This window comes from Thermaerobacter litoralis (genome assembly GCF_054654595.1).
In genome coordinates, this window is record NZ_BAAIES010000005.1 from 1 (window position 1) to 57,671 (window position 57,671).

The 57,671-nt window shown below is 75.2% G+C and carries 56 protein-coding genes and 1 pseudogene (1 of these 57 running past the window's edge); 1 reads left to right on the forward strand and 56 read right to left on the reverse strand.

All coding sequences use genetic code 11. The annotated features are described in order from the left end of the window. The 40 genes and pseudogenes from ACYQ02_RS03430 to ACYQ02_RS03625 all read right to left on the reverse strand — a co-directional run. A partial coding sequence (locus tag ACYQ02_RS03430; protein ID WP_460039041.1) for a S4 domain-containing protein occupies window positions 1-227 on the reverse strand: 227 nt, incomplete at its 3' end. Window positions 228-230: 3 nt separating this feature from the next. Beyond that, window positions 231-692 (reverse strand): RidA family protein, encoded by a 462-nt coding sequence (locus ACYQ02_RS03435; RefSeq protein WP_460039042.1) that lies wholly within the window; start codon window positions 690-692, stop codon window positions 231-233. Window positions 693-790: 98 nt separating this feature from the next. Continuing rightward, entirely contained in the window at window positions 791-1,327 is a 537-nt protein-coding gene (locus ACYQ02_RS03440) for a spore maturation protein (RefSeq protein WP_460039043.1), read from the reverse strand. A 6-nt stretch (window positions 1,328-1,333) separates the two neighbouring features. Beyond that, window positions 1,334-2,383, reverse strand: a complete 1,050-nt coding sequence (locus tag ACYQ02_RS03445; RefSeq protein WP_460039044.1) for a nucleoside recognition domain-containing protein — start codon at window positions 2,381-2,383, stop codon at window positions 1,334-1,336. 244 nt (window positions 2,384-2,627) lie between these two features. Beyond that, window positions 2,628-4,202 carry a DEAD/DEAH box helicase gene (locus ACYQ02_RS03450; protein WP_460039045.1) on the reverse strand — a complete coding sequence of 525 codons (1,575 nt, stop codon included), beginning with the start codon at window positions 4,200-4,202 and terminating at the stop codon, window positions 2,628-2,630. A gap of 87 nt (window positions 4,203-4,289) precedes the next feature. Continuing rightward, window positions 4,290-5,234: a non-homologous end-joining DNA ligase gene (gene ligD, locus ACYQ02_RS03455; RefSeq protein ID WP_460039046.1), complete on the reverse strand. Its 945-nt coding sequence runs from the start codon at window positions 5,232-5,234 to the stop codon at window positions 4,290-4,292. Window positions 5,235-5,341: 107 nt separating this feature from the next. After that, window positions 5,342-6,364: a non-homologous end-joining DNA ligase gene (gene ligD / locus ACYQ02_RS03460; RefSeq protein WP_460039047.1), complete on the reverse strand. Its 1,023-nt coding sequence runs from the start codon at window positions 6,362-6,364 to the stop codon at window positions 5,342-5,344. Beyond that, window positions 6,361-7,572, reverse strand: a complete 1,212-nt coding sequence (gene ku, locus ACYQ02_RS03465) for a non-homologous end joining protein Ku (protein WP_460039048.1) — start codon at window positions 7,570-7,572, stop codon at window positions 6,361-6,363. The genes ligD (ACYQ02_RS03460) and ku overlap by 4 nt, the downstream gene beginning before the upstream one ends. A gap of 45 nt (window positions 7,573-7,617) precedes the next feature. Continuing rightward, entirely contained in the window at window positions 7,618-8,229 is a 612-nt protein-coding gene (gene ytfJ / locus ACYQ02_RS03470) for a GerW family sporulation protein (protein ID WP_460039049.1), read from the reverse strand. 143 nt (window positions 8,230-8,372) lie between these two features. Continuing rightward, entirely contained in the window at window positions 8,373-9,104 is a 732-nt protein-coding gene (locus tag ACYQ02_RS03475) for a DUF2953 domain-containing protein (RefSeq protein ID WP_460039050.1), read from the reverse strand. 275 nt (window positions 9,105-9,379) lie between these two features. Beyond that, complete coding sequence (gene scpB, locus ACYQ02_RS03480; RefSeq protein WP_460039051.1) at window positions 9,380-10,366, reverse strand: SMC-Scp complex subunit ScpB; 987 nt, start codon at window positions 10,364-10,366, stop codon at window positions 9,380-9,382. After that, entirely contained in the window at window positions 10,363-11,190 is an 828-nt protein-coding gene (locus ACYQ02_RS03485; RefSeq protein ID WP_460039052.1) for a segregation and condensation protein A, read from the reverse strand. The genes scpB and ACYQ02_RS03485 overlap by 4 nt, the downstream gene beginning before the upstream one ends. Before the next feature lie 84 nt (window positions 11,191-11,274). Next, the gene (locus ACYQ02_RS03490) at window positions 11,275-11,895 is read right to left on the reverse strand and encodes a site-2 protease family protein (protein ID WP_460039053.1); all 621 of its coding nucleotides are present in this window, start codon (window positions 11,893-11,895) and stop codon (window positions 11,275-11,277) included. Window positions 11,896-12,139: 244 nt separating this feature from the next. Then, window positions 12,140-13,729: a spore germination protein gene (locus ACYQ02_RS03495; protein WP_460039054.1), complete on the reverse strand. Its 1,590-nt coding sequence runs from the start codon at window positions 13,727-13,729 to the stop codon at window positions 12,140-12,142. A gap of 186 nt (window positions 13,730-13,915) precedes the next feature. Continuing rightward, window positions 13,916-14,269, reverse strand: a complete 354-nt coding sequence (locus ACYQ02_RS03500; RefSeq protein WP_460039055.1) for a SpoVA/SpoVAEb family sporulation membrane protein — start codon at window positions 14,267-14,269, stop codon at window positions 13,916-13,918. Then, window positions 14,266-15,648, reverse strand: a complete 1,383-nt coding sequence (locus tag ACYQ02_RS03505) for a stage V sporulation protein AD (RefSeq protein WP_460039056.1) — start codon at window positions 15,646-15,648, stop codon at window positions 14,266-14,268. Before ACYQ02_RS03505 ends, ACYQ02_RS03500 begins: the two co-directional genes overlap by 4 nt. 138 nt (window positions 15,649-15,786) lie before the next feature. After that, on the reverse strand, window positions 15,787-16,263 hold the full coding sequence (locus tag ACYQ02_RS03510; protein WP_460039057.1) for a SpoVA/SpoVAEb family sporulation membrane protein: 477 nt from the start codon (window positions 16,261-16,263) through the stop codon (window positions 15,787-15,789). 30 nt (window positions 16,264-16,293) lie between these two features. Then, entirely contained in the window at window positions 16,294-16,515 is a 222-nt protein-coding gene (locus ACYQ02_RS03515) for a dodecin family protein (protein WP_460039058.1), read from the reverse strand. 246 nt (window positions 16,516-16,761) lie between these two features. Then, window positions 16,762-17,511, reverse strand: coding sequence for a sigma-70 family RNA polymerase sigma factor (locus tag ACYQ02_RS03520; RefSeq protein ID WP_460039059.1), 750 nt, complete (start codon window positions 17,509-17,511; stop codon window positions 16,762-16,764). A gap of 186 nt (window positions 17,512-17,697) precedes the next feature. Next, a pseudogene (gene spoIIAB, locus ACYQ02_RS03525) lies at window positions 17,698-18,111 on the reverse strand (anti-sigma F factor); the annotation flags it as partial. A 74-nt stretch (window positions 18,112-18,185) separates the two neighbouring features. Continuing rightward, the gene (locus ACYQ02_RS03530) at window positions 18,186-18,539 is read right to left on the reverse strand and encodes an STAS domain-containing protein (protein ID WP_460039060.1); all 354 of its coding nucleotides are present in this window, start codon (window positions 18,537-18,539) and stop codon (window positions 18,186-18,188) included. A 130-nt stretch (window positions 18,540-18,669) separates the two neighbouring features. Beyond that, window positions 18,670-19,959: a D-alanyl-D-alanine carboxypeptidase family protein gene (locus ACYQ02_RS03535; RefSeq protein WP_460039061.1), complete on the reverse strand. Its 1,290-nt coding sequence runs from the start codon at window positions 19,957-19,959 to the stop codon at window positions 18,670-18,672. 180 nt (window positions 19,960-20,139) lie between these two features. Next, entirely contained in the window at window positions 20,140-21,681 is a 1,542-nt protein-coding gene (gene selA / locus ACYQ02_RS03540) for an L-seryl-tRNA(Sec) selenium transferase (RefSeq protein ID WP_460039062.1), read from the reverse strand. Further along, entirely contained in the window at window positions 21,678-22,670 is a 993-nt protein-coding gene (gene xerD / locus ACYQ02_RS03545; protein WP_460039063.1) for a site-specific tyrosine recombinase XerD, read from the reverse strand. Before xerD ends, selA begins: the two co-directional genes overlap by 4 nt. 114 nt (window positions 22,671-22,784) lie before the next feature. Beyond that, the gene (gene ald, locus ACYQ02_RS03550; RefSeq protein WP_460039206.1) at window positions 22,785-23,924 is read right to left on the reverse strand and encodes an alanine dehydrogenase; all 1,140 of its coding nucleotides are present in this window, start codon (window positions 23,922-23,924) and stop codon (window positions 22,785-22,787) included. A 268-nt stretch (window positions 23,925-24,192) separates the two neighbouring features. After that, window positions 24,193-24,912 (reverse strand): stage II sporulation protein M, encoded by a 720-nt coding sequence (locus ACYQ02_RS03555; protein WP_460039064.1) that lies wholly within the window; start codon window positions 24,910-24,912, stop codon window positions 24,193-24,195. A 213-nt stretch (window positions 24,913-25,125) separates the two neighbouring features. Then, window positions 25,126-25,710 (reverse strand): NUDIX hydrolase, encoded by a 585-nt coding sequence (locus ACYQ02_RS03560; protein WP_460039065.1) that lies wholly within the window; start codon window positions 25,708-25,710, stop codon window positions 25,126-25,128. Beyond that, window positions 25,694-26,848: a DUF3866 family protein gene (locus tag ACYQ02_RS03565; RefSeq protein ID WP_460039066.1), complete on the reverse strand. Its 1,155-nt coding sequence runs from the start codon at window positions 26,846-26,848 to the stop codon at window positions 25,694-25,696. Before ACYQ02_RS03565 ends, ACYQ02_RS03560 begins: the two co-directional genes overlap by 17 nt. Before the next feature lie 342 nt (window positions 26,849-27,190). Then, window positions 27,191-28,237: a hypothetical protein gene (locus ACYQ02_RS03570; protein WP_460039067.1), complete on the reverse strand. Its 1,047-nt coding sequence runs from the start codon at window positions 28,235-28,237 to the stop codon at window positions 27,191-27,193. A gap of 205 nt (window positions 28,238-28,442) precedes the next feature. Beyond that, window positions 28,443-29,519, reverse strand: a complete 1,077-nt coding sequence (locus ACYQ02_RS03575; RefSeq protein ID WP_460039068.1) for a Glu/Leu/Phe/Val dehydrogenase dimerization domain-containing protein — start codon at window positions 29,517-29,519, stop codon at window positions 28,443-28,445. 25 nt (window positions 29,520-29,544) lie between these two features. Continuing rightward, window positions 29,545-30,666: a Leu/Phe/Val dehydrogenase gene (locus ACYQ02_RS03580; RefSeq protein WP_460039069.1), complete on the reverse strand. Its 1,122-nt coding sequence runs from the start codon at window positions 30,664-30,666 to the stop codon at window positions 29,545-29,547. Between the two features lie 294 nt (window positions 30,667-30,960). Beyond that, the gene (locus ACYQ02_RS03585) at window positions 30,961-31,992 is read right to left on the reverse strand and encodes a hypothetical protein (RefSeq protein ID WP_460039070.1); all 1,032 of its coding nucleotides are present in this window, start codon (window positions 31,990-31,992) and stop codon (window positions 30,961-30,963) included. Then, window positions 31,989-32,729, reverse strand: coding sequence for a glycosyltransferase family 2 protein (locus ACYQ02_RS03590; protein ID WP_460039071.1), 741 nt, complete (start codon window positions 32,727-32,729; stop codon window positions 31,989-31,991). The genes ACYQ02_RS03585 and ACYQ02_RS03590 overlap by 4 nt, the downstream gene beginning before the upstream one ends. Beyond that, window positions 32,726-33,595 carry a copper transporter gene (locus tag ACYQ02_RS03595; protein ID WP_460039072.1) on the reverse strand — a complete coding sequence of 290 codons (870 nt, stop codon included), beginning with the start codon at window positions 33,593-33,595 and terminating at the stop codon, window positions 32,726-32,728. The genes ACYQ02_RS03590 and ACYQ02_RS03595 overlap by 4 nt, the downstream gene beginning before the upstream one ends. A 30-nt stretch (window positions 33,596-33,625) precedes the next feature. Next, window positions 33,626-34,747, reverse strand: a complete 1,122-nt coding sequence (gene steA / locus ACYQ02_RS03600) for a putative cytokinetic ring protein SteA (protein ID WP_460039073.1) — start codon at window positions 34,745-34,747, stop codon at window positions 33,626-33,628. Window positions 34,748-34,959: 212 nt separating this feature from the next. Further along, window positions 34,960-35,772 (reverse strand): sporulation transcription factor Spo0A, encoded by an 813-nt coding sequence (gene spo0A, locus ACYQ02_RS03605; protein WP_460039074.1) that lies wholly within the window; start codon window positions 35,770-35,772, stop codon window positions 34,960-34,962. After that, on the reverse strand, window positions 35,693-37,432 hold the full coding sequence (spoIVB, locus tag ACYQ02_RS03610) for a SpoIVB peptidase (RefSeq protein WP_460039075.1): 1,740 nt from the start codon (window positions 37,430-37,432) through the stop codon (window positions 35,693-35,695). Before spoIVB ends, spo0A begins: the two co-directional genes overlap by 80 nt. Window positions 37,433-37,714: 282 nt before the next feature. Then, window positions 37,715-39,445 carry a DNA repair protein RecN gene (gene recN, locus ACYQ02_RS03615; RefSeq protein WP_460039076.1) on the reverse strand — a complete coding sequence of 577 codons (1,731 nt, stop codon included), beginning with the start codon at window positions 39,443-39,445 and terminating at the stop codon, window positions 37,715-37,717. Window positions 39,446-39,493: 48 nt separating this feature from the next. Beyond that, window positions 39,494-39,940: an arginine repressor gene (gene argR / locus ACYQ02_RS03620; RefSeq protein WP_460039077.1), complete on the reverse strand. Its 447-nt coding sequence runs from the start codon at window positions 39,938-39,940 to the stop codon at window positions 39,494-39,496. Beyond that, window positions 39,937-40,809 carry an NAD(+)/NADH kinase gene (locus tag ACYQ02_RS03625; protein ID WP_460039078.1) on the reverse strand — a complete coding sequence of 291 codons (873 nt, stop codon included), beginning with the start codon at window positions 40,807-40,809 and terminating at the stop codon, window positions 39,937-39,939. The genes argR and ACYQ02_RS03625 overlap by 4 nt, the downstream gene beginning before the upstream one ends. A 280-nt stretch (window positions 40,810-41,089) precedes the next feature. Between ACYQ02_RS03625 and ACYQ02_RS03630 the strand changes: the two genes are divergently transcribed. Next, window positions 41,090-42,097 (forward strand): isocitrate/isopropylmalate dehydrogenase family protein, encoded by a 1,008-nt coding sequence (locus ACYQ02_RS03630; protein WP_460039079.1) that lies wholly within the window; start codon window positions 41,090-41,092, stop codon window positions 42,095-42,097. An 88-nt stretch (window positions 42,098-42,185) separates the two neighbouring features. On the opposite strand, the gene ACYQ02_RS03635 is transcribed toward ACYQ02_RS03630, so the two are convergent. The 16 genes from ACYQ02_RS03635 to ACYQ02_RS03710 all read right to left on the reverse strand — a co-directional run. Next, window positions 42,186-43,529, reverse strand: a complete 1,344-nt coding sequence (locus ACYQ02_RS03635; protein ID WP_460039080.1) for a M20 family metallopeptidase — start codon at window positions 43,527-43,529, stop codon at window positions 42,186-42,188. A 123-nt stretch (window positions 43,530-43,652) separates the two neighbouring features. Next, window positions 43,653-44,549, reverse strand: a complete 897-nt coding sequence (locus ACYQ02_RS03640; RefSeq protein ID WP_460039081.1) for a dihydrodipicolinate synthase family protein — start codon at window positions 44,547-44,549, stop codon at window positions 43,653-43,655. Between the two features lie 337 nt (window positions 44,550-44,886). Continuing rightward, on the reverse strand, window positions 44,887-45,756 hold the full coding sequence (locus ACYQ02_RS03645) for a TlyA family RNA methyltransferase (RefSeq protein WP_460039082.1): 870 nt from the start codon (window positions 45,754-45,756) through the stop codon (window positions 44,887-44,889). Between the two features lie 43 nt (window positions 45,757-45,799). After that, complete coding sequence (gene dxs / locus ACYQ02_RS03650; RefSeq protein ID WP_460039207.1) at window positions 45,800-47,707, reverse strand: 1-deoxy-D-xylulose-5-phosphate synthase; 1,908 nt, start codon at window positions 47,705-47,707, stop codon at window positions 45,800-45,802. Window positions 47,708-47,712: 5 nt separating this feature from the next. Continuing rightward, complete coding sequence (locus tag ACYQ02_RS03655; RefSeq protein WP_460039083.1) at window positions 47,713-48,339, reverse strand: hypothetical protein; 627 nt, start codon at window positions 48,337-48,339, stop codon at window positions 47,713-47,715. Between the two features lie 1,156 nt (window positions 48,340-49,495). Beyond that, the gene (locus ACYQ02_RS03660; RefSeq protein ID WP_460039084.1) at window positions 49,496-50,422 is read right to left on the reverse strand and encodes a polyprenyl synthetase family protein; all 927 of its coding nucleotides are present in this window, start codon (window positions 50,420-50,422) and stop codon (window positions 49,496-49,498) included. After that, window positions 50,423-50,797, reverse strand: coding sequence for an exodeoxyribonuclease VII small subunit (xseB, locus tag ACYQ02_RS03665; protein WP_460039085.1), 375 nt, complete (start codon window positions 50,795-50,797; stop codon window positions 50,423-50,425). Window positions 50,798-50,962: 165 nt separating this feature from the next. Next, window positions 50,963-52,171 (reverse strand): exodeoxyribonuclease VII large subunit, encoded by a 1,209-nt coding sequence (gene xseA / locus ACYQ02_RS03670; protein ID WP_460039086.1) that lies wholly within the window; start codon window positions 52,169-52,171, stop codon window positions 50,963-50,965. A 326-nt stretch (window positions 52,172-52,497) separates the two neighbouring features. Continuing rightward, window positions 52,498-53,406 (reverse strand): bifunctional 5,10-methylenetetrahydrofolate dehydrogenase/5,10-methenyltetrahydrofolate cyclohydrolase, encoded by a 909-nt coding sequence (locus ACYQ02_RS03675; RefSeq protein ID WP_460039087.1) that lies wholly within the window; start codon window positions 53,404-53,406, stop codon window positions 52,498-52,500. Between the two features lie 28 nt (window positions 53,407-53,434). Beyond that, window positions 53,435-54,115, reverse strand: a complete 681-nt coding sequence (nusB, locus tag ACYQ02_RS03680; RefSeq protein WP_460039088.1) for a transcription antitermination factor NusB — start codon at window positions 54,113-54,115, stop codon at window positions 53,435-53,437. A gap of 212 nt (window positions 54,116-54,327) precedes the next feature. Further along, a complete protein-coding gene (locus ACYQ02_RS03685) occupies window positions 54,328-54,555 on the reverse strand; it encodes a DUF2273 domain-containing protein (protein WP_460039089.1) in 228 nt (75 codons plus the stop codon). A gap of 18 nt (window positions 54,556-54,573) precedes the next feature. Beyond that, window positions 54,574-55,116, reverse strand: coding sequence for an alkaline shock response membrane anchor protein AmaP (gene amaP / locus ACYQ02_RS03690; protein WP_460039090.1), 543 nt, complete (start codon window positions 55,114-55,116; stop codon window positions 54,574-54,576). Between the two features lie 286 nt (window positions 55,117-55,402). After that, window positions 55,403-55,810 (reverse strand): Asp23/Gls24 family envelope stress response protein, encoded by a 408-nt coding sequence (locus tag ACYQ02_RS03695; RefSeq protein ID WP_460039091.1) that lies wholly within the window; start codon window positions 55,808-55,810, stop codon window positions 55,403-55,405. 172 nt (window positions 55,811-55,982) lie between these two features. After that, window positions 55,983-56,609 (reverse strand): SpoIIIAH-like family protein, encoded by a 627-nt coding sequence (locus ACYQ02_RS03700; protein WP_460039092.1) that lies wholly within the window; start codon window positions 56,607-56,609, stop codon window positions 55,983-55,985. A 13-nt stretch (window positions 56,610-56,622) separates the two neighbouring features. Then, complete coding sequence (locus ACYQ02_RS03705; RefSeq protein WP_460039093.1) at window positions 56,623-57,240, reverse strand: stage III sporulation protein AG; 618 nt, start codon at window positions 57,238-57,240, stop codon at window positions 56,623-56,625. Then, a protein-coding gene (locus ACYQ02_RS03710; RefSeq protein ID WP_460039094.1) for a stage III sporulation protein AF crosses the window boundary here: on the reverse strand, window positions 57,227-57,671 show its 3' portion. Its footprint extends 407 nt past the window's final position; only the last 445 of its 852 coding nucleotides appear in the window; the start codon falls outside the window, past its right edge; the stop codon is at window positions 57,227-57,229. Before ACYQ02_RS03710 ends, ACYQ02_RS03705 begins: the two co-directional genes overlap by 14 nt.

Consider the following 57,671-nt stretch of genomic DNA (forward strand, 5'->3'; position numbering starts at 1 on the left):
CGGGGCTTGTGCAGCATCACATACCGCTTGCGGGCCAGGCGGCGGTCCAGGTCCGCCAGGAGACGGCCGTCGACGGCGATGACGTCCCGCGCCGGGTCGGCCCGGGTGCCCAGGACCGCCGGCCGGCCGTTGACGGTGATGCGGCCGGCGGCGATCCACGCCTCCACCTGGCGGCGGGAGGCGATGCCCGCCCGGGACAGCAGCTTCTGCAGCCGCTCGGCGGGCACGGCTCAGCCCTCCAGGCGGAAGATCGCCTCGACCTCGACGGCGGCGTCCAGGGGCAACTCCGCCACGCCCACGGCGGAACGGGCGTGGCGGCCCCGGTCACCGAAGACCTGGCCGAAGAGCTCCGAGGCCCCGTTGACCACCTGGGGCTGGCCCGTGAAGCCGGGGGCGCTGTTGACGAAGCCGAGCACCTTCACCACCTGACGCACCCGGTCCAGCGACCCCGCCACGGACCGGACCACCGCCAGGATGTTCAGCGCGCAGACCCGGGCGGCGGCGTAGCCGTCCTCCGGGGTCACGTCCCGCCCCACCTTGCCGCGGTAGAGGACCTGGCCCTCCCGCAGGGGGAGCTGGCCGGACACGTACAGCCACCCGTCCTGGAGCACGCCGGGCACGTAGGCCGCCACGGGCGCCGCCACGGGCGGCAGCTCCAGGCCGAGTTCCTCCAGACGGCGTTCAAAGGACACGCAGGGGTCCCTCCCTTCCGCTCTCCCCTTTATATTGGCCCCGTCTGCCAGGGCCGTCCATGGCCCGGCGCAGGCGGGGCGGCCAGGGGCCGGGCCCATCAGCCGAAGAGGGCCCGGACCAGGAGGACGGAGGTCAGGATCCCCGCGGCGTCGGCGATCAGGCCGACGGGGAGGGCGTGGCGGGAGGCGCGGATCCCGACGGAGCCGAAGTACACGGTCAGGATGTAGAAGGTGGTGTCGGTGCTGCCCTGCATCACCGTGGCCATGCGGCCGATCAGGGAATCCGGGCCGTGCTGCCGGACCAGGTCGGTCATCACGCCGAAGGCGCCGCCGCCGGACAAGGGGCGGATCAGGGCCAGGGGCAGCACCTCCCCCGGCATTCCCACGTGCCGCAGCACGGGTTCGGCCAGTCCCACCAGCAGGTCCATGGCGCCCGATTCCCGGAAGGCGGTGATGGCGGCCAGGATCGCCACCAGGTAGGGGATGATCTGGACGCCGATCCAGAACCCGTCCTTAGCCCCTTCGACGAAGGCGTCGTAGACCCGCACGCCGCGCAGGTAGCCGTAGGCCGGGATGCCCACCAGCATGGCGGGGATCGCCCAGGTGGAGATGAACTGGAGCAGGTCCCAGAACATGCGCCCTCACCCTCGGTCGCCCGGGCGGGTGATGGCCCGTGGGCAGGTCGCCGCCCGTGGCGGCGCTGGAGGGATGGGTCCGGGGTCGGATCCCGGCCGGCCGGTGCCGGGGGCCGGGCGACCGGCGCCCCGGGCCGCGGCGCCACCGCCCGGAGGCGAGGGGCCGGCGCCCGGGGCCGCGCCACCGGTGCCCGCTCCCTCTGCCCGGACCCGGGTCGGGGAGCCCCCAAGATCGGTCCCCGGGGCCACCGGGGCCGCCGGGGCGGCCGGCGGCCCTTCCCGGGCGCGGGGGCCGGCCGGCGGGCCCGCCCGGGGCGACGGCTGGGCCGGGCCGGCCGCGGGAGCCCGTCCCGCGGGGACCGGCCCGGAGGCCGGATCGGCCGGTGATGCGTCGCCACCTGCCCCCGGGCCCCCGGGACCGGCGGGCGGCACGGGCGCGGGCCCGGTGGTGGACTCGCCGGCCGCGGGCGGTGGCGGCACCGGCGCCAGGGGGCGCAAGAGCCGGTCGGCCACCAGGGCGACCGCCGTGGCCACCGTGCTGGCCACCAGGGTCGGGCCCACGATCTCCGCCGGCTGGGCGGAGCCGGCGGCCGCCCGGACGGCGATCACGGTGGCCGGGACCAGGGTGATCCCCGAGGTGGTCATGGCCAGGAAGGTCACCATGGCGTCGGAGGCGGCGTGCTTGTGGGGATTGATGCGCTGCAGCTCCTGCATCGCCTTCAGCCCCAGGGGGGTGGCGGCGGGGCCGACGCCCAGGATGTTGGCGCTGATGCTCATCACCACCGCTCCCAGGGCGGGGTCGCCGTCGGGGATGCTGGGGAAGAGGCGGCGCATCAGGGGGTGGAGCCACCGGGCCAGGGCGGTCACCAGGCCCGCCTCTTCGGCGATCTTCATGATGCCGAGCCACAGCGAGGTCACCCCGAGGAAGCCGATGACGGTCTCCACCGCCACCTGGGACGAGGCCATCACGGCCTCGGTGACCTGGTCGACCCGGCCCGTGGCGGCGGCCACGGCCAGGCCGATCACCAGCAGGCCGAGCCAGATGAGGTCGAGCATGGTGCCCCCTCCCCGCCCCGGGGATCCGTGCCCCGCGGGACATCACGTCAATCCATATGCGGGCGAGGGGGACGTCATCCCGACGACGGCGGCGGGCCGGGGGCGGCTGCAGGCCCATCCCGGCGCCCGCCCCGGAGGCGACCTCAACACGCTGGAGGGCACCGCGGCGGGCGGAGGACCCCGCGGCCCGGCCGGGTTCGTCCCGGCCGGGTGTGTCCGCCTGGGCTCGGCCCAGGCCTCCGCGTCAGCCCGAGCCCATCCAGGCCAGGGTGCGCCGCCGCACCCGTTCCATGAAGGCCGCCAGTTCGTTGCCGAACCGCTCGAACCGTTCGGCCATCTCCGCGTCGTCGCGGGAGGAGAGGGTGATCTCGGCGATCCGCGCCTCGATGGACTTCTCCCGGTCGAGGCTGCGCAGGATCAGGTCGATCTCGCCGATCACCTGGCGGAAGAGGTTGATCTTCTCGTCCAGCAGGCGCAGGATGTACTCCTCGATGGTCCGGCGGGCGTAGAGGTTGAACACCCGGACGCTCTCGGCCTCCTGTCCCAGGCGGTGGACCCGGCCGATGCGCTGTTCGACCCGCATGGGATTCCAGGGCAGGTCGTAGTTGACCACGTTGCGGCAGAACTGCAGGTTCAGGCCCTGGCCACCGCACTCGGTGCTGATCAGCACCCGGGCGCCCCGGCGGAAGCGGTCCTTGACCGCATCCCGCTCCCAGGCGCCCATGCCGCCGTGGTAGACCACCGTCTCCACCCCGGCCCGCCGCAGCCGCCGCGCCAGATAGTCCTGGGTGGCCCGGAACTCGGTGAAGACGACCACCGGCTCGTCCAGGCGCTCGATCAGCCGCTCCAGCATCAGCGCCTTGTGGTTCTCCTCCACCTGCCGGGCCAGCTCCCGCACCCGGGTCCAGGCCAGGGACTGCCACCCCTCGCTGCCCGCCAGCCGGTCCAGGGTGGCGCGCAGGGCGTGGGAACTCGAGCACACCTCCCGCTGCAGCATCAACAGGGGCAGCACGGTGCCGTTGTACAGCCGGCGCTCGGCGTACTCCTCCCGCACCGCCCGGAGCACCGCCTGGTAGAGCTCGCGCTCCTCGGGGAAGGGCTCCAGCCCCACCAGCTCGACCTCCCGGGCGGGGAAGGGCAGGTCCAGCTCGGCCCGCCGGTTGCGGATCATCACCTGCGCCAGCACCTGCTTCAGCTGTTCCGGATCCTTCGGGGTCCGCTTGTCCAAGAGGAAGTTGCGCCAGAACTCGGTATAGGAGCCGAACAGGTCGGGGCGCACCAGGCTGACCAGGCTGTAAAGCTCGGTCAGGTCGTTCTGCAGGGGCGTGGCGGAAAGCAGCAAAAGGTGGCGGGCCTCCAGCCCGCGCACGAAGGCATGGACCTGGGTGTTGCGGTTCTTCAGCTTGTGGGCCTCGTCGACGATCAGCAGGTCCCACGGCCGGGCCTGCAGGATGCGCCGCTGCTCGTCCCGCTTGGCCAGGTCGATGGCCATCACCAGCCGTTCCGCCTTGCGCAGGGCCGGTCCCCGCGGGTTGACCGCCAGGTGCAGGTCGAACTTCTCCCGGAATTCCGCCGCCCACTGGCTGACCAGGGGCGTCGGCACCAGGACCAGGATGGTGCGGATGCCCGCCCGGGCCATCAGCTCGCGGGCCACCAGCCCGGCCTCGATGGTCTTGCCGAGGCCGACCTCGTCGGCCAGGATGGCTCGCCCCTGGAGGTCCTCCACCACCCGCCGGGCCGCCTCGACCTGATACCCCAGGTAGTGCACCCCCTTGCGCTCCCAGAGCCGGCGCAACTCGGGCCAGCACTCCAGGGCCATGGCCGTCACCTCCTTCCGGGACCGGCCCGGGATCCCCGGGGCGCCGCCGGCGTGGCGGCGCGGCGGCGGTCGCCCCGGCGGTCGATGCTACACGGGGCTGGGAACCGTGGGGCCGGTGGCGATGGCCAGCCGCCGCAGGACCGGCGTCAGGGACCGGCGGGCCGCGGCGGCCCGGGCCCAGAGATCGCCCGTCCGGGCCAGCCGGGCCGGCGCGGTGCGCAGGGTCCAGGTGGCGGGATCCACCCCTCGCTCCAGCTCCTCCCAGGTCACCGGCATGGACACCGGAGCGCCCCGCCGCGGCCGCGGCCCGTACACCATGACCAGGGTCTTGCCCAGGCCGTTCTGCAGGAAGTCCAGGTACACCGCCTCCGGCGGGCGGCGGGCCACGGCCCGCACCGTGGTCACCAGGCGCGGCCGTAGCCGCTCGACCAGCGCCGCCACCCGGCGGGCGAATTCCGTCACCACGGGATAAGGATGCTCCGGAAGGATGGGCACGAACACGTGCAGCCCCGTGGCGCCCGAGGTCTTGGGAAAACCCTCCAGATCCAGGGCGGCCAGGACCTGCCGGACCACCAGCGCCACCTCAACGGCCATGGCGAAGGCGGCCCGGGGCCCCGGGTCCAGGTCGAACACCACCCAGTCCGGCCGGTCCGGGTGGTGGACGGTGGACAGCCAGGGGTGGATCTCGATGGCGGCCTGCTGGCCGAGCCACGCCAGGGTGGCCGGTTCGTCCGCCAGGAGGAACCGGATCAGCCGGCCCTCCCGGGTGCGGTAGGGCCAGGTGCGCACCCAGGCCGGGGTGCCCGCGGGGGCGTCCTTCTGGTAGAACCCCTCGCCGTCGACCCCGTCCGGATAGCGGGTGGCCACCAGCGGGCGGTCGCGCAGGTGGGGCAGGACGTAGGGGGCCACCTGCACCAGATAGGCGATGAGGTCCGCCTTGGTCAGCCCGTCCGCCGGCCACAGCGGCCGCTGCAGGTGGGAGACCTCCAGCAGCCGGCCGGCCACCTGCACCCGCAGGCGCTCCTCGACCACGGCCCACCCCTCCAGGAACCACGGCCCATCCCTCCAGGCACCCTGGGGCGCCGTTGGCGGCCGCCGGCGGCGCCCGGCCCGGCCGGTTCGTCCCGCTGGACGCCGCCTTACACCGCGCCGCGGGCCGGGTGGGAGGCGGGCAGGCGGCAGTCCTTTGGGGCCACGTCGTCCCGCCAGCGGTGGAAGACGGGATGGCGCAGGTGCCCCTGGGGCGTCCACTCCAGGAAACCCACCTGGCAGACCAGGGCCGGTTCGACCCAGACCACCGGCTGGCCGCGGGCCCGCTCGGGAACGGTGGCGAAGGGGCAGGTGGGCCGGGGCCGCAGGCGCCGGAGGAACCAGCGGGCCTCGGCGGCGCTCAGCCCCGTGCTGACGTGGCCCACGTAGCGGAAGGTCCCGTCGTCGGCGAAGAGGCCCAGGAGCAGGGTCCCCACCCCGGCCGCCCGGCCGCCGGGCAGCACGCCCCCCACCACGGCATCCAGCTCCCGCTCCGCCTTGATCTTCTGCCAGTAGGCGGTGCGCCATCCCGGCAAATAGGGGCTGTCCAGGCGCTTGGCGACCACGCCCTCCAGCCCCTGGGCCCGTACCCGGTGGAAGAAGGCCTCCCCCGCGCCGTCGATCCCCTGGGAAAGGACCAGCCCCGGGGCCGAACCGGCTGGGAACAGGCGGGCCAGGCCGTCGACCCGTTCGGCCAGGGGCCGCGCCAGCCAGAGCCGGCCCCCGGCGCCCAGCAGGTCGAACAGCACCAGCAGGGCCGGCACCGGCCCCTGGGGGCGGCGGGTGCCGGCCGGCCGGCCCAGGCGGCGCTGCAAGGCGGCGAAGGAGGGGCGCCCGTCGACCAGGGCCACGATCTCGCCGTCCAGCACGGCCGCCTCATCCAGGTGGCGGTGGACCGCGGCCAGCTCGGGGAAGAAGGGGGTCAGGTCGTAGCCGTGGCGCGACTGCAGGTAGGTGCGGCCCGCGCGGGGGTCGGCGAACACCAGGCAGCGGTAGCCATCCCACTTGACCTCGAAGCGGTAGCCCGGGGACGAGAAGGGACCCGGCGCCCGGCGGGCCAGCATGGGGGCCAGTCGCCCGGGGCGCCACAGTTCGTCCCAGTTGCGGGGAAGGGGCGGCCCGCCCGCCGTCACCGCCGGCCCTCCCCCTGGGGCGCCTGGCCGGGGCCTCCGCCGCCGGCAAGGCCGGTTCCCACCGGGGCTCCTTCGCCGCGCCCCGGCCACAGGTCGCCTGGCGCCGGCGGCACCCGATCTCCCGCCAAACCCTGCGCCCCCTCGCGGTCCGGCCCTTCCCCGGCCCGCGGCGCAGGCGAGTCCCCGTCGAGCCGTTCCAGGCTGGCCCGCAGGGCTTCCATCAGGTCCAGGACCGGGGCGGGTTCCGGCGGGGTGACCACGGCCTCCTGGCCGGCCAGCTTGCGCTGGACCACCGCCAGCAACGCCTCCCGGTACCGGTCGTGGTATCGCCCGGGATCGAAGGGCGCCGTCAGGCGGTCGATCAGGTGGAGGGCCAGCTCCAGCTCCCGGTCGGCGGTCCCATCGGCCGTCCGGGGACCGGGACCTGGGGGATCACCGGGCGTCGCGGGGGTGGCGGCAGTGGCGGCCCCGGGCCTGGCGGCGGGGCCGGCCAGCGGGATGGCCGCGCCGTCGCCGGCCCGGACGCCGGCCGGGCGGAACCCGGGCGCCGCTCCGGCGCCGTAGGTGCCGTTGGACCAGGTGGGGGTGCCGTTGCCGCCGGCGGGGCGTGGACCGGCCGCCGCCCCGCGGGCCGCCCGGGCGGGAACGGGTTCCGGGGCCCCCAGGGCGGCGAAGGCCGGCAGGGCTTCCAGCGGCCGGATCTCATCGGGGTAGGCCATGGCCACCAGGGCCAGGGCCTGGTGGCGATAGGTGCGCAGGCAGGCCAGGGTTTCCTTATTGCGCAAGGCGACCCGGGCCACCGCCACGCAGCGGCGGATGTCCATGGCCCTCCGCAACAGGCGATAGGCCTTCTCCCCGCCCTCGGCGGGCTCCAGGTAATAGGTGCGCTGGAAGTAGATCGGGTCGATCTCCTCGCCCCGGACGAAGTCCAGGATCTCCACGGCCCGGGCTGTCGGCAGGGGCAGGTTGGCCAGGTCCTCCTCTTCGATCAGGACGAACCGGTCCGGCGCGTACTCGTATCCCCGCGCCAGCTCCTCGGGCTGGACCTCCACGTCGCAGCGCGGGCACCAGCGGCGGTAGCGGATGGGCGTGCCGCAGCGCCGGTGCAGCTGGCGGAAGTGCACCGCCCGTTCCTCCACCGCCAGGTACATGCGCACCGGGATGTTGACCAGGCCGAAGCTGATCACGCCGCGCCAGAGGCTGCGCACCGGCGGCCCCTCCCTCCGTTCCGGCCGGCCTCCGGCCGCCGCCGGTCAATCCAGGGGCGCGCTCTCGTCCCCGATGACGCCGGCCGACCAGGAGGTGCGGCCGGTGGGGCTCGGCGTGGCGGCCGGGTTCGTCCCCAGGCCGGCCGTCCCCGGGCTGCCCGGGGTCCCGGTCATGCCGGGCCGTGGCGTAGCGCCGGCGGCCCCCCGGGTCCCCCCGGCACCGGCGGCCGTCGCCGCGGCGGTGGCGCCGTTGGCCGCGCCGGCCGTCACGCCGTCCCGGGCGTTCCACAGGCGGCGCACCCGGTCGAGCACCTCGGGCGCGGCGTCGATCACCCGGTCGAGGAAGGCCCCCTCCGCCACGGGCAGCAGGCGCACCCGTCCCTGGCCGACCACCAGGAAGCCCACCGGCTGGACGCTGACCCCGGCGCCGCTGCCGCCGGCAAAGGGCCAGGCGGCACCGCCGGCCTCGGTCCGGCGCGGTTCCCGGCCGTACTCGCCGCCTCCGGCCACGAACCCCACGGACACCCGGGAGACCGGCACGATGACCGTGCCGTCCTGGGCCTCCACCGCGTCGCCGACCACGGTGTTCACGTCGACCATCTGCTTGAGGCTCTCCATGGCCGTCTGCATCAAACCCTGAATGGGGTGCTGGCTCACTCCGCCATCCCTCCCTGGTCTCCCCTGGCCTCCCAGGCGTCCGCCGGCGGCCCGGGCCGGCGTCCCTCCGGGAGCGGGTCCCGCCCCCTGGGGCCCGGTGGGGCACCGGTGGCCGGGTCCCAGCGGGGAGCGATGCGGCCCGCTCATCGACCCCGGCCGGCACCCGCCGGGCCGGCCCGCCGGCGGGTGCCGGCAAGGGCGCGGGCGGCGCTCATAGCCTCCCATAGGGGCACCAGGGCTATGCAGTCGAAGTCGAGGCTCCACTGGGGGTGGTCGAAGGCGGGCTCGATGCGGATCTGAAGGGGGCCCCGGGCGCGATCCCGGCTGGCCGCCGCCGCGGCGGCCCCGGCCAGGGCCCACAGGCCGCCGGCCAGCCAGGCGGTGGCGGCCGCATCCGGCAAGCCCGCCTTGGCCTCCAGGCGCAGGTGCCGAAGCCTCCACCGCCCCGCCGTGACGATGCGCAGGAATTGCCGGGCGGGAGGGAGCACGGCCAGCGGCCAGGGCCAGGAGGGCCGGGGAAGGATCTGGCGCCGGTATCCGATCGAGCGGCGCCCGGGGCGGATGGGTGGCAGCCGCCAGGATCGGCGCAGTTGCATGGGGCCGGGCGGGCGCCAGGACAGCCGGTGGCGGTAGGCCAGCCAGGTCCAGCCGACTTGAAGGGCCAGGGTCAGCCGGCCGTGGCGCCAGCGGCCGCGCAGGCGGACGGGCAACAGCGGGTGCAGCAGGAGGAGGGCGACCAGGACCGCCGCCAGGGCCAGGGCGGCCGCCCCCAGCAGCCGCTCGTCGGCGCCCGCCACGGCCGCGGCCAGGGCCAGCGGCCCCGGCCGGGCCGCCCGCTCCCGCCCATCTCCCAGCCGGGCCGCGGGCGAAGCCACGCGCCGCGCCGCCGCAGCCGGCCAGCCGCCGGGCGTTCCCGGTCCCGGCCGCCCCCGGTCCGGGCGGGGCACGGGGGCCGGTTGCTTCGGCTCGCCGGCGGAGCGCGCCGCCGGCCGGCCGTCGGCGACCAACGGGCGGGCCGCCGGCCGGAGGGCGGCTGGGCGGCGGCTCGGGATGCGGCCAAGCGGGGCGTGGGCGGGGCGCCGCGGCAAAGGGGTGCACCTCCGCCCCTAGGATGCCCAGCCCCGGGAGGATCGACCAGCCTTGGGCGCCCTCACGGGAGGGCGGTCTCCGGGGAGATGACGGGCCAACCCCGGGCCCGCGGGGCCGGTCCGGTAAAGGCCGTGGCCCCCGGCGGCGGGCTGGCGCCCTCTGGCGGGCTCGACCCCGCCGCCGCTTCCCCGGCTCCAGGCGGGCTCGCGGCCCGGGCGGGGTGACCGGCGGGCGCCGGGCTCGCGGCGGCGGGTGGGCGACCGGCGGGCGATGGGCTCGCGGCCGGCGCCGGGCGAGCGGCGGGCGGCTGGGTGGTGGCGGCGGGCGGGTTTCCGACCGGCGGCCCCTCGCCATCCCGCAGCGCATCGCCTTCCCGCGGCGCATCGCCCTCCCCAGGATCGGCTCCCCCGGCCGGCCCGTCGCCGCCGGGGGCCCCGCCGGCGGCACCGCCCCGCTCGCCACCACCCGGGTCGCCGTCCGCCGCTCCCCCATCCTCTGCGCCGCCGCCCTCCGGGCCGCCGCCTTCCCCGCCGCCGGCCACGAAGGTGCCCGGCGGCGGCAGCTCGCTCAGGTCGCGCAGGCCGAACTGCTGCAGGAACAAGGGGGTGGTGCCGTAGAGGATGGGCCGCCCCGGCCCCTCCTTTCGCCCTACCTCGCGGACCAGGCCGCGCTCCAGCAGGGCCCGCAGGCCGGCGTCGGACTGCACGCCGCGGATCGCCTCGATCTCCGCCCGGGTCACCGGCTGGCGGTAGGCGATGATGGCCAGCGTCTCCAGGGCCGCCCGGGAGAGGGCCTGGCGGCGCGGCTGGAGCAGTTCCTCCACCGCCCGGCTGTATTCGGGCCGGGTCACCAGCTGCCAGCCGCCGGCCACCTCGACCAGTTCGATGCCCCGTCCCGGGGCCCGGCACGCCTCGGCCAGTTCCTCCAGCGCCTGCCGGACGACGGCCTCACCGACCCCCAGGATGGCGGCCATCCGCTTGGGGGTCAACGGCTCGCCGGCTACGAAGAGCAGGGCTTCCACGGCGCCGCGAATCGGGTCGGCGCTCACTGCGGGCTCCCCTCCGGCCTGCCGGCCCCGGCGCTGTTCGTCCCGGCAGCGGTGGAGGCGGCTGGGCGGCCGTCCTCAGCCCCGGTGGAACCGGCCGCGGCGGCCGGCCCGGGATAGAGCACGATCTCCCCGAAGGCGCGGTCCTGCCGCACCCGGACCCGGCCCAGGCGGATCAGCTCCAGCAGGGCGAGGAAGGTGACCACCACCTCGATGCGGCGGGCGCGCCCGGAGAAGCAGGCGCGGAAGGTGACGGGACCCCGGGTGGCGGTGATGAGGCCCATGATGGCCTCCATCTGCTGGGCCACCGTGACCTCCTCCGGTTCCACCACCACTTCGGGCGACTCCCGCACCGCGGCCAGGATGCGGGCGAACGCCTGGACCAGGTCGTCCAGGGTCAGCCCCTCCAGCCCCTGCAGCTCGCCCGCCAGCGGGGCCACGGCCTCGACCAGGCGCGGGTAGCGGCCGCCGTAGCGCTCGGCCAGCTGGCTCAGGTAGCGGGCGGCCTCCTTGTACTGGCGGTATTCCAGGAGCCGCCGCACCAGCTCTTCCCGCGGGTCCTCCTCGGCGGGTTCCTCGTCCTCGCCTGGCCGGGGCTCCGGCGGCAGCAGCATGCGGGCCTTGATGTCGATGAGCTGGGCGGCCAAGACGACGAACTCGCTGGTGACCTCCAGATCCAGCTGGCGCATGGCCTCCAGGTGGGCCAGGTACTGTTCGGTGATCCGGGCGATGGGGATGTCGTGGATGTCGATCTCCTGCTTCTCGATGAGCTGCAGCAAGAGGTCCAACGGCCCCTCGAACTGGTCGAGCCGTACGGTGTAGGCCATCGCCAATCCTCCCGTCCCCCGCCGGTACCGGCTGGACCGGCCCCTCACCCGCCGGCCGGCCCGGGATGCGGGCCGGCGCGCCCCTCAGCGGACGCCCGTCACGGTGCCGGCGGCTTCCGACAACCCCTCCAGCACCAGGACGGCCGCGGGGTGGAGGACCGCCCCCAGGCTGCCGGTGGCCAGCAGCACGATGACGATCAGCCACCCGTAGGACTCCAGGGTGTCCAGCCACTGGCCGCCGCGCCCCAGCAGGGCCCGCAGGACCCGGGACCCGTCCAGGGGCGGGATGGGGATCAGGTTAAACACGGCCAGGTAGACGTTGATCACGGCGATGTGGGTGACCGCCTCGCCCACCAGCCCGGCGGGTTGCCAGAGGTACCAGACCACCAGGGTCACGAAGGCGAGGACCAGGTTGGTCAACGGCCCCGCCGCCGCCACCATGGCCATGCCTGACAGGGGGTTTCGAAAGTGCCAGGGATTGACGGGGACCGGCCGCGCCCAGCCGAAGCCGAAGACGACCAGGAGCAAGGTTCCCACCGGGTCCAGGTGGGCCAGGGGGTCCAGGGTCAGCCGGCCCATGGCCCGCGGCGTGGGATCGCCCAGGGCATCGGCCACGCGGGCGTGGGCGTATTCGTGCAGGACCAGGGCCAACAGAAGCCCTGGCGCCGCCACCAGGATCCCCAGGGGGTCGAACAGGCCCGGCACGGGCAACGCTCCCCGCCCGGGATGGCCCGGACCCCGGGGCGGTGCGCCCCGGCGCGTCACCCGGCACCCGGGGGGACCTGCGGCCACCCGGCGCCGAGATCTTCCAGATCCGGCATGCCAGCCCGGCAATCTGGCTCGAGTCTACCCACCCAAGACCGGCCGGGTCAAGGCATGGGGCGCCGCCGTTCCGATGGCCGGGCCCAAAGGAGCCCATCCACGGCAGAGGGCGCGTGGAGCCGGCGCCTCACGCCGGCTGGGTGCCGCCGGCTTCCTCCCCCTCCCGGACCGGCCGGGGGAAGGTGCGGTCCCGCGCCACCCGCACCGTCATCGGCTGGCGCAGCAACATCCGCACCAGCACCTTGCCGTCGAAGGGCACCAGGGGCCAGAGATAGGGGACGCCGAAGGACCGGGTGTTGAGCATCAGCACGAAGGAGAGCAGAAGGCCGATCAAAAAGCCCGGGATGCCCAGCGACCCGGCCAGGATCAGCAGCACCACCCGCAAGAGCCGGAAGGCCTGGGCCAGCTCCACACTGGGGGTCGCGAAGGTGCCCAGCGCCGCCAGGGCGATGTACAGGATGGCCTCATTGGTGAAGAGGCCGACCTCCACGGCCAGCTGCCCGATCAGCACGGCGCCGATGATGCCCAGGGAGGTCGACAGCGCTTCCGGCGTGTGGATCAGGGCGAGCCGGATCAGCTCGATGCCCACCTCGCCCAGGATGAACTGCCACTCCAGGCCGATCCCCGCCGGCTTGCGCGGCCCCAGGATCCGCACCAGCTGGTCGGGCAAGCCGGTCAGCTGGCCCTTGTCCAGCACCAGGGCCACCCAGAGGGGCGGGCCCAGCCAGGACAGCAGGACCCCCGCGTAGCGGATCAGCCGCGCCCAGGTGCCCACCGTGGCGTTCTCGTGGAACTCCTCGGCGTGCTGGAGGTGGTGGAACAGGGTGGTGGGCAGGATGATGGCCGACGGGCTGGTGTCGACCAGGACCAGCACGTGGCCCTCGATCAGGTGGACCGCCGCCACGTCGGGCCGCTCGGTGAACCGCACCAGGGGGAAGGGGTTCCACCAGCGGCGCGGGCCCATCAGGTGTTCCACCACCGCCGACTCGGCCATGGGGATGGCGTCGGTGTCCACCTCCTTAAGCCGCTCCCGCACCAGCTTGACCAGCTCGGGGTTGGCGACGTCCTTGAGGTAGACCAGGGCCACGTCGGTCTTGGACCGGCGGCCCAGCCGCAACACCTCCGCCCGGAACTGGGGATCCCGCAGGCGGCGGCGGATCAGGGCCGTGTTGTGCACCAGGGTCTCGGTGAACCCGTCGTGGGGTCCCCGCAGGACCTTCTCCAGGGCCGGTTCCTGGATGCCGCGGCCCGGGTAGGTGCGGACGTCGATGACGAAGGCGTGGTCCAGGCCGTCGACCAGCAGGGCCACCGGGCCCATCAGCACCTTGTCGATCACGTCGTCCAGGGTCTCCGCCGGATCGACCTCGATGAACCCGATCCCCTCGACGAACACCTGGGTGAACCAGAGCCGCTCGTCCTCCTGGGCGGGGGCGTCGGGCTTGAACACGGCCAGGGCCTGCATGATGCGCAACAGCACGTCGGTCTTCACCAGGCCGTCGATGCCCACCAGCACGGCATCGCGCCCGGCGAAGCGGGAGGGCTTGATCAGCAGGTCGAAGGTCTCGCCCGCTCCCAGGGTCCGGCGGATGTACTCGAGGTTGGCTTCCAGCTCCCGCTGGATCCGGTGCTTCTTCTCCCCATGGTGGACGGCCGCGGTGATCGCCTCGGCCATGGCGCCCGCCGCCGGTGGGGACGAACCGCCCCGTGGATCGTCCATGGAACCGCCCTCCCTTCGCCGCGTTCCACCCCGTCCCACCCGGGTTCCCGCTCCGTCCGGCTCAGCTTTCCGCGCCTCCGAGCCAGGTTGCCGCCAGATGCCGCCGGGTTGCCGCCCCGCCCGTTCCGGCCGGTTTCAGCCAGCGCGCGTATCACCGCGCGCGATGGATCCTGGGCCGGGGGCCGCTCAACCCTTGGGGTTGAACAACAGCGCCGTGAGCAGGCCGCCCAGCACGGCCACGGTGAGGCCCAGGGCGGTGGCCGCCAGGCCGCCGGCCAGGATGCCGCCCAGGCCCTGGGCGGCGCCCTTCATCGCCCCCTCGACGAGGGCAAAGCCAAAGCCCGGCAGCGGGATGGTGGCCCCCGCGCCGGCCAGTTCCACCAGCGGGCGGTAGAGCCCGAGACCGCCGGCGATGGCGCCCAGGACGACGAAGAGCACCATGACATGGCCCTGGGTGAACCGCGGCGGGGTCAGGTCCAGGACCAGCTGGGCCAGGGTGCACAAGAGGCCGCCGATCACGAAAGCCCAAAGATAGCTCATGCCTCGTCCCTCCCGCCGGGTTGCCCGTCCTGGCTCCGGCGCCCGTCCACCGGCTCGGCCGAACCGGCGGTGTCGTCCGTTCCGCCGGCCTCCAGGACCACGGCGTGGGCGACCGTCGGCAGGCTGTCTCCCTGCTTGTAGGTCGTGGTGCTGTGCAGGCACCCCGTGCACACCAGGAGGACGCGGTGCAGGTCCCCCTGCTCCATCCGGCGCAGAAGGTAGCCGGCGCTGACCATGCCCGAGCAGGCGGTGCCGCTGCCCCCGGCGTAGACGCCCTGGGAGGCGTCGTAGAGCATGATGCCGCAGTCGGCCAGCACGCCCTCGGCGTCGTACCCCTGCTCCCGCAGCAGTTCGACCAGCAGCCGGTGGCCGTATCGGGCCAGGTCCCCGGTGACGATCAGGTCGTAGTCGCCCGGCCGCCGGCCGGTGTCCTGCAGGTGCTGCCGGATGGTGTCGGCCGCGGCCGGGGCCATGGCCGAACCCATGTCGAAGGGGTCGGTCAGGCCCATGTCGATGACGCGGCCGAAGGTGGCGTGGGTGATGACCACGGGCCGGCGTGATGCGCCGGCGCCCGGCGAGGGGGCCGTGCGGCCGTTCCCCGTGGCGCCGGCCGGCGACGGGCCGGCATGGCCCCCCGCGGCCCGGGCTCCGTGGTGGGGAGCGGCGGGTTCATCCCGGCCGGTCCGGCGCGCCGGGCCGCCGGCGGGCTGGCCGCGATCGGAGGTGCCCTCCGCGCCAGCCCGGCTCCAGCCCTCGGGCAGCGGGGCATCGCCGCCCACCAGCACCGCCGCGGCGGCGCCCGTGGCCGTCCACTGGGCGGTGGCCGGCCGCTGGTTGCCCAGCTCGGTCGGGAAACGGTACTGGCGCTCGGCGGTGTCGTGGTGGCTGGAGGTGGTGCACAGCACCCGGGAGGCATACCCGGCATCGGCGAAGAGGGCCCCCAGCCCCAGGGCGGCGGCCCAGGTGGCACAGGCGGCGAAGAGGCCCAGGTAGGGGATGTCCAGTTCCGCCGCCGTGAAGCTGGCGCAGGTCAGCTGGTTCATCAGGTCGCCGGCCAGGTGCAGGTCGATGTCGGCCGGCTCCAGCCCGGCCTTCTCCAGGGCCAGCACGGCGGCGTCGAGGCACATCCGCCGCTCGGCCCGCTCCCAGGAGCGCTGGCCCAGCATCCGGTCGGGGTAGGTGCGGTCCCAGTAAGCCCCGAGCGGGCCCTCGGCCTCCTTGGGACCGGCCACGGCGGCGGCCGCGGCGATCCGCGGCCGGTTGCGAAAGACCAGGGTCTGCTGGCCCACCCGCCGGCCCTGGGTCCGCGATCCCGGCGCGCCCGGGGAGGGGCTGCGCCCCTTTTCCAGAAGGTTGGCAACGGCCGTGAGGGAAGCCACCCCCATCCCCCCTCCTGCGGTCCCTCGTCCCGTCCTCGGTGCGGCGGCTAGCCGTCCGGTACCGGGTCCCCGTGCCGATCCGGTCCCGTGCCGCCGGCCGTCGCCGGGGCGGGCCCGGGCCGGGCCGCGGAGGGCCGCTCAGGGGGCCCCCAGGGCCGTCCGGGCGCCGCCGAACAGGGTCATCAGCCCCGCCACCACCGTGGCCGCGGCGATGCCGTAGACGATGACCGGACCCGCGATCTGGAAGATCCGGGCACCCAGGCCCAGGACCCAGCCCTCTCGCTTGAACTCCATGGCCGCCGAGCCGATGGAGTTGGCAAAGCCGGTGATGGGCAAGAAGGCGCCCATCCCGCCCACCCGTCCCAGGTCGTCGTAGACCCCCAAGCCTGTCAAGAGCAGGCCGATCAGGATGAACACCGCCGCCGTCCAGGAGGCGGCATCGGTGGCCGGCAGGCCCGCGTTCTTGAGCAGGTTCAGCACCACCTGCCCGGCGGTGCAGATGGAGCCGCCGACGAGGAACGCCATCAACGCGTTGCGGGCAATGGGCTTGGGAGGCAGGATCCGCTGGACGGCCTTCTTGTAGGCCTGGGTTTGCTCCTTGCTCGCCCTCGCCATGACGGTCCTCGCTGCGCCGGCGCGGCGCCCTCAGACGCCGCGCCGGCTGTTGTCGACCTTGAAGGCCACCTTGACGTTGGCCTTCCACTCGACGACCCGGCCGTTGTCCACATTGGCCGTCAGGTTGCAGACCTCGACGCCCGAGACGTTGTCGATGGTCTTGCACGCCTCGGCCACGGCGTTGCTCACCGCGTCGGTCCAGTCCTTGGTCGACTCGCCCACCAGTTCGATGACCTTGACCACTTCAGCCACGGCGCATCCTCCTCCGCCTTCGGGTCGAGGGATTCCGCTGCTAGCCTTCCCGGCCCCCAGGGCCCCTATGCCGGAAGGGCGAGGGGCCCCGCCAGGGCGGGGCCCCTCCCAGCGACTGCTTCAGCGGCCGGTTCCGTCCGCGCCGCGGCGGCCACGCGCCCCGCGTCCGCGCGCCTCCTCGGCCGCCGCGGCCGCGCGCCCCGCGGCTGAGTACCTCCGCGGCCGCGCGCCCCGCGGCCTCGCACCTCAGCGGCCGCCAGCCCGGGCGCCGTCGCCGGCGGCCGCCACGCTCTCCTGGGCCAGCAGGCTGCGCAGCTGGGTCAAGGCCATCTTCTCCAGCCGCGACACCTGGGGCTGGGACAGGCCCACGGCGGCGGCCACCTCCGCCTGGGTCATGTCGCGGAAGAAGCGCAGGGCGACGATGGTGCGCAGCCGCGGGGGCAGCTGGGCCAGGGCCGCCCGCACCGCCACGGTGTCGCTCCAGTCGGGCTCGGCCGGCGCCGGCAGGCGCTCGCCGCGGGCCGCCGCGTCGGGTTCGGCCGAGACGGGCTCGTCCAGCGAGACGGGACCCTGGGCCGCCTCCAGGGCGAAGGTGACGTCGGCCACGTCGCATCCCAGCCGCTCCGCCACGGCGGCCGCCGGTGGCCGCCGCCCCAGTTCCTGCTCCATGGCCGCCGCCACCCGGCGGATCTCGGTCACCCGGGCGCGCATGCCACGGCTGAGGCCGGCCGGGTCGCTGGCCCGCAACCAGCGGCGGATCTCCCCCAGGATGACGGGCACCGCATAGGTGGAGAACTGGTAGCCGCGGGCGGGGTCGAAACCGTCGATGGCCTGCAGCAAGCCCACGGTGCCGGCCTGGACCAGGTCCTCCAGGTCATGGCCGAAGCCCGCGAAGCGGCGGGCCACATGGCGCACCAGGGGCAGGTGCAGGGCGACCAGCTGCTCCCGGGCTGCGGCGTCGCCCCGGCGTGCCCGTTCCCATAGCGACTGGTCCACGGCCCGATCCCCCTATCGGCCGGGGGTCGGGCCAGCCGGCCCCGCCTCTTCACCCAGCCCTGCGGCGGCCTCCGCCTGGGATGCGCCGGGCGCGCCGGCGCCCGCGGGGCCACCGGCGGCACCGGCCGGCCCCGGCGCCGCGGCCGGTTCGTCCGGAGCGACGGCCCCCTCCTGGGGACGCGGCCGCTTGTACATGCGGACGGTGGTCCCCGAACCGGGCACCGACTCCACGTCGACCTGGTCCATGAAGGCCTCCATGAAGGCGAAGCCCATGCCCATGCGCTCGGGGTCGGTGGAGAAGGCCGGCTGGCGCGCCTGGTCGATGTCGGCGATGCCGCGGCCGCTGTCGGTCACCTCGACCCACAGCCGGCGCCCGTCGTGGCCGGCGCGGACGGTGACGACGCCACGGTCGTGGCCGTAGCCGTGGACGACGGCGTTGGTCACGGCCTCGGAGACGGCGACCTTGATCTCCTCCAGCTCGCCGAGGGTGAAGGGCAGCTGGGCGGCAAAGGCGGCCACCGCCACCCGCGCCACCCCCACGTTCTCCGCCCGGCTCGGCAGGCGCAATTCTAGCCACTGGGTCGAGGCACGGCGGGCCATGGACCGCCCCTCCTTCCGGGGCTCGACGAAATCGGCAGGGACAGGCAGGATGGGCAAGGGTTCGGCCGGGCGGCTCATCGCGGGACCACCCCCCGGCCGGCCCCCAGGGCCGCGGGCTCGTCGTCGTAAAGGGCGATCCACTGCAGGATCCCCGCCATCTGCAGCACGGCCCGCACGTGGGGCGGTGCGCCGACGACGCTGACCCGGGCGCCGTCCTCCCGGGCCCGGCGATACCGTCCCAGGAGCGCGCCCAGGCCCGAGCTGTCGATGAAGGTCACCCGCTGCAGGTTGACCACCAGGTGGTCGTAGGCGCGCCGGCGGACGGCGCGTTCGATCTCCTGGCGGAAGACCTCGGCCCCGTGCTCGTCGAAGTCCCCCGCCAGCCGGGCGACGAGGGTGCGTCCCGTCCAGTCCAGCTGGACTTGCAACGCCAACGCCTCCTATCGCCCTCTCTCCCGTTCTCCCCAAACGCAGATTCGCCGCCGGGGTCGGCATCCCTGCCACCCGGCGGCGACGTGCGGGCGGGATTTGGATGGGGCCGCGGGTTGGCGGCCGGGACTAGCGCATGGGCCAGGTCCAGCCGAACAGCCGGGCCAGGAGGGTGGGCGGCCCGGCCCGTTCCACCGGCTGGGCGGCCACCACCGGGGCGGAGGCCAGGACCCGGTCCCCCTGGCGGGCGACGATGCGGCCGACGGGTTGACCCGCCGCCACCGGCGCCGGCACCGGCTCCGCCAGTTCCACGCTCCAGCGGACCCGCCCGCCCTCACCCCGCGGGACCGTGACGCCGAAGACCTCCTGGACCGTCACGGGCACCTGGAGCAGCCGGCCCTCGGCCACGGGCGCGGTGCGCAGGACCTGGCCGGGCCGGGCGATGGGCACCGAGTCGAAGGAGGCGAAGGCCCAATCCAAGAGGCGGCTGGCCTCGCGCCAGCGGGTGTTGCTGTCGGGTGCGCCGAGGACGACGACGATGAACCGGTCGTCGCCCTTGCGGGCGGTGACCACCACCGAGGGGCCCGACTCGTCGGTCAGGCCGGTCTTCAGGCCGTCCACGCCCTCATACCAGGCGACCAGCTTGTTGGTGTTGGTCAGCCAGAACTCGCGGTCGGTTCCCTTGCGCAGCCAGTCCTCCCAGATGGACGTGTAGCGCAGGATCTCGGGATGGTGGTTGATCAGGTACCGGCTCAAGATGGCGATGTCCCGGGCGCTCATCCGGTTGCCGGGCTGGTCGGTCAGACCGTGCGGGTCGACGAACCGGGTCTGGGTCATGCCCAGCTCGGCGGCCCGGCGGTTCATCCGCTGGACGAACCGGCCCACGTCGCCGCTGATGTACTCCGCCAGGGCCACGCAGGCATCGTTGGCCGAGGCGACGGCCACCGCCTTGATGAGGTCCTCCACGGTGATGCGCTCGCCGGCCTCCAGGAAGGCCGTGCTGCCCGGGGTCCCCTGGGCCCGGGGGCTGACGGTCACCTGATCCTGGAGGCGGATCTGGCCGGCGTCGATGGCCTCCAGGGTGAGCAGCAGGGTCATCAGCTTGGAGATGCTGGCCGGGTGGCGCGGCTCGTCGCCGTTCTTCTGCCAGAGGATCTGGCCGCTGGCGGGGTCCATGACCAGCAGGGCGGCCGACTGGGTGCGGAAGCCGGGTCCTCCGGCCTCCTCGCCCTCCTTGGCCGGCGGCGGGCCGGCCGGTTCCGGCGCGGTGGCGGCCGTGGCGGGGGCGGTGGCCGCCACGAGCCCGGTGACCGCCAGCCAGGCGGTCACCGCCACCAGGGCGGCGGCCCGCGCGAGGCCGGTCCCTCGCTTCGCTCCCCGGCACCCCGTCGTCGCCGGCCGCGGACGCGGCACGGGCACCCCACATCCCCCCTCGCAGTGGATCGGGCCTACCGTTCGGAGGTAGGTTTTCCCGGGACCGGGAGCCTATGCGCCGGGGCGCCAGGCCCCTCCGCCGGCCGGGGCCCGCGGGGCTGGGGACAGGCTGCGGGGTGGTGGAGCGGGCGCGGCGGCCGGGTGGGCCACCGGGGCGCGGGCCGGTCAGGGCCCCGCCTTGATCAAGCGGTCGAGCGCCGTCGCCACCGCCCCCACCAGCGCCCGGTCGTCGCCGGGCAGGAGGGTGCGCGGGTCGAACCAGAGGATCTCGTCCTGGATCCGGGCCACCACGGGGGGGTCGCCCTGGCGGAGCGCTGCGGCCAGGGTGGCGGCGGCCACCCCGGGCACCTCGAGCCCCACCAGGGTGGTGGGCCAGGGGACCTCGGGCAAGCTGCCGCCGCCGGCCTGGGATTCGCCGGGCGCCAGCCGGATCCGCCCCCGGCCGCCCAGGGCCCGGCGCAGGCGGGCCGCCAGGCGCCGGGCCGCCCGGGCCAGTTCCTCCGGAGGGCGGGACAGCATGGCCAGGACGGGCACCTGCCGGTAGGCCCCGTCCGGATCGAGGTAGAGGCGCAAGGTCGCCTCCAGGCCCGCCAGCACCAGCTTGTCGCAGCGCAGGGCCCGCATCAGCGGGTGCCGCCTCAGGCGGGCGACCAGGTCGGCCCGCCCCACCACGATGCCGGCCTGGGGGCCTCCCAGCAGCTTGTCCCCGCTGAAGGTGACCAGGTCGGCCCCCTGGGCCAGGCTGGTGCGCACGTCGGGCTCCGCCGCGAGGCCCGCGGCCCCGAGGCCCGTGGCCGGGCCGCTGGCCGGTGGGACCAGCAGGCCGCTGCCCAGGTCGTCCACCACCGGCAGGCCGTGGCGCCGGCCCAGCTGGACCAGCTCCTCCAGGGGCACGCTGGCGGTGAACCCCACGATGCGATAGTTGCTGGTGTGAACCCGCAGGAGCAGGGCGGTCTCGGGGCCGATGGCCGCCTCGTAGTCGGCCAGGCGGGTCTTGTTGGTGGTGCCCACCTCCACCAGCCGGGCCCCGCTGGCGGCCAGGATCTCGGGGATCCGGAAGGACCCGCCGATCTCCACCAGCTGCCCCCGCGAGACCACCACCTCCCGTCCTGCCGCCAGGGTGGCCAGCACGAGGAACACGGCGGCCGCGTTGTTGTTGACCACCAGGGCGTCCTCGGCGCCGGTCAGCCGCCGGAGCAGGTAACGGACGTGGTCCAGCCGGGAGCCCCGCCCCCCGGAGTCCGGGTCGTATTCCAGGGTGGAGTAGGACCCGGCCACCTCGGCGACGGCGGCCACCGCCGGCGGCGCCAGGGGCGCCCGCCCCAGGTTCGTATGGAGGACGATGCCCGTGGCGTTGATCACCCGCCGCAGGGACGGGCGGGCCAGGGCGGCCAGCCGCCGGGCCGCCGCCTCGGCCAGCTGGTCCGGGGACCGGGGTTCGGCGCCCTGGCGGCGGAGCTGGCGTTCCTCCTCTAAAACCTCCCGGACCACGGCCGTGGCCCAGGGGGCCGCCGGTCCCTGGGCTGCGGCCCGCACGGCCGGGTGCTGCTGGAGCCGGTGGACCGCCGGCAACGAGCGCAGGGTCGCCGCCGTCCGGGCCGCAGGCTTCGGAGAGGCCGCCGCCCTGGTCGCGGGGTCCGGAGAGACCGCCGTCCCGGTCGCGGGCTCCGGGGAGGCCGGCGGCTGGCGCCGGTCGGATCCGCTCACCGGTCCCACCCCTCGGTCGCCGGCAGCGGCTCCCCCGCCGGCCCGGCTCCCGGCGCCCCAACCCCCGGGGCCAGCCGCGGGTGGGCCCGGCGGTAGGCCTCCAGCAGGTGATGCCGGGTCAGGTGGGTGTAGATCTGGGTGGTCGAGATGTCGGCGTGGCCCAGGAGCTCCTGCACCGCCCGCAGATCGGCGCCGCCGGCCAGGAGGTGGGTGGCGAAGGAGTGGCGCATGGTGTGGGGGCTCACCGCCCGCGGCACCCCGGCCCGCCGGGCCGCCCGGCGCAGGAGGTGCCAGACCCATTGCCGGCTCAGGCGGCCGCCCCGCTGGTTGAGGAACAGCGCCCGCTGGTCCCGGCGCCGGAGAAGGGCCGGGCGGCCCCGCTCCAGGTAGACCCGGGTCGCCTCCACTGCCGGCGCCGCCACCGGCACCACCCGCTCCTTGCCGCCCTTGCCGCGGCACCGCAGCAGGCCGAGGTCCAGCAGCAGGTCGTCCAGGTCGAGGCCGACCAGCTCCGAGACCCGCAGCCCGGTGGCATAGAGCAGTTCCAGCACCGCCCGGTCCCGCAGCCCCGTGGGCGAGGCCGGGTGGGGCAGCTCCAGGATCCGCTCCACCTCCCCCTCGCCCAGGACCCGGGGCAGGGGCCGGCGGGCGCGGGGCGTGGCCATCCCCTCCACCGGATCGTGGGCGGCCAGGCCCTCCTCCACCAGGTGGCGGAAGAACCCGCGCAGGGCCGCCAGGCGCCGGGCCGCCGTGGCCGGGCTGCGGCCGGTCTCGTCCAGGTGGTGCAGGTAGGCCATGACCAGGGCCCGGCGCACGGAGGCCGGGCCCACGCCACGGGCGGCGGCGAAGGCGGCGAAGTCGGCCAGGTCGCGGCGGTAGGCGGCCAGGGTGTGGGCCGCCAGGCCGCGCTCGACCCGCAGGATGTCCAGGTATTCGGCGGTGGCCGCGGCCCAGGCACGGGCCGCGGCCTGTTCGTCCCCGGTTGCCATGGACCTGCCCTCCCGGCCCGTTCCCCGGACGTCAGCTCGGGCGGGGTCTCCAAGGGCACGGCGCCCGTCCACGGTTGCCCTCAGCCCGCCGGACCCACAACGCCGGGGCCGGGTTCAAGACCGGCCGGCGGCCGGCTCCAGTCCCGCCTCCTCCAGCGGGGTGTAGGGCAGCCGGTGGGCCTCCGCCACCGCCCGGTAGGTCAGGTGCCCCCGGTAGGTGTTGACGCCGCGGGCCAGGGCCGGGTCGCGGCGCACGGCCTCCTCCACGCCCAGCCGGGCCAGGTCCAGCACGTAGGGCAGGGTCACGTTGGTCAGGGCCAGGGTGGAGGTCCGGGGCACCGCGCCGGGCATGTTGGCCACGGCGTAGTGGACGACCCCGAACCGCTCGTAGGTCGGGTTGTCGTGGGTGGTCACCCGGTCGATGGTGGCGATGGACCCGCCCTGGTCGACGGCCACGTCGATGATCACCGAACCGGGCTTCATCGACCGGACCATCTCCTCGCTGACCAGCCGGGGGGCCCGGGCCCCGGGGATCAGCACGGCGCCGATCAGCAGGTCGGCCCGCCGCACCGCCTGGGCCACGTTGTACTCGTTGGACATCAGGGTGGTGATGCGACCGCCGTAGACGTCGTCGAACCAGCGCAGCACGTCGGCCCGCACGTCCAGCACGGTCACCCGGGCCCCCAGGCCCAGGGCGATGCGGGCGGCGTTCCGCCCCACCGTGCCCCCGCCGATGATGACCACGTCGGCCGGCGGCACCCCCGGCACCCCGCCCAGCAGCACCCCGCGGCCCCCGTGGACCCGCTCGAGGAAGTGGGCGCCCACCTGGGGGGCCATGCGACCGGCCACCTCGCTCATGGGCGTCAGGAGCGGCAACGACCCGTCGGCCCGCTGGACGGTCTCGTAGGCGATGGCCGTCACCCCGCGATCGAGCAGGGCCCGGGTCAGCGGCTCGTCGGCCGCCAGGTGCAGGTAGGTGAAGAGGGTGAGGCCGGGGCGGAAGAACCGGTACTCCTCGGGCAGCGGCTCCTTGACCTTGAGGATCAGGCTGGCGTTCTCCCACACCACCTCGGGGCCCGGGGCCAGCTGGGCCCCGGCGCGGGCATAGTCCTCGTCGCTGAACCCGCTACCTTCGCCCGCACCCCGCTCCACCCAGACGGTGTGGCCCTCACGGACCAGGGCATGGACCCCGGCCGGCGTCAGGGCCACCCGGTTCTCGTTGCTCTTGATCTCTCGTGGTACCCCGATCACCACGGGCATGCTGCTGCGCCTCCCGCTGGCCGGGTTGCCGGTTCGTCCCCGGTGGCCGGGGGGCACGACCCCGCCCTGCAAGACCCCACCGGCGGGGACGAACCGGCCCCGGGCGCACCCCCGCAGGCCTCCCCCATGGGGCGGCAGAGGCCCATGGGGCGGCTCCGGCGGGCTCCGTCCGGGGGCCCGTCCATGCTCTGACTGCGACGCGATGGTAGCACAGCCAGGTGCTACCGGCAAGGTAAAGGACGGCAGGACCCGGCCGACCGGCCTAGAGGACGAGCCGCTGCACCAGGGCCAGCAGGGCGGGCGCCACGTAGCCCTCGACGAGGCCTGCCCCGGCGGCCAGCAGGCCCGCCACCAGCCCCAGGCCGAGGTAGGGGGACCAGGGGGAGTGCAGGGCCGGTAGGGCACGGCGCCAGCGGCTGGCGGCCACCTGCACCGCCAGCCGGGTGGCCGCCGCCGCCACCAGGACCAGGGCGGGTACCTGCAACAGGTTCGGCGGGAAGACGCCCGCCAGGGCCACCAGCAGCCCGCGCCACTGCCAGTGGGCCGCCAGGGCGCCCACGGCGAATCCCAGGCTGTAACCGTGCAGGAAGAGCATTCCCAGGGTGACGGGCAGGCCGAGGACCAGGCACCCGGCGCCCCAGGCGACGGCCACCTGGCGCAGGTTGCCGCCGGCGGCGGCCGCCCAGGGCGGCGCCGCGGCCGCAGGCCAGCCTGCCCCTTGGGGTGCGGCTTCGTCCCCGGCCGGCGGCGAGGGCGACGGCGCCTCGCCAACGCCGGGGCCGGCGCCCGCGGCTCCCGTGGCCGTGGTGCGGACCAGATAGTCCAGGTACTGCCCCACCTCAGCCTGCTGTCCCGGGTCCAGCTGGGCCACGTGCAGGGCGCCGGTGACGATCCCCGCCGTCAGGATGAACGCGGCCAGCACCAGCGGTGCCTGGTGCTGGCGCAAGGCGTTGGTCAAGGCGCGGGCCAGGGACTCCACCATCGCGCCGCCCTCCCGTGGAGCAGGCCGTGCGGGCCGCCGGGTTCCGGCACGCCGGGCCCGTCCCGCCCGGCCGGAGCCGGGGACGGGCCTGGCGGGGGATCCCTACCACCCTATGCGCAGGCGCGGCCGTCCATGTGGCCGCCCCGCCCGGGCCCAAGCCGCCGGCAGGGCGAAGAGGGCATGTGGCAAAGAGGGGTGTCTTGAGGGGTGCGTTCAAGGGTCCCCTGGGCTGGCGGCGCGACGGGGTTCGTCCGCCCCCGCCGCCGGTTCCACCAGCAGCCCGCCCCGTTCCAGGATGAGCAGGCCCACCAGGGTCTTGGCGTCGGCGATCTCGCCCCGCTCCGCCATCCGCAGCGCTTCGTCCAGGGGCACGGCCCGCACGGCCAGTTGCTCGTCGGGGTCCGGATGGCTCGGGCCGCGCTCCAGGTCCTGGGCCAGGTACAACCACTTGTGCTCGCTGGTGTAGCCCGGCGAGGCGTAGAAGCGGGCTAGAAGGCGCCAGGTGCGGGCCTTGAGGCCCGTCTCCTCTTCCAGCTCCCGCTGGGCTCCGTGGAGCGGGTCCTCCCCCGGCTCCCGCCGGCCGGCCGGAAGCTCCCACAGCTCCCGCCCCGCCGGCAAGCGGTACTGGCGGACCAGGATGACCTCCCGGGCCGCCGTCATGGCCGCCACCACCACGCTGCCCGGGTGGTCGACCCAGTCCCGCACCGCCTCCCGGCCGTCGTCCAGCCGGACCCGGGTGCGCCGCAGGGAGAAGATCCTGCCGTTCCAGAGGGTCTCGCCGTCAAGGGGTGTCTCCACGACCCTCCTCCTTTCCTGCCGCTCCGATCCGCCCGCCGACCCGGCCGCCCCGCCCTGCATGCCCGCGATCCCGACCGGCCGGGCCCACCCCGGCCGCCTGGGGAGCCCCCGCCAGGACCGCGGCCAGGATGCCGGCGGCCAGGGCGGCCTGGAAGAACAGGGGGTCCTGGTCGGGCCCCCGCCCCATGGTGGTCGCGTCCAGCCCTTGCCGTCGCCACCAGGCCAGGGCGGGGCCGGTGTACACCCCGACCGGGAGGACGCCTGCGGCGGCGGCCAGCCGGTTCAGCGGGCGGGCGGCCGCCGCAGGCAGCGGCCGGGGTAGGGCCAGCCACGCCGGGCGGGGCAGGATCCCCAGGACGCCGGCGGTGTGGTGGCTCAGCCCCCGCTGGCGGGGCCGCCCGTCGGCGCCGCTGAGCCGGGGCACCAGGACCGGGCGGCCGCCCAGCCCGTGGGCCAGGCTCAGGATCCAGGCCTGGTCGAGCCCCGTGTGGCCCAGGGTCTCACCCGTCCCCAGGATGCCCGGCCCCATGCCGGCCACGATCAGGCGGGCGCCCCGCACCCGGGCCACCAGCAGGGCCGAGGCCAGGTGGGCCGCCTCGTCGTCACCGCCGAAGGCCTGCCCCGCGGTGACCGTCCACGCCACCCAGCCCCGCTCGCGCAGGGTGGCCAGCAGCCGGCTCAGGGCTGCGGGCAACGCCCCGCCGTCGGTCATCACGTAGACCACGTCGCCCCGGCCGCCCGCCCACCGCCATCCCGCCACCACCGCCGGGACCTGGCTGTGCAGCTCGACGGCCACCACGGGCAGGCCCCCCAGACCGGTGGGCAAGGGCCCCAGTTCCTCCTCGGCCAGCGGCACCCGGACCTGCAGCGGCGTGTAGCGAAGCTTCATCCCTTCGCCGCGGCCCTCCGGCGGACGGCGGCCGGGGATGGCGATGACGAAGTCGTACCCGCCGGTGCCCAGGCCCAGGTCGACGGCCGTGGTGTTGAGCCACACCCGGTCGCCGGGGGCGGCCCGCCCGACCAGGTCGAGGTAGGCGATGGCCTTCCGGTACTCGTCCCCGGCGCGGACCAGCAGTTCCTGGCGGCGGGGGGTGCCGGCCAGCACCCGCTCCACCGTCCCCCAGCGCGCCAGCAGCACGCCGCCACCTCCCTGCCGGCGACCCGGCGGCCGGGCCCCCGCCTCCTACCGAACAATCCCCGCCTGGCAGCCCCCACCCGGCGGCTCTCACCTGGCGGCCCCCGCCCAGCGGCTTTCGCCCGGCGGCCCGCCGCCGGGCCCGTGAAACAGGCGGCCCCGGGGGAAGGACCCCGGAGCCGGTCTTTCGTGCCGGGGGTCGGGTCCGGCCGCGCCCGGCATAGGCCGGCGCCCGGCCCTCGGCATGGGCGGGGGCCCGGCCCCCGGCGTGGGCCGGCGCCCGGCCGTCGCGGCACGGGTCGGAGCCCGGCCCATGGCAGCCCCGGCCGGAGGCCGCGCCGCCCGTCAGCGGGCGTCGCCCGGGTCGGCCGGCTCCGCCGCCTCCTCAAAGGCCAGCTCCGGGTCGCCGTCGTCCAGGTCGGCGGCCACCGCCGCCTCATCGCCGGCCTCCAGGTTCAGGGGCTCTTCCTCCCCGCCGGCCGCGGCCGGCTCGCGGCCCTCCGCCCCGTCCGCCGGGATACCCGTCCCGGAGGCGTCCGTTCCCGCCGCCCCGCTGGCCCCTGCGGCCGCCCGCTCGGCCGCCATCTGGGCCCGCATCTGCCGTCCCAGCTCCAGCAGCCGGTATACCGGCGACTGGCGGACCCGCCGGTCCCGCATCTCCAGGAGCTGTTCGTACACCTCCAGGAAGACCCGCGCCGCCGCTTCCACCACGCTACCCGAAAGGGGCGCCGCCCCGGCCAGCGGGGTCGCCTCCCCGGTGCGGGCGTTGGGCAGGGCGTACAGGCCCACCAACAGCTCGTGGCCACCCAGCGGCACGATCTCGCAGTCGACCAGTTCGAGTTCCCGTTCCCCGGCCAGCAACAGGGGGCGGAGGGCCTCCAGGACCGCCCGCAGGGCGGTGTGGGCCTGCTGCTTGCGCCGCGAGCCGCCGCTGGCCGCCCCGTCCCAACGGGCCGTCTCATCCCGGGGGTCACGGAAGGTGACCTCGATGTGGGTCTTGCCCGTCACGGCGTCGGACTGGGTGACGAACCCGGCCAGCTCGGGCCGGACCGGCTCCCGCAGCGGGCCCAGGCCGCGGACCTGGGCCCCGCTGACCTTCTTGTGGTCGAGCCGCAGGCCGAAGCGGGCCTGCAGGGCACTTTCGATGTCCCGGACGATCTGCTTGGCGCCCCGGTCCACCGTGGCCAGCACGTGGACCGTCTGGATGGCCCCCCAGTCGTTCACCGAGAGGCGCACCGCCAGCACGCCCGGCAGGCGTGACAGAAGGTCCTCGATGTCGGAGCGGCGGACGGCCGGCCGGATCGCCGCGCCCCGGCCCCCTTCCCGGCCGCCGGCCCCGCCCCGCCGGCCGGCGGCCCGGGTTCCACCTCGCGCCGGTGGTTCAGCTGCCATCCCCACGACTCCCCCCTGGCTTGTCCCCGTCTTCGGTGATGGGGTGGCGTCCCGAGCGGCATCCCCGGGCAACCGGCCCCCGTGCCCTCAGGCTGTGGCCACGTCCCCGGCCGCCCGTACCCCTTCCAGCGACCGGCCCCGCCCATCCCCGCGGGGCCGGGCCCGGCCCGGCCTCCGGCCTCCGGCCTGAAGCCGCCCTCACCCTTCAGCGACCCGAACGGCCGGGCATGTGCAACCGGCGCAGCTGGGCGATGGCGTGGATGCGCTGCTCCGCCAGCCGGTCGGCGGCCTCGGCCGTGGTGATCCCCTGCTCCCGGGCCATGGTCAGGATCGCCTTGACCTTGTCGTAGATGGTCGCCACCCGGGCGTACGCCCGGTCCCGGTCGTAGCCGCCGGGCGTGTACTCGTCGGCCACGTGGATCACGCCGCCGCCGTTGATCACGTAGTCGGGCGCGTAGAGGATGCCGCGGCGCGCCAGTTCCTCCCCGTGGCGCGGCTCGGCCAGCTGGTTGTTGGCCGAACCGGCCACGATCCGGCAGCGCAGCCGCGGGATGGTCTGGTCGTTCAGGATCGCCCCCAGGGCGCACGGGGCGAAGACGTCGCACTCCACGTCGTAGATGGCGTCGGGGTCCACCACCTGGGCCCCGAACTCCGTCGCCACCCGCTGGGCCCGCTGGGCGTCGATGTCGGTCACCACCAGCCGGGCCCCGGCCTCGTGGAGCAGCCGGGCCAGGTGATAGCCGACGTGACCCATGCCCTGGATTGCCACCACCCGGCCCTGGAAGGACTCGTCGCCGAAGGCCTCCCCCAGGCACGCCTTCATCCCCCGGAAGACGCCGTAGGCGGTGGCCGGCGAGGGATCGCCGCTGCGACCCGGCAAGCCCACCACGTGCCGGGTCTCCATGGCCACGTAGGCCATGTCCTCCGTGCCCGTCCCCACGTCCTCCGCCGTGATGTAGCGGCCGCCCAGGGAGTCGACGAACTGGCCGAAGGCGCGGAAGAGCATCTCCGACTTGTCCCGCCGGGGATCGCCGATGATCACGCTCTTGCCACCGCCGAAGTTGAGGCCCATGGCCGCGTTCTTGTAGGTCATGCCGCGGGCCAGGCGCAGGGCGTCGACGATGGCGTCCTCCTCCGTGGCATAGGGCCACATGCGGCAGCCGCCCAGGGCGGGGCCCAGGGTCGTGTCGTGGATGGCGATGATCGCCTTCAGGCCCGTCGCCCGGTCGTAGCAGAAGACCACCTGCTCGTGGCCCATGGCCTCCAGCTTCTCGAACACCAAGGCTCTCGCTCCTTTCCGGCCGGCTTCAGGACCGGCCGCGGCCGCCGGCACCCGACGGCTCGCCGGTCGCCAGGCCGTCCCCCGGCCGGTAGAACGTGCGCAGGGCGGCGGCGCCCGCCAGGCGCCGGCGCACCATCCACTCCGCCGCCTCCAGGGTGGTGATGGACCGCTCCCGGGCCACCCGGAAGATGGTCCGCAACATGGGGCCGATGGCGGCGGTCTTCCGCATCACCCGGTCCCGGTCGAAGCCGTCCAGCTCGTCGGCCACCTGGATCAGGCCGCCGGCGTTGATGACGTAATCGGGGGCGTAGAGGATCTGGCGGTCCTGCAAGGCCGCGGCGTGGCGGGGCGCCTCCAGCTGGTTGTTGGCCGCGCCGGCGACGACCCGGCAGCGCAGGCGGGGGATGGTGGCGTCGTTGATCACCCCGCCCAGGGCGCAGGGGGCGAAGACGTCGCACGGCTCGTCGTAGATGGCGTCGGCGTCCACCACCCGCAGGCCGTAGGGGCGGGCCACCGCCCGGGCCTTGGCCGGGTCGACGTCGGTGACCGTCACCTCCGCGCCCGCCTCCACCAGGCGGCGTACCAGCTTGCTGCCCACCTTCCCGCACCCCTGGACCGCCACCCGCCGCCCCCGCAGGTCGGCGTCGCCGTACACTTCCTCCAGGCACGCCTGGATGCCCACGAAGACGCCGTAGGCCGTGGTCTCCGAACTATCCCCGCTGCCCCCAAAGGCCGGCGGCAGCCCCACCAGATAGGGGGTCTCCCAGCGGGCGGCGACGAAGTCCTCCGGGTTGGTCCCCGCGTCGGTGCCGGTGATCACCAGCCCGCCCAGCGTATGGACGAACCGGCCCAGCGCCCGGAACAGGGCCTCGCTCTTGTCGCGGCCCGGGTCGCCCCAGATCACCACCTTGGCGCCGCCGTAGTTCACCCCGGCCAGGGCCGACTTGGCGGTCATGCCCTGGCTGAGCCGCAGGGCGTCCTGGACGACCTCCTCCTCGCTGCTGTAGGGCCACATGCGGCAGCCGCCGAGGCCGGGCCCCAGCGTGGTGTCGTGCACGGCCATGACCGCCCGCAGGCCGGCCGCCGGGTCGTAGCAGAACACCAGCTCCCGGTGGCCGCCGGCGGCCATGGCCTCGAAGATCGACACAAGCATCCCCCCGTGACGTCGATCCCCCTGGATGGATCCGCTCCAGCATATGGACCCATGCCCTGGGCCGGTGCCCTGGGCCGGCGCCCCCGGCGGTTCCCGGGCCGGGGTCCCCGGGCGGGTTACCTGGGCGGCCGTACCCGCCCGTTACGCCGGGGCGGCGGGCCGCCCGGGCAAGGCAAAGGCCGCCCCGGGACGGGTACCCGCCACCGGCCAGCGGCGCCGGGCTCGGGTTCGGGACGGCCCCTGGCCTCCGACCCTCCGTATGCGGCGTGTACCGGATCCCTAGCAAGATTACTCGTTTGACCAGGAAGATCCTTGTGGCCCGGCCCAGGGTGCGGGAGCGGAGGGGCGGGTCCCCAGCCGGTCCAGCCAGCGCAGGGGCGGGACGGCGTCGATCAAGCGGCTCAGGGAGTAGAACTCGCCCACCAGGTGCAGCAGGAGGAGGGCGACCAGGCTGGTGCCCTGGGCGGCCGGCGGGGCGAAGGTGACGACGGCCCAGCCCAGGGCAGCTCCCAGGGCATTGCTGCCGGCGTCGCCCAGCATGGCCCTTTCCTCCAGGTCCAGGGGCAGCAGGACCAGGGCCGCCACCGCCACCGGCAGCAGGGCCAGGGCCGCCGGCGGCAGGGCCGCGGCCAGGGCCAGCCAGGCCGCGAAGAAGGCCTTGAGGGCGCGGCCGGGCCGGCGGTCCAGCAGGTTCATCCCGTTGGCGGCGGCCGCGACGAGCCCCGCCGCCAGGACCCGGCCGGCCAGTCCAGGCCCGGGCCCCGGGGCCAGGGCGAAGGCCAGAAGGGGCAGCGCCAGCAACTTCAGGCGGCCGCCGGTGAGGGCGGCCCCGGCCGCCAGGTGCCCGCGCCAGCCGCGGACCGGTTCGTCCAGCAGGTCGTCGACCAGGCCGACCAGGGCGGTGGCCGCCACCAGGGCCAGCAGGGACGGCGCCGCCGCCAGCACCAGGCCGAGGGGGGCCGGAACAGGTAGGCGGCCGCCGGGATCGCCGGGACCGCCGGGTCCGGCCGGTAGGATCTCCCCGGGCCCGGAGGGGCCGGTGGCCAGGGTGTGGGTGGGGGTCCCCGGGGCACCCGAGGCCGGTGGGGTCGTCCCCGGCGGCAGGGCCGCCAGGACCGCCGCCAGGGCGGCCACGGCCAGAGGGCCCGCCAGCAGGGCGACGCCGGCGCCGGTCACCACCGGCCGGCCGCGGTAGTTGGGACGAACCAGCCGCGCCGCGGCCAGGCGCCGGCCGGCGGCCGCCGCCATCAGGGCGGTGGCGCCGGCGGCGAGCACCAGGAGGCTGGCCAGCAGCCATGCCGAGGGTGGAAGGCCGCTCAAGGGGTGGCCACCCCTCCCCGGGTCCCGGCGGCCGGCGCCCGGTGCCGGGCATAGGCGGCCAGGGTCCAGGCGATGTGGGCCAGCTGGCGGCCGCGATGGAGGAAGCCGGCGGCGTCCAGGCGGGTGACCCGGTGCTGGATCGGCACCGGGACCTCCACCACCTGCAGCCCGGCCCGCAGGGCGGCCAGGGTCAGGGCGATCTCGATGCCCCACCCGCCGGGCGCCGGATGGAGCAGGTCCAGGATCTGCCGGCGCAAGACGCGCTGGCCGGAGAGGGGCGCCGCCAGCCGCCGCCCGCCGAGGCGGGCCACCCCCCAGCCGGCCAGGCCGACGGCCGCCCCCAGGCCGTTGCGCCCGGGCCGGCGCGGGGGGGCGGCGATCAGCATGTCGGCCTCCCCCGCCAGGGCCCGTTCCACCAGGACCGCCAGCCCCGCGGCCGAGGGTCCGAGATCGGCGTCGGCGAAGAGCAGCCAGGGCGCCCGGGTCCGGGCCGCACCGGCCAGCAGGGCATGGCCCTTGCCACGGCGCCGCGGCTGGCGGATCACCCGGGCCCCGGCTGCCCGCGCCCGCTCGGCCGTGCCGTCGGTCGAGCCGTCGTCCACGACCCAGATGGTGCCGACCGCCGGGCAGCGGGCCAGGGCGGCCACGGTGGCCGCCACGCTGGCCGCCTCGTTGTACGCGGGCACCACCGCCTCCACCGGCGCCGGGCGGGCGGGGGCCTGCCGGGTTTCCGTCACGGCGCCACCCCCAGCCGCTCCAGCCGGTCCTGCTGCCCGGCCAGGGTGAGGATCAGGGTCACCTGGCCGGCCGCCGAGCCGGCTTCCACCAGGGGCACGCCCGCCGCGGCGTACACGGCGGCCCGGGCGCCGCTGGGGGCGGCCATCCCCGCCACCGTCAGGCCCTCGCCCGCCAGGGCCCGCAAAAGGGGCTCCAGCACCGCTTCCGGTTCCTCGCCCTGGGTATGGACCACGACCACCGCGTCGGGGCGGGCGTCACCGTCCCCCGGTGCCGGCTGCCAGGTCAACCCGCCCACCGCGGCCAGGCCGGCCACGCCCGCCGGTTCTTCCCCGCCCTCGCCGGCCACCAGCGCCTGGACCAGGGCCCGGGCCACGGCCTGGGCCAGGCGCTGCCGCCCTGCCCCCGGCGTGCCCAGGGCCGCCGCCGCCACCTCCGGCCACCGCCCCTCCAGGCGCGCCAGGCCGGGGTCGACCACCAGGCGCGACCCGGGACGGGCGGCGGCCGCCTGCAAGAGGCGGGACGCCTCCTGGGCCAGGGGGGCGTCGGCGGCCCCCAGCACCACCACGGCCACGCGGCGGCCGCTGAGCCGGCCCTCCACGGCCAACGACGCCAGGGCCTGCTCGGCCTGCCCGTAACGGGCCAGCTCGCTGCTCAGGCGGCGGTTCTCGCTGCGCAAGAGGGCGGTGTCCCGGCGCAGGGCGGCGAAGTCCTGCTCCAGGGAGCGGATCAGGGCCTGCTGGCGCTCCAGCAAGGTCCGGTCGTCCAGCATCCCCGCCCCGATGAAGATACCCACCCCCAGGGCCAGGAAGACGGCCATCAGCGTCAACAAGTGGTAGCGAAGTCCCAGGGGACCCGGCCGTCCCACGTTGCCTCCCCCTTCTTGAACAGCCCCGCTTCACCAGCCCAGGGCGACCCGGGCCCGCAGCCACACCAGTTCCAGCCAGGTGCGCAGCCACGGCGACACCGCCACCACGGCGGCGACCGGCACCAGGGCGGCCACCACCAGGTGGGCCAGGTGGCGCCCCGTCAGGCGGGAACGGTAGAGCCGGCTGACCCCCTTGGCGTCGATCAGGTGGGTGCCGACCTTCAGGCGCACCAGCAGGGTGCTGGCCATGCCCTCCCGCCCCTTGTCCAGGAAGTCGACCAGGTTGGTGTGGGTGCCCACGGCGACCAGCAGGTCGGCACCGGCCTGGTGGGCCAGCAGCATCGCCGCGTCCTCGCTGGTCCCCGGCGCCGCGAAGCGGGTGGCCGCCAGGCCCAGCGCCCGCAGCCGTTCCTCCCCCGGCGCCCGGCCGTCGGGATAGGCGTGGACCACCAGCTCGGCGCCGCACCGCAGGGCCCGGTCGGAAACGCTGTCCATGTCCCCGAAGATCAGGTCGGGGCGGTACCCCTCGGCCAGCAGGGCGTCGGCGCCGCCGTCGATGCCGATGAGCACCGGCCGCACCTCGTCGATGTAAGGCCGGATGGCGGCCAGGTCCTCCCGGTAGGCGGGGCCGCGGGCCACCAGCAGCACCTGCCGGCCTTCCAGCCGGGTGCGCAGCGGCGGCAGCTCCCAGCGGCCCAGGATCAGGTCCCGCTCCCGCCGGGCCCGTTCCAGGGTGTTCTCCAGAAAACGCGCCAGCTCCAGATCCAGGTTGGCGCGGGCGCGGGCCAGCCGCTCCTCCACCAGGCGGTGGCTGAGGAGGGTGCCCCGGCCGAGGAGCCGGTCGCCGCACCACACCAGCGGCCCTTCCACCCGCAGGAGGTCACCGTCGGCCACGCTGTTGAAGAAGTCGTCCCCCAGGCCGTCCAGCACGGGGATGCCGGCGGCCAGCAGATAGGCCGCCCCCGTGGCCGGGTAGCGACCGGTCAAGGTCTCTTCCGCGTTGAGGACGGCCCGGACCCCGGCGTCCACCAGGGAGCGGGCGGCCACCTCATCCATGTCCCGGTGGGCCACCACGGCGATGTCCCCGGGCTGCAGGCGCCGGACCAGGCGTTTGGTCCGCCGGTCCACCCGGGCCGTGCCGGTGAGCCGCATGGCGTGCCCTCCTCGGTCAACCCCCGGTTCTGAATATTTCCAAATCGGGCAGGGGTTATCGCGGGGAGGGACGAACCGGCCACGGCCCAGAAGGGCGTCCTCGACGGCGGCTGAGGGCAGCAGGAAGCGCGGGGGCCGCCCGCGCGTCCAGCGGCGGGCGACCCCCGATCAGGCGTGGGAAAAGGGCGGTGGCGTCTCGGAAGGCTGGTGGGTCAGTTCATGTTCATCCGCAGGCGGTCGGCGACCATGGCGATGAACTCGGAATTGGTCGGCTTGCCGCGGTCGGCGTGGACCGTATGGCCGAAGAGGCGGTTGACCACGTCCATGTTGCCGCGGTTCCAGGCCACCTCGATGGCGTGGCGGATGGCCCGTTCCACCCGGCTGGGGGTGGTGTCGTACTTCACCGCGATGGACGGGTAGAGCTCCTTGGTCACGGCGCCCAACAGCTCGACCCGGTGGACGACCCGCAGGATGGCCTCCCGCAGGTAGAGATAGCCCTTGATGTGGGCGGGGATGCCGATCTGGTGCAAAAGGTTGGTGACCTCGACCTCCAGGTTGCGGTTGCGCGCCGGGGCGGCCGGGCGGCGGTCGGCAGGCCGGCCCGCGCCCGCCACCTGGCGGATGCGGTCGGCCAGCACGTCCAGGTCAAAGGGCTTCAAAACGAAGTAGCTGGCCCCCAGCTCCGCGACCCGGCGGCTGACGGTCTCCTGCCCAAAGGCCGTCAGCATGACCACCTGGGGCCGGCGGGGGAGGTCCATGGCGGCCAGGGTCTCCAGCACGCCGATGCCGTCCAGGTGGGGCATGATCACGTCCAGCAGCACCACATCGGGCGCGGCGGACCGGATCCGATCGAGGACCTCTTGCCCGTCGTGGGCCACCCCCACCAGCTCCATGTCGGGCTGCTGATCGATGTAGGCCGCCAGGAGCTCGCAGAATTCCCGGTTGTCATCGGCGATGAGGACGCGGATCGGCTGGGCCGACGTCGCAGGGAGGGTTTGCGCCACGGCGGTTGCGGCCTGCACCATGCACCGTCTGCCTCCTTTGCTCCCCGGGGTCCTTCTTCGTGTTTGTCAGGTCCCCTGGCAACTCCTGCCGTAAAGTTCGGAAAACTTGTCGACGAAATCCGACACCGCGCTCTGATTCGTTCGACAGCAGTTCCTCGTTATGGATAGGCTTCGCCACGATCCGGTTCCTTTTGGGGGCGTCCAGCTGGAGGAGATGGAACCCGCACAAGACGAGGCCGGGACCCCCAAGGGGCCCCGGCCCAAGGCGCCGGGAGGCGGTACCCGGCCCCAGGTTGACCGCCCCGGCCGGCGGCCAGGCATGGTCCAGCTCGGGCAGCGGGACGGCCGCGGCCCTGGCGGCGCCGGGCGCCGGCCGGCGCAGCTCCGGGGCCGGTTCGTCCCGAGCCGCCGCGCCGAGACCGGCTGCTTCCACCATGCGCTCTGCCAGGACGCCGTAGCCCCGCGTGGCGTCGTTGACGAAGACGTGGGTCACCGCCCCCACCAGGCGGCCGTCCTGGAGGATCGGGCTACCGCTCATCCCCTGGACGATCCCCCCGGTGCGCCGCAGCAGCTCGGGATCCGTCACCCGGATGACCAGGTCCCGGCCGTCAGCGGCGGGGGTGACGCGCTGGATCTCCACGTCGAAGGCCCGCGGTTCCTCGCCGTCCACCACGGTGAGGATCTGGGCGGGGCCGGGATGGACTTCTGCGGCGGTGGCCACCGGCAGCGGCCGGTTCACCGGGCCGGGCGCCGGTTCATCCAGCAGCCGGCCCGCGATGCCGACGGGCGTGTTGCGGTCGATGGTGCCCAGCGCCTGGGCCCCCGGCGGCACCACGCCGATCTTCTCGCCCGGGTCCCCCCGCCGCGAAGGCTCGATGGCGGTGATGCGGGCCGGCAGGATCTGCCCGTCGCCCACGGGCAAGGGCACCTGGGTCTCCGGATCCGCCACCACGTGGCCCAGGGCGGCGTACCGCCCCGAGTCCGGGTGGTAGAAGGTCAGGGTGCCGACCCCCGCCACCCGGTCGCGGACCCAGATGCCGATGGCGTAGCGCTGCTGGTCCCGGTTGTAGACCGGTTCCACCCGGCGGGTGAACACCTGGTCGCCCCGCCGCACCTCCAGTTCGACCGGCCGGCCCTGCCGTCCCGCGCCGTCGATCAACCGCACCGCCTCGGCGTCGCTCTCCACCGGCTCGCCGTTGATGCGGGTGATCAGGTCGCCGGGACGCAAGCCCGCCTGGCGCGCCGGCTCGGCGGTGCGGCCGTCGTCCAGGGCGACGGGCGCGTAATCGACGACCAGCACGCCCCGCGCTTGCACCATCACCCCCACCGCCTGCCCCCCGGGGATCACTTCCATCCGGGGGACGACCTCCACGGTGACGGGACGCAAGGGCATCCAGCCGAACAGGCTCATCTCCAGCCGGGCGACGCCCGGGCGCTGGCCCGCGACGGCCAACGGCAAGCGGGTCGTGCCGCCCGGGCCGCCGCCAACCTCCAGCACGCCGGGGGGTTCGGCGCGCACGGCGATGGGCAAGGGCAGGCCCGGTCCGAGCCGTTGCACCGAATCGGGCGTGAGCCGGACGTGGCCGGGAATCGCCACCTGCCAGCGAGCCAGCAGCACCAGCAGGGTTGCGGCCAGGACCGCAGCCCAAACCCCGGCCCTCCGGACTCGCGCTGGGTGCAAGGGCATCCCCTCCTTCTCTTGGAGGGACCCCGTCCCCGCGCGCGGCCGGGCGTGCCCCGCCTCCGAAGGGGCCGGTGCAACCGGGTCCTGCCATGCCCGCCGGATCCGGCGGGCGATGGAGGAACGGGCCGGTTTTCAAGGAACGATCCGGGGCGGCGGCGGGCGTCAGGTCAAGCCGCCGCCCACAACCTAGTTTCGGGCGCTGAGGGGGGTTGGATGTTACGGAAAGGTTGCAAGGGGTGCCATGGACCTGCCCGCGCTGCCACCGCCGGCGGGGGTGTCTCAGCCGGCCTGGCGAAGCTGCCGCGCGCGCTCCAGCAGCAGCCGCGCGGCGCCGGCCCCCTGCTCGCCGGATCCGGTGCCCAGCATGCGCGCCAGCTCTTCCAGGCGCTCGTCGCCGTCCAGCGTGCGGATCCGCGTGCGGGTCCGGCCGCCCTGGATCTCCTTGCGGACCGCCAGGTGCCGGTCCGCCAGGGCGGTGATGGGGGCCAGGTGGGTGACGCAAAGGACCTGGCGGGCGCGGGCGAGCGCCGCCAGCCGCTGGCCGACGGCCCAGGCCGTCTCGCCGCCCACCCCGGTGTCGACCTCATCGAAGATGACCGTCGGCACGTCGCCGGCCGTGACGTGCAGGCTGCGCAGGGCGAGCATGACGCGGGAGCGCTCGCCGCCCGACGCCGCCCGCGCCAGCGGCCTGGCCGGCTCGCCCGGGTTCGGCGCCAGCAGGAACTCCACCCGGTCGACACCCGTCTCCGCCAGGCGCACCGGCCCGCCCTCCCAGGGGACGCCGTCGGGATCGGGCGTGGTGTGGAAGGCGACGGACCAGCCGGCGCCGGGCATGCCCAGGCTGGCTAGGATCGGGTTGATCGCTTGGGCCAGGCGCTGGGCCGCCTGCCGGCGCGCCTGGTGCAGGCGGCGGGCCAGGCCCGCGGCTTCTTCCAGGACGCGACGGCGCTCCGCCTCCAGGGCGGCGATCGCCTCGGCCGCCCCCTCCAGCTCGGCGATGCGCTGCGCCACCTGCTGGCGGTAGGCCAGGATCGCCGCGACCGAATCGCCGTACTTGCGCTTGAGCTGTTGCAACCGGGCCAACCGCTCCTCCACCTGGGCCAGGGCGGCGGGGTCGTGCTCGACGGCGTCCGCCCGCGCGCGCACGTCCCGGGCCGCTTCTTCGACCTCATAGCCGAGGGCCCGGACCCGCTCCGCCAAGCCGCCCAGCTCGGGATCGACGGTGGCGGCCTCCTCCAGGGCCCGGCCGGCGGCGGCCAGCCGGTCGGCGGCGGACGAACCGGCCGCGTACAGGGCTTCGTAGGCCTCCGCCAGCTGCCGCGCCAGGCGCTCGGCCCCCGCCAGCAGGCGCCGGCGCCGGGCCAGCTCCTCCTCCTCACCGGGCTCGAGCCGCGCCCCGTCGATCTCCTCCAGCTGGAAGCGGAGAAGGTCCAGTTCCCGCTCCCGCTCCCGGGGGTCCGCCGCCAGGGACCGCAAACGGGCCGCCAGGCGGCGCAGCTGGTCCACCCGTTCCGCCACCTGCGCGCGCAGGGCCGCGACCTCGTCGCCCGCCAGGGCATCCAGCCACTCCAGCTGCTGGTCGGGATCCAGCAGGGCCTGGTTGTCCCCCTGGCCGTGGACCTCCACCAGCATGGCGCCAACCTGCCGGAGCAGGGCGGTGGTCACCGGCCGGCCGTTGATGCGGGCGGCGCTGCGACCGGCGCGGCTGACCTCCCGGGTCAGGATCAACCGGCCCTCCTCGTCGGGCTCCAGTCCCGCCTCCGCCAGGATCCGCGCCAGCCGGGGCGGCAGGGCCTGTCCCAGCGCGAAGACCGCGTCGACCCGCCCGGCCGCCGCGCCCTCCCGCACCCGGTCGGGGCTGGCCCGTTCCCCCAGGGCCAACCCCAGGGCATCGATCAGGATGGACTTGCCCGCCCCCGTCTCGCCCGTCAGCAGGTTGAGGCCGGGGCCGAACTCCACCTGGGCGGCGTCGATCAGGGCGATGTTCTCGATCACCAGTTCTGTCAGCACCCGGATCCCTCCCGTGCCCCCGGCGGTCCGCAAAAGCGCCGCCAGCGCCTACCGGGCCAGTTCCCGGAAGCGCTCGGCCACCGCCGGGGCCAGGTCGCGGGAACGGACCACCACCAGCACCGTGTTGTCACCCGCCACCGTCCCCACGATCTCCGGCCAGCCCAACTGGTCGATGGCCTCCCCCGCCGCCGCGGCCGTCCCCCGCAGGGTCTTCACCAGGACCAGGTTCTCGCTGATGTCGATGTCCAGCAACGATTCGCGAAAGAGGCGCCGGAGCCGCTCCCGGCCGCCGGGAGCCGCGTCCGGCAGGGCGTAGCAGTAGCGGCCGTCGCCCGTCGGCGACTTGACCAGCCCCAGCTCCTTGATGTCCCGGGAGACGGTGGCCTGGGTGGCGGGAAACCCGCGGCGCTCCAGCTCCCGCACCAGCTCCTCCTGGGTCTCGATGGGCATGGACTGGATGATCTCCAGGATCAGGCGCTGGCGCTTGGACTTCACCGGCGCCCCCCTCCTTCGGCCGTGGTGAACAGCTTGCCCCGGAGCACCTCATAGAAGGGCCAGGGGCGCCGGCGAACCAGCCGCAGGGTGCGGGATCCCAGCCGCGCCGCCAGCGTCTCCCCGGCGGGCAGGGGCCGGGTCTCTTGACCGTCGGCCGTGACCAGCCCGTCCCCTTCGACCAGTTCGACCGCCACCTGCCGCGCCGGCGCCACCAGGAAAGGCCGTACGGCCAGGCTGAACGAACTGAGGGGCACCACCACCAGGCACTCCAGATCCGGCGGCACCGCCGGTCCCCCGGCAGCCAGCCCGTAGGCCGTGGAGCCCGTGGCCGTGGCGACCACCACGCCGTCCCCCGCCATCTCCGCCGCCAGCTGGTCGTCGACCCACAGGCGCAGGCGCAGCAGCCGGGCCGTGCCCGCGCTGCGCACCACCAGGTCGTTGACCGCCCAGAGCAGCCCTCCGCCCACGGTCCCCTCCAGAAGGCGCCGCTCGTCCAGGACGAACCGGCCCTCCAGGACCGCGGGCAGCACGTCCCAGACCTCGTCGGGCCCGACCTCCGCCAGAAAGCCGACCCGCCCCAGGTTGACGCCGAGCAGGGGGATGGAGGCGGGCACCGCCCGGGCGGCCCGCAGCAAGGTGCCGTCGCCGCCCAGGGACAGCACGACCCCGGCCCCGCCCGGCAGCGCCGGGGTCGTGCCGGTTCCCCCGGCAGCACTGGCCCCGGCCGAAAGCCCGGCGGAAAGGTCGACGACCGCCAGGCCCCGGGCTTTGAGCCACGGTGTCAGCCGCGCCGCCAGCTCCCGGCCCGCCGCCTTGGTGGCGAACAGGCCGGCCCAGCCCAAAGGCTCTTGCGTACCATTATATTCCATCATCACCCGATCCCGTTGCGCGGTCGGCCTTGCGGGCGGAGGCCATCCCGCGCCTCTGGTTTCGCCCTGGTCCCGGGCAATCCTTGCACCGCGCCCCGTGATCCTCGGGATCCTCGTGATACTATGGTCGGGTCGTCTTCCGGCCGCGCCGGCGGCCGCCCGGCTGCGGCCCCCCCGCCGGGGCGCCGGGCCGATCGCCGAGCCGGCTTCGCCCCGCCCGGCCGGCGCGCCGGCAGGCGCCGGCCGGCGCCGCACACTATTTTCCACGAGGTGACCCGGGATGGCCAAACACCGCGTGACCCTGATCCCCGGCGACGGGACGGGGCCGGAGCTGGCCGAAGCCATGCTGATGGTCCTGGACGCTACCGGCGTCGACATCGAATGGGAGCGGGTCGACGCCGGCGCCGACGTCATGGAGAAGTACGGCACCCCGCTGCCCGACCACGTCCTCGAGTCGGTGCGGAAGAACAGGGTCGCCATCAAGGGACCCATCACCACCCCCGTGGGCAGCGGCTTTCGCAGCGTCAACGTGGCCCTGCGCAAGGCGCTGGACCTCTACGCCAACCTGCGCCCGGCCAAGACCTACCCCGGGGTCAAGTCCCGCTATGACCACATCGACCTGGTGCTGGTCCGGGAAAACACCGAGGACCTGTATGCGGGGATCGAGCACCGGGTCGGTGCCGACGCCGCCGAGAGCATCAAGATCATCACCCGGCAGGCCAGCCGGCGCATCGTCGACTTCGCCTTCCGCTACGCCCGCCAGAACGGCCGCCGCAAGGTCACCGCGGTGCACAAGGCCAACATCATGAAGCTGACCGACGGCCTGTTCCTCGAGGTGGCCCGGGAGGTCGCCGAGGCCTACCCCGACATCGAGTTCGAGGACCGGATCGTCGACAACATGGCGATGCAGCTGGTGATGAAGCCCGAGCTCTACGACGTCCTGGTCATGCCCAACCTCTACGGCGACATCCTCTCGGACCTGTGCGCCGGCCTCATCGGCGGCCTCGGCATCGCGCCCGGTGCCAACATGGGCGACGAGTACGCCGTCTTCGAGCCGATCCACGGCAGCGCCCCCAAGTACGCCGGGCAGAACAAGGTCAACCCCACCGCCCTGATCCTCTCGGCCGTGCTGATGCTTCGCCACCTGGGGGAGGCCGAGGCCGCCGACCGGGTGGAACGGGCGGTGGCCGCCGTGATCGCCGAAGGCAAGACCGTCACCTATGACCTGGGCGGCACGGCGGGGACCCGGGAGATGGCCCAGGCCATCGCCGAGCGGGTCCGCGGCTGACGAGGGCCGGCCAGTGGCCGGCCGCCGGGGCAGGCGGGGGATGCCGCCGCGGCGCGACGGGGACCTGCGCCGCGGCCGGGCGTCCCCCTTAGCCCCGATCCCCGGGGCTGGCCGGCCCCCCATCAGGACCGAAGGGGACCGCGCCCAGGTCGAGGATCAGACCGGCCACCAGGGCCGCCCGCCGCGGCAGCTCGTCCAGGTCCACGTGTTCGTCCAGGGCGTGGGCGCCGTCGCCCGTGGCCCCCAGGCCGTCGAGGGTCGGGATGCCCAGGGCGGAGGTAAAGTTGCCGTCGCTGGCGCCGCCCACCGCCGCCCCCTCCACGGTCATGCCCAGCCAGGATCCCACCCGCTGGGCGCGGTGGAACAGGGCCTGGTTCGCCGGGGTGAACTCCATGGGCGGCCGGTCGAACCCCCCTTGGAGGATCACCCGGGCCTCAGGGTTGACCGGGCCCCAGCGCCCAAAGAGGCCCTCCAGCCGCCGGGCCTCCTCCAGGGTGGCGACGCGGATGTCCACCTCCGCCTCCGCCCGGCCGGCCACCACATTGGGCCGCAGGCCGCCGCGGACCACCCCCACGTTGACGGTGGTGCCCCGGCCCGGGTCGCTCAGGGCGTGGAGGCGCAGGATCTGGCGGGCCAGTTCCTCCACGGCGCTGATGCCCCGGCCGGGGTCGTTGCCCGCGTGGGCTTCCCGGCCCTCGACCACCAGGCGGAAGTCCCCCACCCCCTTGCGGGCCGTCTTCAGGCGGCCGCCGGCGGCCGGCTCAAGGACCAGCACCGCCTGGTGCCGGCGGGCCAGGTCCTCGATCAGCGCCCGCGAGGTGCGGCTCCCCGTCTCCTCGTCGGACGTGAGCAGGAAGGTGACGGGCGGCAGGATCGCAAGGGGGCGTGGCCGGGCCCCGGTTCCTGTTGCGGCCGGATCCATGAGCAGGGCGGGCTTTAGGGCCGGTGGTCCCCCGGCCGGGCCGCGCGCCCCAGCCTCCCCCGGGCCCCACCCGGCGTCCTCCCCGGCGACCAGGGCCGCTAGCGCCGACACCGCTTCCAGGCCGATGACGATGCCCGCTTTCATGTCCAAGCTGCCGGGCCCGTAGCCCCGGCCGCCTTCCTGGCGGAAGGGCCGGCGCGCCGCCTCGCCCGGCGGCCAGACCGTGTCGTAGTGGGCCAGGAGCAGCACGGCCCGTTGCGCGTCGCCGCCGGGGAAGAACCGGGCGACCAGGTGGTCACCGGCCCCGGCCTGCCGGAGGCGCTGGACCTGGCCGCCGCGCCGGCCCAGCTCCTCCTCCAGGAAGCTCGCCATCCCATCCAGCAGGCCCTTGTGGTCGCTGGGGCTGTCCCGGTTGACCAGCTGGGCCAGGAGCTCGACCATGGCCGGCCGGCGGGCGGCCAGGTGGCGGGCCAGGGCCGTGATCAGGTGTCGTTGCCGGTGGTCGTCCACGCCGCCACCCTCCATCCGTTCCCATCCGTTCCCACGGGCTGTGGGATGGCGCCGCCCCCGCCTGGACGAACCCGCCCGCTCCCGGGGTGCGGCGCCGGCGTCCCGTCGCGGACCCGCCAGTGTTCAACAGCCGAGGAAGCGCTGTTCCCGCAGGAGCAGGCGCAGCCGGTCCAGCTCGGCCTCCTCGGGCCGGGTCAAGGGCCGGCGGGGGTAGCCGCCGCGGTAGCCCAGCATCTCCAGCACGGCCTTGAGGGCGCCCAGGCCCATGCGGGCCACCACCTCGTCCACCGCCGCCACCCGCCGGTACGCCTCCGCGGCGTCCGCCCACCGCCCCGCCCGGGCGTGGTCGTAGACCTCGCAGCACTCGTAGGGCGCGATGTTGGCCGTGGCCAGGATGCCGCCCGCCGCACCGGCGGCCAGGCCGGCCAGCAAGGCGGTGGTCGACCCCACCATCACCCGGAACCCGGGCCCGGCCTCCCGCAGGAAGGCGATGGTCTGGGCCGGCTGGCCGGTGCTGTCCTTGATGCCGACGATGTTGGGGTGTCCCGCCAGCTCAGCCACCACCGCCGGGGACAGGTTCACGCCGGTGTTCTGGGGGATGTGGTAGAGGATGACCGGCACCGGCGAGCCGTCGGCCACGGCCGTGAAATAGTCGATCAGGGCGTCCCGATCGATCTTCGCCTTGTAGTAGAACGGCGGCCAGACCAGCAGGGCCACCGCGCCCGCCTCGGCGGCCCGCCGGGCCTGTTCCACCGCCACCCGGGTCGCATGGCCGCCGACGCCGGCGATTACCGGCCGGTCGTCGGCCCGGGCGGCCCGCACCACGGTCTCGATGACCTGGCCCCGCTCCTCGTCGGTCAGGTGCACGAACTCGCCGGTGGTCCCCAGGGCCACGTACCCCGTGAGGGGCGTCTGGCCGTACAGCTGGACGTTGAAGGCCAGCGCCTCCAGGTCGACCGCCTCGTCGGCGGTGAAGGGCGTCACCAGCGGCGCCCAGATCCCCTGCAGATCGAATGCCACCCTGCCCCACCTCCTGGCCGCCGTGCCGGGCCGCCGTACCGGCCGGCACGGCCTCTCCCCTGGCGGTCCTTCGCCATGGCCGGTGCCGCCGCCCCGCAGGCGGCGGCACCGGTCGCCGGGGACATCTTTGCTTTGTGGCGGCCCGGGTCCTCTCGGCGCCCGCCCTTAGCCGGCGTTCTCCCCTGGCGCCGAAGCTCACGCCGCGGGAACCGGCGGCGCGCGGCCTCCGGGGACCGCCGGCCGGTCCCGGCAGCCCGGCCGATGGCCTGTCCCAAAGGGGGTTCCGTGGCCTGTTCCACCGGAACCCGCGGCCGGCCCGGGGGCTGCCTCCCTCCCGTCAAGGCGTTGATGCGCTGCGGCCGGCCAGGGCATCGATGCACTGCCGGCGCGGGTCCCCGGCCAGAAGGGGCCGCCCCGCCAGAACGGCCGCCAAGGTGGCGCCCGCCGGGGTGCCCGGGCCGCGCCAGAGGGCCAAAAACTCCCGGTTGCCGTCGGCCCCGCGGATCGGCGAGGCGGTGAGCCCCAAAAGGCCGAAGCCCAAGGCCTCCGCCGCCGCCGTGACCTCTTCCAGCACCCGCCGGTGCACCGCCGGGTCCCGGACGATGCCGCCCTTGCCGACATCGGCCGGACCGGCCTCGAACTGGGGCTTGATCAGGGCGATCACACCCCCGCCGGGCACCAGGATCCCCCGGGCGGCGGGCAGGATCAGGCGCAGGGAGATGAAGGAGACGTCGATGGTGACCAGCTGGACCGGCTCGGGGAGGTCGGCCGGGGCCAGGTGGCGGGCGTTGACCCGTTCCATCACCACCACCCGCGGGTCCTGGCGGAGGCGCCAGGCCAGCTGGCCATAGCCGACGTCGATGGCGTAGACCCGCCGGGCGCCGTGCTGCAAGAGGCAGTCCGTGAAGCCCCCCGTGGAGGCGCCGATGTCGGCGGCCACCACGCCCTCCACGGCCTTGACCAGGTCGAAGGCGCGCAGGGCGTGTTCCAGCTTGACCCCGCCGCGGCTGACGTAGGGAATCGGGTCCGCCGCGACGGCGATAGCCGCATCGGGCGGGACGGTTGCCCCCGCCTTGTCGACGACCCGGCCGTCCACCCGCACCTGCCCCGCCAGGATCGCCGCCCGCGCGCGGCTACGGGTGGCGAAGAAGCCGCGCTCCACCAGGAGCTGGTCGAGGCGGATGCCCCGGGTGCCCTTCGGGCTCACGCCCCTTCCTCCTCCCCGCCGGGGAGCCGGGCCATGGGCGCCCTCACCCCCGCGCCCGCCGCCGCACCGGGGCGGCGGCACCCACCAGCTCCCGGGCCGCCTGGGCGATGCCCTCGGGGGTGAGGCCGAAGAGGGCGCGGAAGTGGCCGGGGTCGCCGTGTTCCACCACCCGATCCGGCACCCCCAGGCAGCGGATGGGGACCGCCAGCCCCCGCCGGGCCGCCATCTCCAGCACGGCGCTGCCGAAGCCGCCTGCCAGGACATGCTCCTCCACCGTCACCCCGCGGCCCGTGGTGGACAGGACGTCCGCCAGCAGTTCCTCGTCCAGGGGCTTGGCGAAGCGGGCGTTGACCACCGCCGCATCGATGCCCTCCGCCGCCAGCCGCTCGGCCGCCGCCAGGGCCGCGTGGGCCAGCGGTCCATAGGCGATCAGCGCCACGTCCCGCCCGGCTCGCAACAGTTCCGCCCGGCCGATGGGCAGGACCCGAGGCTCCTCCAGCGGCACTCCGACGCCATGGCCCCGCGGCCAGCGGATGGCCACCGGGCCCGCCTCATAGGCCACGGCGGTCTTGAGCATGTGGCGCAGCTCGTTCTCGTCCCGCGGCGCCATCAGGACGAACCCCGGCAGCGGCCGCAGGTAGGCGATGTCGTAGAGGCCCTGATGGGTCTCCCCGTCGGCGCCCACGATGCCAGCCCGGTCGATGGCGAAGATCACGGGCAGCCGCTGCAGCCCCACGTCGTGGACCACCTGGTCGAAGGCCCGCTGCAGGAAGGTGGAGTAGATGGCGACCACGGGCCGGAAGCCGTTGAGGGCCAGCCCGGCGGCGAAGGCGACGGCGTGCTGTTCGGCGATGCCCACGTCGAAGGCCCGGTCGGGGAAGGCCCGGGCGAAGGTGGCGACGCCGGTGCCGTCGGGCATCGCCGCGGTGATGGCGACGAGGCGCGGCTCGGACCGGGCCAGTTCCACCAGCGTCTGGGCGAAGACGCCCGTATACGAAGGGGGCTCGCCCGGACGGCCGGGTTCCATCTTGCCGGTGGCGGGGTTGAAGGGCTTGGGCCCGTGCCAGGTCCAGGGATCGCCCTCAGCGGGGGCGTACCCCTTGCCCTTCTGGGTGATGACGTGGACCAGCACCGGCCCGCGCATGGCCTTGGTGCTCTCCAGCACGCGGATCAGGTCGCGCAGCCGGTAGCCGTCCACCGGCCCGATGTAGCGGAAGCCCAGGGCCTCGAAGAGCATCCCCGGGACGACCAGGTACTTCAGGCTGTCCTTGAAGCGGTGGAGCCAGCGCAGCGCCTGGCTGCCCACCCGGGGCAGCTGCTCGAGCACCCGTTCCAGTTCGGCCCGCATGCGGCCGTAGGTGGGGTCGGTGCGGATCTGGGTGAGGTAGCGGGCCAGGCCGCCCACGTTGGGCGCGATGGACATGGAGTTGTCGTTCAGGACGACGATCAGGTCGGTGCCCAGGTGGCCCGCGTGGTTCATCGCCTCGAAGGCCATGCCGGCGGTCAGCGCCCCGTCGCCGATGACGGCGACCACGTGGTAGTCCTCGCGGCGCAGGTCGCGGGCGCGGGCCAGGCCGACGGCGTGGGAGATGGAGGTCCCCGCGTGCCCGGCCTCCACGATGTCGTGGGGGCTCTCCTGTCGTTTCAGGAACCCGCTGAGCCCGCCCGTCTCCCGCAGGGTGTGGAACCGGTGGTACCGGCCCGTCACCAGCTTGTGGGGGTAGGCCTGGTGACCGGTGTCCCAGACGATCCGGTCCCGCGGGCTGTCGAACACCTTGTGCAGGGCCAGGGTCAGCTCCACCACGCCCAGGCTGGCCCCCAGGTGACCCCCCTTGCGCGCCACCGTCTCGACGATCACCCGGCGGATCTCCGCCGCCAGTTGCCGGAGCTGGCCTTCGTCCATCGCCTTGAGGTCCTGCGGCCCCTGGAGCCGCGGGAGGATCTCGGCCAGGGTGCTCACCCCTTCTGGTTCGAGATGGCCTTCGCCATGGCCTTTGCCCGCTCCGCCTGGCGCCGGCTGCCTCCCGGGTTGCGCGGCCGGCGCCGGCTCCGGCGCGCCGCCGGGTAGAGGCGGACGCGGGTGACCCGTTCGACCCCTTCCAGGAAGGTGCCCAGCGCCAGCAAGACCCGCTGGTGCTCGCGCAGCGCGAAGCCCTTGCCCGCCGCCTTGCTGCCGACCATGAGGCCCGCCACCAGGGCCAGCACCAATGGGGCGACCACCAGGTGGGTTCCCTGGCCGTCGAGCCACTGGCCGAGCCGCAGCGCCACGGCGGCGCCGGCGGCCCCCGAGAGGGTGCCGGCCACGTCCCCCACCACGTCATTGGCAAAGGCGGCCACCCGGTCGGCGTTGCGCACGAGGCCGAGGGCGGCCCGCGCCCCGGGTTTCCGCTTGGCCGCCATGGCGTGGAAGGGCGCTTCGTCGGCGGCAGTGGCGGCCACGCCGATGATGTCGAAGACCACGCCCAGGGCCACGATGGCCGCCACGATCAGCATGGCCAGCGGCAGGCTCAAAGCCCGCACGGCCGACTCGGAGAGCGGGGAGGTGGTCAATGCCAGAAGGAAGGTCAGAAAGCCGAGCCCCACGCCCCGTTTCCACCCCGGGGTGTATCGTGAGGCTTGCCCGCGCGCCAACCCGCCATCCCTCCAAGGTGAGAAACAAACGGCCCGAGCGGAATCCTTCCACTGGGCCAAGGGTACCGCAGGTGGCAGCACGCTGAGTAAACGTTGCGGCTTGAGGTCTAGCAGGCTTTCCCACTGGCCGACCGGGCCGTCGCCGGCCCGGCGGTTTCCCTTCGCGCGGCCAGCCTGCCGCGTCGCCGCCGGCAGGGCTAGATTGCCACTTAGCGCGCACTGTAATCCCCAGCGTGCCTTCCCGTGCGGGAAACAGCCTAGGGGTTTTCCCCGACGGCTCCCCATGCTTCCTAGCCCGTTTAGCAGACCGGGTTTCAGCGCAAGCCACCGGCCCGGGGGCCCACCGGAACCGGCGACCCTGCTGCCGCCTCCACCCGGCCCACGCAGGGCAGGCTACGCTGCACACGGTCATCCCGCATGCAGGTTCATACCCCATGCCATAGCGGTACGACGTTGCGCCCAGCCACGGCCATGGGCCTCCGCGGGGTCAGGGTCAACGCCTGCATGCCTTTGCAGATCGCCCCGGCCCCTTAACTCCCAGCAGCGACCCCCGACTGGGCGTCGGCAGCCACCACCAGGAACTTCATCGATGTGCCCGTACGGCGGATTTTTAGGCCCGCCTTCAGAAGCATGGGTGCCGACTAGGATACTGCGCCACCCACGGTTCAAACTCAAATTTGCCACGGCAAACCGTCAGACCTCCGGCTTGCCAAAATCGCAAAAAACTTATCGTCCCCGTCGTGCCCGCCTGCCCTCCATTGTACCGTACGGCGATCCGGCTGGATCGCGGTCCATGGCGGCCGCATCGCGGTCGATGCCGGGTGCACTGCGGTCCCTGGCGACCCCGGATGCCCCTCGGCGGACGAACCGGCAGCGGCCGTTGCCCGGTGGCGCGTCTTGCCCCGCCCGCCGGCCACCACGGCCACCAGCCGGCCGGGGTGCGGCTCGGCGCCGCCACAGCCCGGCGCCGCCGCAGCCCGGCGCCGCCTTGGGAGGTTTACCGCCAGCGCCGCGCAGGCTTTGCACGATACCACGCCGCCTGGCTGTGCGCAAGGACCGATTCGCGCCCGGATCCGCCAGATCCTGCCATCCCTGATGCAGCATCCCGTCAGCGCCGGCGCTCCAAAAGCTCCCGCGCGAGCCACGCCAGCAGACCGGCCCGCGGCCCCAGGGGCTCCAGGCTGGCGATGGCGCGCTCGGTGGCCTCGGCGGCCAGGCGGCGCGCGGTCTCCAGGCCCACCAGGCCGGGCACCGTCACCTTGCCCTGGCGGGCATCGCTGCCCACGGGCTTCCCGATCTCGGCCGCATCGCCGGTGACATCCAGAATGTCGTCGACGATCTGAAAGGCCTCGCCGAAGGCCTCGGCGAAGCGGGTCAGCGCCTCCAGCTCGGCGTCCCCGGCTCCGGCCAAGTGCGCGCCCAGGCGCACCGAGGCCCGGAACAGGGCGCCGGTCTTCCGCCGGTGGATCGACCGCAGGCCGGCCAGGTCGAGGCCGGCGCCTGCCGTCGCCCCCAGGTCGTCGACCTGGCCGCCGATCAGGCCGGCGGTGCCCGCGGCCACCGCCAGTTCTTCGATCACCCGCAGCGTCGTCTCCGGATCGGCACCCCAGCGGGGCAGGGTGGCCAGGACCTCAAAGGCCAGGGTGAGCAGGGCGTCTCCGGCCAGGATCGCCATGGCCTCGCCGAACACCACGTGGTTGGCCGGCTGGCCCCGGCGCATGTCGTCGTCATCCATGGCGGGCAGGTCGTCGTGGATCAGCGAATAGGTGTGCACCAGCTCCACCGCCGCGGCCGCGCGCTCCACTGCCGGGGTCACAGCCGCCGGCCCGCCGATGCAGCGGGCGGCCGCCATCACCAGCAGGGGGCGCAAGGCCTTGCCACCCGCCAGGGTGCTGTAGCGCATGGCCTCATGGATGCGCGCCGGCGGCGTCGTCGGCGGCGGCAGCACCCGATCCAGCGCCTGCCGCGCGCGGGCGACCAGCGCCTCGACCTCCGCGCGCCAGGGGGCCGCCGCCCCCTTCGTGTCCTCAGCCATTCACCGCCATCCGCCTTCCCCGGCTGCCGGGTCGAGCTCTGGAGCGGGAACCGTATGCAGGTTGCCCGCCTCGTCCTCCAGCAGCCACTGGATCCGCCGTTCCGCGTCGTCCAGGAACCGGTTGCAGCGGCGCACCAGGTCGATGCCCCGCTGGAAGAGGCTTAGGGCCCGGTCGAGGGGCTCGTCCCCCGCCTCCAGCCGCGCCACGATGGCCTCCAGTTCCTCCAGCATGGCCTCGAAGGGCGGCTCCGCACCGCCGCCGGCCGGCGGCTCCGCGCCGTCTGGGCCGGCGGGCCCCGGGGCGGCGGGCGCCGGCTCCGGGACGGCCGCCCCGGCCCCCGGTGCCGGTTCCTCCGGGGTCCCATCCGGGTCCACGGCCGGACGATCCGGCCGGAGCGCGGCCGGGGCCGGGGGGAGACCCCCGTTGCCCTCCCCTAGAGACGGTTGGGCCCGCGGGGTGTCCGGGACACCGACCGGCACCGGTGCATCCTCGCCGCTGGGATTCCCTTGGCGTTTGCCCTTTCGCTGTGGCGACATGGTTCATCCATTCTCCTCCGCCGGGGGGTGGCTCGCCACGACCTCCGCCTCCAGCCGGCCCCGGGCCAGGAGGATCTCCACCCGTTCTCCCGGGGCCACCTGGGTCGCGTCGCTGACGATGCGCCCGTCCAGGGTGCGGGTGACGCTGTAGCCCCGCCCCAGGACCCCCAAGGGACTCAGGGCCTCGAGCCGCCCGGCGGCTGCGGCCAGCCGCCGGCGCTCCCCCTGGACGCGCCAGGCCGCGGCCCGCGCCAGCGCCTGGTGCAGGTGGGCCAGCCGTTGCCGCCAGGCCTCCACTCGCTGGGCCGGGTGGCGCAGGCCCGGCCGCCCGGCCAGCTCATCCAGGCGCCGCCGCGCCCGTTCCAGCCGCCGGCGGACCGCCGCCTCCAGGCGTCCCCGCAGATCGCCGAGCCGGCGCTCCATGGGCCCCCGTTCGGGCACCACCAGCTCCGCGGCCGCCGACGGGGTCGGGGCCCGCACGTCGGCCGCCAGGTCGCACAGGGTCACGTCCACTTCATGGCCGACCGCCGAGACGACGGGGATCGCGCTCGCGGCCACCGCCCGGACGACGACCTCCTCGTTGAAGGCCCAGAGGTCCTCCCGGGCGCCACCCCCGCGGCCGACGATAAGCACGTCGGCGCCTCCCCAGCGGTTGAACCGGGCGATGGCCTGGGCGATGGCCTCGGCGGCCCCGTCGCCCTGGACGGGAACGGGGGCGACCACCACCGCGAGCCGCGGGTTCCGGCGCAGGGCCACCTTCAGGATGTCCCGCAGCGCCGCCCCGTCGGCGGAGGTCACCACGCCGACGCACCGGGGCCAGGCCGGCAGGGGCCGCTTCCGGGCGGGGTCGAACAGGCCCTCCCGGGCCAGCCGCTGGCGCCGCTGCTCCAGGGCCAGGTAGAGGGCGCCCAGGCCGGCCGGTTCCAGGGCCTCCACGTAGAGCTGGTAGTTGCCCGCGGGCTCGTAGACCCCGATCCGGCCGAGGGCGAGGACCTCCATGCCGTCCTCGGGCGTGAAGCGGAGGCTGCGGACGGCACTGCGGAACATCACGCAGCGCAGGGCCGCGCCCTCGTCCTGCAGGGTGAAGTAGAGGTGGCCGGAGGAATGGCGCTTGAAGCTGTTGACCTCGCCCCGCACCCAAACCTCCCGCAAGCGGGGATCGGTCTCCAGCCGCTGCCGGATGCGGGCCGTCAGCTCGGAGACCGTCAGCACCCCCGGAACCAGGAGCCCCGGGACGCCACGGGCCGGCGCGACCGGGCCGGTGGGGGCGGGGCGGCCTCCGTCGCCGGTCCCGCCGCTTCCCGGCCGGGGCGTGGTCCCCCACCCCCATGGCCGGTCCGGCGGAGGAACCCGCTCCCCTCCCGGGCCGGGCGGTCCTTCCGGCCCGGGTCCCGGGGGGACGGCGGCTCCGGCCGCCCGCGGCCCGGCCGCCGGCCACATCCCGGGGCGCGCCCGCGGACCCCGGTCCGGGGCAGCCGGAAGAAGGTCCCCCGCCGGCCCGGGGCCCGGCGCCTCCGACGGCAACGGCCGCGGTCCCGTCATGCCCCCGCCTCCCCGAGGGCCCGCCAGGCGCCCAGGCTGTCGGGCTCGCGCCCCTCGGCCCGTGCCCAGGCGGCTTCCACCGTGTTGGCCAGCAGCATCGCCACCGTCATCGGCCCCACGCCACCCGGCACGGGCGTCACGCCGGCGGCCACCTGCGCCACCTCCTCCGTGCGCACGTCACCCCGCACCCGCCCCTCGACGCGGTTGATGCCCACGTCGACGACGGCGGCGCCAGGCTGGACGTGCTCGGCGCCGATCAGCCCGGGGCGGCCGGCGGCCACCACCAGGATCTGGCCGGCGCGGGTCGCCGCGGCCAGGTCCGGGGTCCGCGAGTGGCACACGGTGACGGTGGCGTCCTCCAGCAAGAGCAGGCCCGCCAGCGGCCGGCCGACGATGGGGCTCCGGCCGACGATGACCGCCCGCCGGCCCTGGGGCGCCACCCCATACGCCCGCAGGAGGAGCAGGATGCCCAGGGGGGTGCAGGGGACCAGGCGCGGGCGGCCGCGCCAGAGGGCGCCGGTGTTGACCGGGTGGAAGCCGTCCACGTCCCGGGCGGGGTCCACCTCCGCCAGCACCGCCTCATAGTCGATGCCGCCCGGAACGGGCCACTGGACCAGGATGCCGTCCACGTCGGGCCGCCCGTTCAGCCAGCGCACCAGCGCCAGCAACCGGGACGGGGACGTCGTCGCCGGCAGGTGGTGGACCTCGGAGTACAGCCCGGCCTCCCGGCAGGCCCGCGCCTTGTTGCGGACGTAGAGGTGGGATGCCGGGTCGTCCCCCACCACCACCGCGGCCAGCCCCGGCGGGCGGCCGTGCCGGCGCTGGAATGCGGCGGCCCGGGCGGCCACCGCCGCCCGGACCCGCGCCGCCACGGGCCGGCCGTCCCACAGTCCTCCATCGGCCACGTCCCGGTCTCCTCCTCCCGCAGGCCGGCTAGCGGGGGCCGGCCTCCTCGCCGCCGGGGGCCGGCACCCCCGCCAGGGGCCGCATCCCGGGCCCCCTTCCCGCCTCGTCCCCCGGCCGCGCCCCCTCCCCCGGGGGCGCGGGATGCGGGACCCCGGGTCCCACCCCGCGCTGCGCCCCGGCAGCCGCCGGCTCGGGCCCCCCACGGCCCTCCGGGGTGGCGGCGCCGCCGGCCTCCGGCCCGGCCGTCCCGGCGCGGCCGCCGTCGGCCGCCAGGCCGCGGTCACGGGCCAGCTGGCCCAGGATGCCGTTGACGAACCGGGCCGCCTCCTCCCCGCTGTAGCGCTTGGCCAGTTCCACCGCCTCGTTGATGGCGACCGGCGGGGGCACGTCGGCGCGACCGGCGTAAAGGAGCTCGTAGATCCCCAAGCGGAGGATGTTCCGATCGACCCGGGCCAGGCGCTCCAGGTCCCAGTCGCGGGCGTAGCGGGCGATGAGCCCGTCGATGTCCAGCCGGTGCCGGGTCACCCCGCCGGCCAGCTCCGCGGCAAAGGCCAGGACCTCCTCCCCCGGGTCGTACTCGGCCGCCGCCCACTCCAGGCCGTTCTCCAGGGAATTGCCCGCCGCCTCCCACTGGAAGAGGACCTGGAGGGCGATCTCCCGGCCGCGGCGTCGCGGGCCGGTGGCGCTCGCGCCGTGACCTCCACCCAACGGTGCCCTCACCTCCTGCCGGTCGTCGCCGGCCGCCGGTCTCCCCGCCCAAAGCCGGTGGCCCGGCCCAGCCGCCGCTTGCTCCGCCCGCAGCAGGTGACCCCTCGCCCGTCCCGCCGCCGGCCTGCCGGCCCCTCCCGTCCCGTCGCCGCCGTGCTGGACGGAGCGGGGGAGGGAACCCCGGCGCCCACGGTCCGGGGGAGGAACGGGCCCTAGGCCCGCCTGCTCCACCGGTTCCACCAGCGCTCCCAGCCCTCCGGCCACTCCCAGTCGCCCTCGTCGATGCGGCTGCCCACCTGCAGCCCGACCCAGGCGAGGGCCAGGCCCAGCAGGGTCCAGCCCAAGCCGATCCACTTGACCAGCAGGGCGATGAGGAACCCGGCCACGGCGCCGGTGACCTTGCCGGCATGGCGTTGCCAGAACCCCCGGCCTTCCTCCACGGCCCCACCGCCTCCCGGTCACTCGGCCCGCCGGCGCCGCTCGCCGGCAAAGCGCTCCACCACCACCCGGACCTCGGCCACCCGGGCCCCGACGATGGTCTCCACCGCCTCTCGCAACCGCGCCTGCAGCTGGGGCGCCACGTCGGGGATGGGGTGATCAGGCAGCACCTCGGCCCGGACCCGCAGGCGGATGCCGTCCCGGGTGGCGTGGACCTGCGGGCGCACCTCCCGCACGCCGGCCACCTGCAGGCCGGTCCGCCGGACCAGCTCCTCCACGGCCGCCAGGGCGGTGCGCACCTCCCCCAGCTCCGTCGCCGCCGAGACCGCGTCCCGCCGGCGCGGGCGCAGGGCGTGGTAGGTCACGTGGAGCCCGCTGAGCAGGAAGAACAGGCCGACGACCACCGTCACCCAGCCGCCGGCCAGGCCCGGCGCGGGCACCCAACCGGCGGGCAGCAGCCCCGCCGGCAGCCGCCCGGCTAGGGCCGCGGCCAGCAGGACCGCGCCCACTCCCGCCAGCAGCAACGAGTTCAAGACCGCCAGAGCCGCGTTCCACGGGCCCATCGGCCGCCCCCCTCTGGGCGTGGGGTGGGAAATCGCCGGACGAACGGGCCGCCCCGTCCCGCGGGTGGCGGGCGGTGGACCGGGGCCTGTCCGAACCGGCCGCAGGACGGCCGGAGGGCCCCTGCACCGGACCCGGACCCCTGCTTCACCGGGGCGCCTCAGGGGGTCGCCGCCGGCGCCGGCGGCCCCCACGGGATCCGGCGCCGGCGGGCCGGCCGGACAGTGGGGCGACGCCGGTCCGCCTCAGGCCGGGATCTGCCCCGGCGACCCTGGCGGGCGCGGCCCGCTACTTGGCCCGCGCCTCCAGTTCCCGCTGGGCCTCGGGAAAGGCGACACCCTGGATGTGGATGTTGACGCCGCGCACCCGCAGGCCCGTCATCGTCTCGACGGCCCGCTTCACGTTGTCCTGCACCCGCTCGGCCACCTGGGGGATGCGCACCCCGTAGTGGACGATCATGTACAGGTCGATGGTGCACTCCCGCTCGCCGACCTCGACCTTGACGCCCTTGCCGAGGTTCTTCCAGCCCAGCATCTCCGAGAGGCCGCCCACCAACCCGCCGCTGGCCATCCCCGCCACGCCGTCGATCTCCATGGCGGCGATCCCGGCGATGACGCTGACCACCTCGCTGGCGATGCGAATGTGGCCGCCCTCGTCCTCACCCGGAAGGGGAAGGAATTCGCCCTGCTCCTCCATCCACGCCACCTCCCGCGCCGTGCGGGCCGGCTCCGGGAACCGCCGCAGCGCTGTCATTATACAGTGACCGCGGCAACCGCGGCCAGGCCGCGGTTGCCGCGGTCCCCCACGGCGGCCGCCGGGCATGGGCGCCTCGGGCCGCCGGCTCCGCCGGTTCGTCCCCCACGGTCCCTCAGCTGTTCCGCGTGACGATGCGGATGCCCTCATACCCGATGCCCGTGACCTGCCGCACGATGTCGGCGATGCGGGCCGCGTCCGCCTGGGCGAAGCGGTCGGCCTTGACCACCACGATGGCCGCCTGGTCGTAGACGAAGACCACCGCGTCCTCATAGCCCTTGCTCTTGATCAGCTGCTCGATCTGCTGCTCGACCCCCTGGCGCTGGGTCAGCTGGACCAGGGCCTGCTGGGCCTGCTCGCGGGCGCTGGCGCTGGCGTTGGGGTCGTTGGCGATGGCCTGCAGCTGCTCCACCTGCCGGTCGTAGATCGCCGTCCGCTGGACCCGCAGCTCGGCGAAGCTGCCGGCCTGGACGTCGGGCAGGGCGCCCGCCTGGCCTTCGGCGCCTGCGGAGGTCCCCTGGTCACCGGGCAGGGCGGCGCTGCCGCCCGCGGTGTCGGAACCGGTCATGTCCGTGGTGCCCAGGCCCTGCTGGTCCAGGCTCACGGTGCCGGTCCCGCCCTGGTAGAGGGCGCTCTGGTGGTTGAAGTCGTCCCACTTGGCGGCGATGTAGGCGAAGACCACCGCCACCACGACCAGGAAAACGAGGAAGCGCGCCGGCGATGCCGCTTGCACCTTGCTCATCCCTGTACCCCCCTCAAGGTTTGGGTTGCCCTGCCAGCACCATCACCCGGTGCAGGGGCAGGTGCAGGTAGGTCGCCACCGCCTGGGTCAAGGCGGCGCGGACGTCGGGGTCGGCGGCCCCTTCGGCGACCACCAGGACCCCTGCGATCTCCACGGCGTCGACCTCGGTGATCAGCGCCTGTTCGTCCCCCCCTCCCCGGAGCAGCTGCCGCTCATCCCGCTGCTCGGTGGTGGTCCGGCGGCCCCCGCCGGAATCCTGTTCCTCGATCCGCCGTTCGGTGGACACCTGGTTGGCGGCGTACTGGTAGCGAGGCCCCCGGGCCAGGTGCACCTCCACCTGGACGCGACCCGCCCCCTGGACCCCCGAGAGGATGGCCTCCAGCCGGGCGGCCAGGTCGGCCGCCATGGGCTCCAGGGGGTTGGCGGCCGCTGCCGTGGCAGGGGGGGCCGTGGCCCGGACCGGTGCCATGCTGGGAACGGATCCCGGCCCCCCCTGGCGCCACTGGCCGGCCACCAGAAGCCCCACGCCGACGACCAGGGCGGCGGCGAGGAGCAGTTGCTGCCGGCGGCGGGGATCGCGCCAGTCCAGGGTCAGGGCCAGGCCGGCCCGCCGGCCGTCACCGTGTGCCACCGCCGTCACCTCCCTCCACGGCCTCGACCCAGATCACCTGAATGGCCGCCGGGTTCAGGTCGAGGCGCGACGCCAGGACCTGCTGCAGCTGCCGGCTCAGCGCCTGGCGCTGGGCCGGATCCCAGGCGCCCCTGGCGCCAGCGGCCGGCGTCCCCGCCGCGGGGCCACCGCCGGTGGATCCGGCCGGTCCGGCGGCCCCGGTCCCCTTCTCCGGACCCGGTGGGGGCAGGCCACCGGCACCGGCCTCCCCCGAACCGGCCGTCCCGACATCGGAGGTGATGGGGCCGATGCGCACCGGCTCCACCGGTTGGATGCCGCTCCCCCCGGCGTCGCCCGCCGGCGGCAGGGCAGGTCCGGTTCCCGCCCCCGGGGCGGCGGGCAGGTGGAGGGTGAGCCCCAGCACCGCCCCCCACCGCGGCGAAGCGGGGTCC

Coding starts and splice junctions, on each gene's coding strand:
- ACYQ02_RS03440 (WP_460039043.1), bottom strand. CDS start 1,327: ATGTTCTGGGACCTGCTCCAGTTCATCTCCACCTGGGCGATCCCCGCC.
- ACYQ02_RS03445 (WP_460039044.1), bottom strand. CDS start 2,383: ATGCTCGACCTCATCTGGCTCGGCCTGCTGGTGATCGGCCTGGCCGTG.
- ACYQ02_RS03450 (WP_460039045.1), bottom strand. CDS start 4,202: ATGGCCCTGGAGTGCTGGCCCGAGTTGCGCCGGCTCTGGGAGCGCAAG.
- ACYQ02_RS03485 (WP_460039052.1), bottom strand. CDS start 11,190: ATGGCCTACACCGTACGGCTCGACCAGTTCGAGGGGCCGTTGGACCTC.
- ACYQ02_RS03495 (WP_460039054.1), bottom strand. CDS start 13,729: ATGGACGATCCACGGGGCGGTTCGTCCCCACCGGCGGCGGGCGCCATG.
- ACYQ02_RS03500 (WP_460039055.1), bottom strand. CDS start 14,269: ATGAGCTATCTTTGGGCTTTCGTGATCGGCGGCCTCTTGTGCACCCTG.
- ACYQ02_RS03510 (WP_460039057.1), bottom strand. CDS start 16,263: ATGGCGAGGGCGAGCAAGGAGCAAACCCAGGCCTACAAGAAGGCCGTC.
- xerD (WP_460039063.1), bottom strand. CDS start 22,670: ATGGCAACCGGGGACGAACAGGCCGCGGCCCGTGCCTGGGCCGCGGCC.
- ACYQ02_RS03555 (WP_460039064.1), bottom strand. CDS start 24,912: ATGGTGGAGTCCCTGGCCCGCGCCTTGACCAACGCCTTGCGCCAGCAC.
- ACYQ02_RS03570 (WP_460039067.1), bottom strand. CDS start 28,237: ATGGCAGCTGAACCACCGGCGCGAGGTGGAACCCGGGCCGCCGGCCGG.
- steA (WP_460039073.1), bottom strand. CDS start 34,747: ATGCGGCTCACCGGCACGGCCCGGGTGGACCGGCGGACCAAACGCCTG.
- spo0A (WP_460039074.1), bottom strand. CDS start 35,772: ATGGTGCAGGCCGCAACCGCCGTGGCGCAAACCCTCCCTGCGACGTCG.
- ACYQ02_RS03625 (WP_460039078.1), bottom strand. CDS start 40,809: ATGGAATATAATGGTACGCAAGAGCCTTTGGGCTGGGCCGGCCTGTTC.
- ACYQ02_RS03630 (WP_460039079.1), top strand. CDS start 41,090: ATGGCCAAACACCGCGTGACCCTGATCCCCGGCGACGGGACGGGGCCG.
- ACYQ02_RS03660 (WP_460039084.1), bottom strand. CDS start 50,422: ATGGCTGAGGACACGAAGGGGGCGGCGGCCCCCTGGCGCGCGGAGGTC.
- amaP (WP_460039090.1), bottom strand. CDS start 55,116: ATGGGCCCGTGGAACGCGGCTCTGGCGGTCTTGAACTCGTTGCTGCTG.
- ACYQ02_RS03695 (WP_460039091.1), bottom strand. CDS start 55,810: ATGGAGGAGCAGGGCGAATTCCTTCCCCTTCCGGGTGAGGACGAGGGC.
- ACYQ02_RS03700 (WP_460039092.1), bottom strand. CDS start 56,609: ATGAGCAAGGTGCAAGCGGCATCGCCGGCGCGCTTCCTCGTTTTCCTG.